The 56,897-nt window shown below is 62.7% G+C and carries 51 protein-coding genes, 1 tRNA gene and 1 other RNA gene (2 of these 53 cut by a window edge); 30 read left to right on the plus strand and 23 right to left on the minus strand.

Features of this window, described 5'->3' with window-relative positions; genetic code table 11:
• A protein-coding gene (locus tag O7A60_RS10270; RefSeq protein WP_337106150.1) for a hypothetical protein crosses the window boundary here: on the minus strand, nt 1–253 show its beginning. It extends 491 nt beyond the left edge of the window; only the first 253 of its 744 coding nucleotides appear in the window; the start codon lies at nt 251–253; its stop codon lies beyond the left edge, outside the window.
• 1,825 nt (nt 254–2,078) lie between these two features.
• Between O7A60_RS10270 and O7A60_RS10275 the strand changes: the two genes are divergently transcribed.
• On the plus strand, nt 2,079–2,420 hold the full coding sequence (locus O7A60_RS10275; RefSeq protein WP_337106151.1) for a helix-turn-helix domain-containing protein: 342 nt from the start codon (nt 2,079–2,081) through the stop codon (nt 2,418–2,420).
• Between the two features lie 59 nt (nt 2,421–2,479).
• On the opposite strand, the gene O7A60_RS10280 is transcribed toward O7A60_RS10275, so the two are convergent.
• From O7A60_RS10280 to O7A60_RS10295, 4 genes are all read right to left on the minus strand, one after another.
• Nucleotides 2,480–3,514 carry a site-specific integrase gene (locus O7A60_RS10280; protein ID WP_337106152.1) on the minus strand — a complete coding sequence of 345 codons (1,035 nt, stop codon included), beginning with the start codon at nt 3,512–3,514 and terminating at the stop codon, nt 2,480–2,482.
• Complete coding sequence (locus tag O7A60_RS10285) at nt 3,504–4,595, minus strand: hypothetical protein (RefSeq protein ID WP_337106153.1); 1,092 nt, start codon at nt 4,593–4,595, stop codon at nt 3,504–3,506. Before O7A60_RS10285 ends, O7A60_RS10280 begins: the two co-directional genes overlap by 11 nt.
• A 314-nt stretch (nt 4,596–4,909) precedes the next feature.
• Nucleotides 4,910–6,622 carry a site-specific integrase gene (locus O7A60_RS10290; protein WP_337106154.1) on the minus strand — a complete coding sequence of 571 codons (1,713 nt, stop codon included), beginning with the start codon at nt 6,620–6,622 and terminating at the stop codon, nt 4,910–4,912.
• A gap of 101 nt (nt 6,623–6,723) precedes the next feature.
• A tRNA-Thr gene (locus O7A60_RS10295) sits at nt 6,724–6,799 on the minus strand.
• Between the two features lie 288 nt (nt 6,800–7,087).
• Between O7A60_RS10295 and O7A60_RS10300 the strand changes: the two genes are divergently transcribed.
• Complete coding sequence (locus O7A60_RS10300) at nt 7,088–8,233, plus strand: hypothetical protein (RefSeq protein ID WP_337106155.1); 1,146 nt, start codon at nt 7,088–7,090, stop codon at nt 8,231–8,233.
• A gap of 28 nt (nt 8,234–8,261) precedes the next feature.
• Here the strand turns inward: O7A60_RS10300 and O7A60_RS10305 are convergent, their stop codons facing one another.
• Complete coding sequence (locus O7A60_RS10305) at nt 8,262–9,863, minus strand: cisplatin damage response ATP-dependent DNA ligase (RefSeq protein ID WP_337106156.1); 1,602 nt, start codon at nt 9,861–9,863, stop codon at nt 8,262–8,264.
• A 229-nt stretch (nt 9,864–10,092) separates the two neighbouring features.
• Nucleotides 10,093–11,103 (minus strand): ligase-associated DNA damage response exonuclease, encoded by a 1,011-nt coding sequence (locus O7A60_RS10310; protein ID WP_337106157.1) that lies wholly within the window; start codon nt 11,101–11,103, stop codon nt 10,093–10,095.
• A gap of 151 nt (nt 11,104–11,254) precedes the next feature.
• Between O7A60_RS10310 and O7A60_RS10315 the strand changes: the two genes are divergently transcribed.
• The 3 genes from O7A60_RS10315 (at nt 11,255) to O7A60_RS10325 (ending at nt 13,222) form a co-directional block, all read left to right on the plus strand.
• Nucleotides 11,255–12,172, plus strand: a complete 918-nt coding sequence (locus O7A60_RS10315; RefSeq protein WP_337106158.1) for a methyltransferase domain-containing protein — start codon at nt 11,255–11,257, stop codon at nt 12,170–12,172.
• 129 nt (nt 12,173–12,301) lie between these two features.
• Nucleotides 12,302–12,661: a hypothetical protein gene (locus tag O7A60_RS10320; RefSeq protein ID WP_337106159.1), complete on the plus strand. Its 360-nt coding sequence runs from the start codon at nt 12,302–12,304 to the stop codon at nt 12,659–12,661.
• A gap of 33 nt (nt 12,662–12,694) precedes the next feature.
• Nucleotides 12,695–13,222 (plus strand): P-loop NTPase family protein, encoded by a 528-nt coding sequence (locus O7A60_RS10325; protein ID WP_337106160.1) that lies wholly within the window; start codon nt 12,695–12,697, stop codon nt 13,220–13,222.
• A 13-nt stretch (nt 13,223–13,235) separates the two neighbouring features.
• Here the strand turns inward: O7A60_RS10325 and O7A60_RS10330 are convergent, their stop codons facing one another.
• The 7 genes from O7A60_RS10330 to O7A60_RS10360 all read right to left on the minus strand — a co-directional run bounded on the left by O7A60_RS10330 (nt 13,236) and on the right by O7A60_RS10360 (nt 22,711).
• Complete coding sequence (locus O7A60_RS10330) at nt 13,236–14,177, minus strand: 2-hydroxyacid dehydrogenase (RefSeq protein ID WP_027142084.1); 942 nt, start codon at nt 14,175–14,177, stop codon at nt 13,236–13,238.
• A 30-nt stretch (nt 14,178–14,207) separates the two neighbouring features.
• Nucleotides 14,208–15,839 (minus strand): ABC transporter ATP-binding protein, encoded by a 1,632-nt coding sequence (locus O7A60_RS10335; RefSeq protein WP_337106161.1) that lies wholly within the window; start codon nt 15,837–15,839, stop codon nt 14,208–14,210.
• Nucleotides 15,836–16,981, minus strand: a complete 1,146-nt coding sequence (locus O7A60_RS10340; protein WP_337106162.1) for an ABC transporter permease — start codon at nt 16,979–16,981, stop codon at nt 15,836–15,838. Before O7A60_RS10340 ends, O7A60_RS10335 begins: the two co-directional genes overlap by 4 nt.
• A complete protein-coding gene (locus O7A60_RS10345; protein ID WP_337106163.1) occupies nt 16,981–18,075 on the minus strand; it encodes a microcin C ABC transporter permease YejB in 1,095 nt (364 codons plus the stop codon). The genes O7A60_RS10340 and O7A60_RS10345 overlap by 1 nt, the downstream gene beginning before the upstream one ends.
• 30 nt (nt 18,076–18,105) lie before the next feature.
• A complete protein-coding gene (locus O7A60_RS10350; protein ID WP_337106164.1) occupies nt 18,106–19,974 on the minus strand; it encodes an extracellular solute-binding protein in 1,869 nt (622 codons plus the stop codon).
• A gap of 14 nt (nt 19,975–19,988) precedes the next feature.
• The gene (locus tag O7A60_RS10355) at nt 19,989–21,866 is read right to left on the minus strand and encodes an extracellular solute-binding protein (RefSeq protein ID WP_337106166.1); all 1,878 of its coding nucleotides are present in this window, start codon (nt 21,864–21,866) and stop codon (nt 19,989–19,991) included.
• A 164-nt stretch (nt 21,867–22,030) separates the two neighbouring features.
• The gene (locus tag O7A60_RS10360; RefSeq protein ID WP_337106167.1) at nt 22,031–22,711 is read right to left on the minus strand and encodes a c-type cytochrome; all 681 of its coding nucleotides are present in this window, start codon (nt 22,709–22,711) and stop codon (nt 22,031–22,033) included.
• Between the two features lie 192 nt (nt 22,712–22,903).
• Here O7A60_RS10360 and O7A60_RS10365 point away from each other — a divergent pair, with 192 nt between their 5' ends.
• Together O7A60_RS10365 and O7A60_RS10370 are read left to right on the plus strand one after the other, a co-directional pair.
• Complete coding sequence (locus tag O7A60_RS10365; protein ID WP_337106168.1) at nt 22,904–23,632, plus strand: 3-deoxy-manno-octulosonate cytidylyltransferase; 729 nt, start codon at nt 22,904–22,906, stop codon at nt 23,630–23,632.
• A gap of 9 nt (nt 23,633–23,641) precedes the next feature.
• Nucleotides 23,642–24,505, plus strand: coding sequence for a prephenate dehydratase (locus O7A60_RS10370; protein ID WP_337106169.1), 864 nt, complete (start codon nt 23,642–23,644; stop codon nt 24,503–24,505).
• Nucleotide 24,506: 1 nt separating this feature from the next.
• Here O7A60_RS10370 and O7A60_RS10375 read toward each other — a convergent pair whose 3' ends face one another.
• From O7A60_RS10375 to O7A60_RS10385, 3 genes are read right to left on the minus strand one after another with little or no spacing between them, the layout of a single operon-like run.
• Nucleotides 24,507–24,806: a Dabb family protein gene (locus O7A60_RS10375; RefSeq protein ID WP_027142075.1), complete on the minus strand. Its 300-nt coding sequence runs from the start codon at nt 24,804–24,806 to the stop codon at nt 24,507–24,509.
• Between the two features lie 27 nt (nt 24,807–24,833).
• A complete protein-coding gene (gene nudC / locus O7A60_RS10380) occupies nt 24,834–25,778 on the minus strand; it encodes an NAD(+) diphosphatase (RefSeq protein WP_337106170.1) in 945 nt (314 codons plus the stop codon).
• Between the two features lie 52 nt (nt 25,779–25,830).
• Nucleotides 25,831–26,250 (minus strand): HIT family protein, encoded by a 420-nt coding sequence (locus O7A60_RS10385; protein WP_027142073.1) that lies wholly within the window; start codon nt 26,248–26,250, stop codon nt 25,831–25,833.
• A 144-nt stretch (nt 26,251–26,394) separates the two neighbouring features.
• Here O7A60_RS10385 and ffs point away from each other — a divergent pair.
• The 12 genes from ffs to O7A60_RS10445 all read left to right on the plus strand — a co-directional run bounded on the left by ffs (nt 26,395) and on the right by O7A60_RS10445 (nt 38,153).
• An RNA gene (gene ffs / locus O7A60_RS10390) (signal recognition particle sRNA small type) lies at nt 26,395–26,491 on the plus strand.
• Between the two features lie 102 nt (nt 26,492–26,593).
• Nucleotides 26,594–28,423, plus strand: a complete 1,830-nt coding sequence (locus O7A60_RS10395; RefSeq protein WP_337106172.1) for a DNA polymerase III subunit gamma/tau — start codon at nt 26,594–26,596, stop codon at nt 28,421–28,423.
• Nucleotides 28,424–28,454: 31 nt separating this feature from the next.
• Entirely contained in the window at nt 28,455–28,778 is a 324-nt protein-coding gene (locus tag O7A60_RS10400) for a YbaB/EbfC family nucleoid-associated protein (RefSeq protein ID WP_337106174.1), read from the plus strand.
• 15 nt (nt 28,779–28,793) lie between these two features.
• Nucleotides 28,794–29,201 (plus strand): hypothetical protein, encoded by a 408-nt coding sequence (locus O7A60_RS10405; RefSeq protein ID WP_337106175.1) that lies wholly within the window; start codon nt 28,794–28,796, stop codon nt 29,199–29,201.
• 252 nt (nt 29,202–29,453) lie between these two features.
• On the plus strand, nt 29,454–30,458 hold the full coding sequence (locus tag O7A60_RS10410) for a cell wall hydrolase (RefSeq protein ID WP_337106176.1): 1,005 nt from the start codon (nt 29,454–29,456) through the stop codon (nt 30,456–30,458).
• Between the two features lie 77 nt (nt 30,459–30,535).
• Complete coding sequence (recR, locus tag O7A60_RS10415) at nt 30,536–31,141, plus strand: recombination mediator RecR (RefSeq protein ID WP_337106177.1); 606 nt, start codon at nt 30,536–30,538, stop codon at nt 31,139–31,141.
• A gap of 25 nt (nt 31,142–31,166) precedes the next feature.
• A complete protein-coding gene (locus tag O7A60_RS10420) occupies nt 31,167–32,450 on the plus strand; it encodes a lytic murein transglycosylase (RefSeq protein WP_337106178.1) in 1,284 nt (427 codons plus the stop codon).
• A 262-nt stretch (nt 32,451–32,712) separates the two neighbouring features.
• Entirely contained in the window at nt 32,713–34,356 is a 1,644-nt protein-coding gene (locus O7A60_RS10425) for an ABC transporter substrate-binding protein (protein ID WP_027142066.1), read from the plus strand.
• A gap of 18 nt (nt 34,357–34,374) precedes the next feature.
• On the plus strand, nt 34,375–35,436 hold the full coding sequence (locus O7A60_RS10430; RefSeq protein ID WP_027142065.1) for an ABC transporter permease: 1,062 nt from the start codon (nt 34,375–34,377) through the stop codon (nt 35,434–35,436).
• A gap of 190 nt (nt 35,437–35,626) precedes the next feature.
• Complete coding sequence (nikC, locus tag O7A60_RS10435; protein ID WP_337106180.1) at nt 35,627–36,553, plus strand: nickel transporter permease; 927 nt, start codon at nt 35,627–35,629, stop codon at nt 36,551–36,553.
• A complete protein-coding gene (locus O7A60_RS10440) occupies nt 36,550–37,395 on the plus strand; it encodes an ABC transporter ATP-binding protein (RefSeq protein ID WP_337106181.1) in 846 nt (281 codons plus the stop codon). The genes nikC and O7A60_RS10440 overlap by 4 nt, the downstream gene beginning before the upstream one ends.
• On the plus strand, nt 37,392–38,153 hold the full coding sequence (locus O7A60_RS10445) for an ABC transporter ATP-binding protein (protein ID WP_337106182.1): 762 nt from the start codon (nt 37,392–37,394) through the stop codon (nt 38,151–38,153). Before O7A60_RS10440 ends, O7A60_RS10445 begins: the two co-directional genes overlap by 4 nt.
• 34 nt (nt 38,154–38,187) lie before the next feature.
• Here O7A60_RS10445 and O7A60_RS10450 read toward each other — a convergent pair whose 3' ends face one another.
• Genes O7A60_RS10450 through O7A60_RS10460 form a run of 3 tightly spaced genes read right to left on the minus strand, consistent with a single transcriptional unit; the run spans nt 38,188 to nt 43,489 of the window.
• Nucleotides 38,188–41,289, minus strand: a complete 3,102-nt coding sequence (locus O7A60_RS10450) for an efflux RND transporter permease subunit (RefSeq protein WP_337106183.1) — start codon at nt 41,287–41,289, stop codon at nt 38,188–38,190.
• The gene (locus O7A60_RS10455; protein WP_337106184.1) at nt 41,286–42,356 is read right to left on the minus strand and encodes an efflux RND transporter periplasmic adaptor subunit; all 1,071 of its coding nucleotides are present in this window, start codon (nt 42,354–42,356) and stop codon (nt 41,286–41,288) included. The genes O7A60_RS10450 and O7A60_RS10455 overlap by 4 nt, the downstream gene beginning before the upstream one ends.
• Nucleotides 42,353–43,489, minus strand: coding sequence for an efflux RND transporter periplasmic adaptor subunit (locus O7A60_RS10460; RefSeq protein ID WP_337106185.1), 1,137 nt, complete (start codon nt 43,487–43,489; stop codon nt 42,353–42,355). Before O7A60_RS10460 ends, O7A60_RS10455 begins: the two co-directional genes overlap by 4 nt.
• 215 nt (nt 43,490–43,704) lie before the next feature.
• On the opposite strand from O7A60_RS10460, the gene O7A60_RS10465 reads away from it, so the two are divergent.
• Nucleotides 43,705–44,982, plus strand: a complete 1,278-nt coding sequence (locus O7A60_RS10465; RefSeq protein WP_127870729.1) for a 4-aminobutyrate--2-oxoglutarate transaminase — start codon at nt 43,705–43,707, stop codon at nt 44,980–44,982.
• Between the two features lie 23 nt (nt 44,983–45,005).
• On the opposite strand, the gene O7A60_RS10470 is transcribed toward O7A60_RS10465, so the two are convergent.
• From O7A60_RS10470 to O7A60_RS10480, 3 genes are all read right to left on the minus strand, one after another.
• The gene (locus O7A60_RS10470; protein WP_337106186.1) at nt 45,006–45,317 is read right to left on the minus strand and encodes a type II toxin-antitoxin system RelE/ParE family toxin; all 312 of its coding nucleotides are present in this window, start codon (nt 45,315–45,317) and stop codon (nt 45,006–45,008) included.
• Nucleotides 45,317–45,574 carry a type II toxin-antitoxin system ParD family antitoxin gene (locus tag O7A60_RS10475; protein ID WP_337106187.1) on the minus strand — a complete coding sequence of 86 codons (258 nt, stop codon included), beginning with the start codon at nt 45,572–45,574 and terminating at the stop codon, nt 45,317–45,319. The genes O7A60_RS10470 and O7A60_RS10475 overlap by 1 nt, the downstream gene beginning before the upstream one ends.
• An 82-nt stretch (nt 45,575–45,656) precedes the next feature.
• Nucleotides 45,657–46,910, minus strand: coding sequence for an NAD(P)/FAD-dependent oxidoreductase (locus O7A60_RS10480; protein ID WP_337106188.1), 1,254 nt, complete (start codon nt 46,908–46,910; stop codon nt 45,657–45,659).
• A gap of 430 nt (nt 46,911–47,340) precedes the next feature.
• Between O7A60_RS10480 and O7A60_RS10485 the strand changes: the two genes are divergently transcribed.
• From O7A60_RS10485 to miaB, 10 genes are all read left to right on the plus strand, one after another.
• Nucleotides 47,341–48,630, plus strand: a complete 1,290-nt coding sequence (locus O7A60_RS10485) for an imelysin family protein (RefSeq protein WP_337106189.1) — start codon at nt 47,341–47,343, stop codon at nt 48,628–48,630.
• Between the two features lie 53 nt (nt 48,631–48,683).
• Nucleotides 48,684–48,995, plus strand: coding sequence for a (2Fe-2S)-binding protein (locus O7A60_RS10490; RefSeq protein ID WP_337106190.1), 312 nt, complete (start codon nt 48,684–48,686; stop codon nt 48,993–48,995).
• Entirely contained in the window at nt 48,961–49,446 is a 486-nt protein-coding gene (gene bfr / locus O7A60_RS10495) for a bacterioferritin (protein ID WP_027142053.1), read from the plus strand. Before O7A60_RS10490 ends, bfr begins: the two co-directional genes overlap by 35 nt.
• A gap of 12 nt (nt 49,447–49,458) precedes the next feature.
• A complete protein-coding gene (locus O7A60_RS10500) occupies nt 49,459–51,060 on the plus strand; it encodes a di-heme oxidoreductase family protein (protein ID WP_337106192.1) in 1,602 nt (533 codons plus the stop codon).
• Complete coding sequence (locus O7A60_RS10505) at nt 51,060–52,139, plus strand: imelysin family protein (protein WP_337106193.1); 1,080 nt, start codon at nt 51,060–51,062, stop codon at nt 52,137–52,139. The genes O7A60_RS10500 and O7A60_RS10505 overlap by 1 nt, the downstream gene beginning before the upstream one ends.
• 2 nt (nt 52,140–52,141) lie before the next feature.
• On the plus strand, nt 52,142–53,248 hold the full coding sequence (locus tag O7A60_RS10510; RefSeq protein WP_337106194.1) for a DUF1513 domain-containing protein: 1,107 nt from the start codon (nt 52,142–52,144) through the stop codon (nt 53,246–53,248).
• A gap of 107 nt (nt 53,249–53,355) precedes the next feature.
• Nucleotides 53,356–54,033 carry a tRNA (adenosine(37)-N6)-threonylcarbamoyltransferase complex dimerization subunit type 1 TsaB gene (tsaB, locus tag O7A60_RS10515; RefSeq protein WP_337106195.1) on the plus strand — a complete coding sequence of 226 codons (678 nt, stop codon included), beginning with the start codon at nt 53,356–53,358 and terminating at the stop codon, nt 54,031–54,033.
• An 82-nt stretch (nt 54,034–54,115) separates the two neighbouring features.
• A complete protein-coding gene (rimI, locus tag O7A60_RS10520; RefSeq protein ID WP_027142048.1) occupies nt 54,116–54,610 on the plus strand; it encodes a ribosomal protein S18-alanine N-acetyltransferase in 495 nt (164 codons plus the stop codon).
• Between the two features lie 26 nt (nt 54,611–54,636).
• A complete protein-coding gene (gene olsA, locus O7A60_RS10525) occupies nt 54,637–55,437 on the plus strand; it encodes a lyso-ornithine lipid O-acyltransferase (protein WP_337106196.1) in 801 nt (266 codons plus the stop codon).
• A 74-nt stretch (nt 55,438–55,511) separates the two neighbouring features.
• A protein-coding gene (gene miaB / locus O7A60_RS10530; protein WP_337106197.1) for a tRNA (N6-isopentenyl adenosine(37)-C2)-methylthiotransferase MiaB crosses the window boundary here: on the plus strand, nt 55,512–56,897 show its 5' portion. The gene runs 24 nt beyond the window's last position; only the first 1,386 of its 1,410 coding nucleotides appear in the window; it begins with the start codon at nt 55,512–55,514; its stop codon lies off the right edge, out of view.

Raw genomic sequence — 56,897 nt, forward strand, 5'->3', positions numbered from 1 at the left:
TGAACGCTTTGATGACTTCCAGTGGCGCATTGCCATTTCTGAGCATGTACACGCGCTCACGCACTTTCGGTCGAGCTGGAGTGTCCACCTTTGCGACGAGGACAGCCGAGCCAGCCTTCACGTCGTCGAAATGAACCCCCTGTGGTTCGCCAAGCAGTTTCGCGAGCGCAGCCATGTACTCAGCGAGCCTCTCCATCGGGAGCGTCTCGGGCGTGTAGCTGTCAGCGATGCGGAACCTATAGTTGGTGCTCATGGCATGTCTCGACCGAAGCATACCTACCAGAAGACTGATTGACGAGAGCTTTCAGCGACGTGTTTCGGTAGAGCAGGCTCCGTTTCGTCGGGGTGATCTGGTCATCGTCGTGCAATCACTTGCACTGGATGCAGGCGTAAAAATGATGGCAGATAATTATCCAAGTTGAGGATGAACCGCCGACCATTGAATGAGGCGGCTTATTGCTTCGGCGCGCGTCCGACTGCAGCCTACTCCACGTGCACCATCACATCGTAGCCGAGAGACCGGAGCGCCTTGCTTATACGACCGTTGCGGGGTGGAAAGCGGTCTGGCATCGCCCATCCAACAATCTCAGCTATCGCGATGACGCCAAGAAGGGTCGTCAAACAGATCGACAGTTGGAGACTAAGTGCAGGTGAGTGCACCAGGTGCGAGACCCGTGATTTTGGGTCGCGATAAGTGAAGAGTAACGCGAGTGAGGATTGCCAAACACGGTGGCGGCCCGCAGCCAAGAAGCTGTCAGAGCGGGCGGGCTAGCGTTGGCAGAACCCCCCCAACAGCAGGCGGAAAGGAAGGGGGATTATGAGCGCATTCCGCCCTACGCATTAGCCATGATCGCGCGTTCGCGGCCCATATTGCTTTTCGAGCTTTGCTTGGGTGCGAGCCGCCGCCTCTTTGGCTCGGGCTTCGATAGCTGGATCAAAGGTTAGGGTTATTCGAAGCATTTCGAACCCACCAGCAATCACCCCCAACAAAATGAGGAACGGGCCTAAAGACATAAGTCCTATAGCCCAGAAAAGTACCTCCGGGGATTGGGCACCCTGCGCAAAAGACCGCAAGAGCGCACCTGCAAAAATCGCAACGTAACCGGCGACTGCGACTGGATGAGAAAACATCGACCCGTCCCTCCAAAATCAATGTCTGGTCAACTGGAAATTATCCCAGCCGGAGCAGTCTGGTCCTGCCGTTAGTTCGGGAGATGAAATGCCGCCGGGACCGACAAAACATTGTGCTTGGCCGTTGGCCACCACGGGAGGGCAGTTCACCTCGAAAAGTCCGCTGGTGGTGTTTCCTGCTGTTATAACCAAGCTGTGATACGTATACCTCGGGATCGGCGCGGCTGTTTTTATGACCGCGAGGGGGACGGAACATCCTTTTCTGGATATTGCCACCGAATAGCCCTCCAAGTTGAAGACGCGATGGTCTTCTGTTGGCGCTAAATTGACGTTCGAAGGTTGCGGAGAATTTGTTGTGCACGAGGCAGCAGACAGCATCAACGCCGAGAATTTGAGGGCTCTGTAAGTTCTGCTCCCGATTTCTTGTCGAAATGTGTGTCTGAACGCGCCTTGCGCGATCTTTCGAATTTGGCATACGCTCATGTTTAACCCCCTCCTTTTGAACGTCTTCTTCGAAGATTATCCGATTTCGTATTTCAGTTTTTGACCCATGTGGCAGCAGCGTAGCTGAAGTTTCCGGCTGCGGTCCCGTCGCCTGCATGCACCACAGGATTTCGATTTCTTGTCCGCCGCCGTGTTTCCGTAGAACCGCGAGCGCGCTCCCGGAGCGTTCCCGCTCGGTCTCCGTCGAGAGAAACCCGAAGTAGCACATTGAGGAAGTCTAGGCCGCGCTTGAGCTTCTCGTCGTCGATCTTCCTCCACGCCATATCAGAAATCGTGTTCTCCCCGACCCCGAGCCTGCTCAACGTGTCCCCCCTCACCCTCCGCCTCCTATGAGACGGCCCAGAGTAGGGATAGCCGCAGCAATCCGTACAATACTCAGAGTTTGCCCGCCATTCCGTATTTTTGTCGGTTTCATCGAAATTTGTCGAATTGCACTACGGGTCATGGACACGCGACACCGTCTAGGCATTCGCCTGAAGCACATCCGAAAGCAGCGGGGGTTCACGCAGGACCAGCTTGCCGGGCAGACGGGCAGGTCGGTGGATGCGATCTCCAATCTCGAACGAGGCAAGAGCCTTCCCAGTTTCGAGACTATCGAACGCCTGTCCCAGGCGCTCGGTGTCGAGTTGAAGACCTTGTTCGATTTCGAGGAGGAACGACAGTCGCCCCGACGCCTTGCATTGATAGAAAGGGTGCGAGCCATCGCCGGTGAACTGCCGACAGCAGACCTGCAACTCGCAGTCGATCAGTTGGAAGCACTGCAAAGACGCGGAAGGGTAAAGTAAGCGGCCTCGTAACCCACTATCGCCGAAGCATGCAGCGACGCGATGTGCTTCGTCCCTTATCACAGAACTGCCGCCGCCGCATTGTCGGTGAAGATGTCGCCGATCCTGACATAGCGGCTGAGCATAGCGTCGGAAGCGTGACCTGTTGTGCGGCGAATGGCGAGCGTGCTGACCCCGGCGATAACGGCGCTGGTTGCCAATCCTGATCGAAGACTGTGCCCGCTGAAGGGAGAGGGATCGAAGCCTGCTGCCTTAGCCCGTCCTTTCAAGATGATGCTTACAGCCTCGCCGGATAGGCGCTCATGGGCAATTTGGCCGTGCCGATCCACGGGCCGGAACATAGGCCCGCTCTCGATCCCGGCATGGTCGAGCCAACGGACCAGACTGCGAACCGGGCACCAGTGAGTTCTACCGAAGGGTATGCCGACCTTACGACCAGCGCCTGTCTGGTCGGTTTTGGAGCGGCGCAGGGTGACAACGATACCCTGCCGGACGCATTCGATGTCTTGGACGTCTAGGCCGACCAACTCCGACCGCCGGAACGCCCCGGCGAAGCCAAGCAATAACAGCGCCTTGTCGCGCAAGTCCTTTGATCGGTTGCCAATTCGCTCCAGAATTTGGAATAGGTCGTCCCGTAGCAGCGGCTTCGCCTCACGTTGGGCGGTTCCGACGGCGCGACGTATCCCGCGCAAAGTTGCCTTTACGATTTCGGTTTTGCAGGGGTCATCTGCACCAATTGCTCGATGCGCCTTCGAGATCGAAGCTAGGTAGCGTGCGAGGGTTGCCGGTCTGTGTGTTGACGCGCGAGAGGCCAGATATTCCGCGACCTGTTCAGGCGACGAGGGAATTGTCCCGCCGTTTACCTCGAATTGGGCTAGGTCCGCTCTGTAGGCGCGTTTTGCGTTCTCGGATAGGGAATTGGTGATGAAGTATTGAACGAGCGCTGGCGGGCTTGGGAGGCCATTTGGCGAAGGTAAGGAAGATCGGTCAGTGCAAGTGATTGCACTCGGCGTCACTTCGGAGCTTGTAGGATGCGCCTCGGTCTCGCCAACATCACCAGCAAGCGGCATCAGGAGCGGCGGATCATAGCACATGGGCCCGCTCCTCGTTCAGAAGCCCAATATCAGCACGCACGAGGTGGAGCAGTTCGACCGCCTCGACCGGTTCGAGGGCGGCGAACGAGTTCCAGTCCGCTTGTCGGCGGAGGCTAAGGCCATCTGGCCAGACGGCTCGATCTTTGACCAGGCCGCTTTCCGCCCGGAATAGCGCGTGTCCGAACACAGCGCCTCGGTCACGTTTGGCAACGTGGCTATCGAGCCAACGCGATGTGCCGCTATCTCGGGCAAGAAATCGGGCCATCGCAGTTCGACCTTGGCGCGTGAATTTGTCCAGCGCCCATGAGGGGACGCCAGCAATCGTCACCTCAGACGGAAACTCATCAGATCGCACAACGGTCTCTGACCTGTCAAACACCGACCAAAGCAATGGCAGGAACCCGCATATGGCCTCGCCAGTCTGCCGATGCGCTTCGCGGCAGATTTCCACCAGCGTTTGAGGAAAGCCCGCCTCACATAGGAAATCGAACACTGCCTGGGGACGCCGCCGTCTCGTCAGACGAATGTCCTCGGCCCATTCACCGCCCCCCATCGCATGTCGTACAGCAATGCCACGGCGTTCTATCGGATCGGGGCCTGCAATCACGTCCAATAGATCGTTCAGTGGCATGTCAGTGAGTTCGAGCCGATCCCCGTTCCAACTGGGGCAGTCGTTCGTGACAACGTATAGATCGTCAGTCGCTCGGCATTTCCGTGAAATCGTCAACCTCGACACGATAAAGCTAACCAGGCGTTCCATCCCATACAGGCGTGCAAGTCGCCTTCTTTGACCCGCCGCGACGATGGTCAGAAAAACTGCATCCAAGTCACCCAGGCCCACATCTTCCACCGCTATGACTGCTAAGCGCCGCCAGAGACGATCCGGTGCTTTCGACAACAGGGTTGCTGCGGCTCCCAAGGCGAAGTGTGTGCGACCACGACGAATGGCCTTCTGCAGCAAAGCAGCCGCCAACCATGGTGAGATGGTAGCCGGAATGGGTGCTAGGGCTTGCGGCTCGTGGTGCTGAAGCTGACGTTCGATATCCGACGCGATTGAGGCAATGATATCTGGACCGTTCACTTGATGCTCTCCTGTTCCGGGAGAGCCGGGTCATCCGCGCCCGCTACTAACTTTGACTGATTTGCGTGCAAGGGAAAGGTGTTTTAGATCATCCGAGCCTCGGGTTCTGAGCCCTGCGCAAAAGCGATGAAAATTAGGTAAAATCGGGAAAGCCCGGATTTGGCCTAAACTATCCGGGCTACACAGAAAACACCCGACCGGGGAGGTGAACTACCCGTAATCCAACCGTCGTTCCATTCGGGTGCTTGGAACGGGACTTTAGCGGTTGTGGATCAGAGATGGATCGACGGGACAATTGGTTGAAAGCGGCCCACTTAACTGAACCGGTAATTCAGTTCCAAACCCGGATAGCTGATCTTCTCCACGTAGGAGAACAGATAATCAGGGTCGCTCTTGTCGCCGTAATTGTCGCTGACCTTTGTTCCTTCGCTCCACCCGCCGAGCGCCGAAAGCACGTCTGAGGGTGCTTCAATTCTTCTCAGTGCATCACGGAAACTATGTCTCAAGCTATAGAGCGTTTGACCGGGTTTCCGCGAGATCGCCTGATCGAGGAAGCTCTCGCGGAACCGCCTGCACGGGTAGTCGGAATAATAGCCCCGTTTGCTCGGGCTCAAATCTGAAAACAGCAACGCGTCCTCCCCGTCTTTCATCCTCGACTTTACAAAGTCGAGAAAGCCCAAGGCGATCAACGTGGGGTGAATAGGAAAGCTCCGGCGGCTGTATATTGTCTTCACCACCTTTTTAACCGCAGTCCCCTCGTCATCGGCGGTGGGCAGAACGCTCGCATACCAAATCCCAGTGGAAGATTTCTTGATGTCGCCCACCACCATTTGACAGATTTCACCGGGGCGCATCCCGGTGAACGCCATGATCAATGGCAGCCAAAACCGCCACGCGCGGTCAGGCTTCGTATACCGTTTGGCCGCGCCTTCGCGCCAATGTCCGTAAAACCCGCACGTCAGCAGTTGCTTCACTTGCTCCACGGTAAAGGGAAGCCGCTTTTCAGCGGCACTACGCAGGTCCTGCTTCAGTGGCCTAAGACCCTCGGCGGGATTGTTCTGCACCAGCCATTTCGCCGTCGCCACCGACATGACGTTGCGAAAGCAAATTAGGTACTCGCCTTGGCTGGCTGCCGAGAGAAGCGGTGCACCGTCGTCCGTGCCTTTGGTGATGGCTTCTTGGAAGGACAGACCCGGATAGCGCTTTTCCCTGTGCGCCGGTAGCTTAGCCAAAATCCCTTGGAGCCTTTTTGCGACATCGTAGTTCACGGATCGAATAGGCGTGTCCTTGCCAACCACTTCCTCCAAAAAATCCAGGCGGGCTTCGACCTCGGCGATCCATTGCCGTCTACGCTTGTTAAGCGTCGCTCTCGTTCTCTCGTCCTCCAAATATGCCCTTGTGATCTCGCCAAACGTATCCTGCGGATCGGTCGAAGGAGTGGCCGATGCCGGAGCGCTGGGCTGTATGACCAAGTCGTCGCGAAAGAATGCGAGTTCCTTGCGGAGGAGCGATACAAGGCCGCGTCGGATAATCTCAGCGGCACCTACTTCGGTCAGCCCGTCGAATTGCTCGTCGCCGAAGACCCGTTCAAACGCCTGTTGAACCCAGCGATGTTGATCGGGATGGCCCGGGTCCGCCAAGGATTGCAACTGCATTTCCTTGTCGATCTTTATCTCCGACAACTGATCGGCTGTATCAGCAGGATCGTTGATGTAGCGACGTTCGAATTTGGCGAATTGGTCAGAGACGTATTGCACCACCCGGCGGTTCACTTCCTCATTCGAAAGCCGCGTAGCTGGTGCTTCGACAAGGCGTTCACCGGGCTTTTCAGAGGTCTCGATTTGCTCGAATTCAAAGTCAAACCGGACATTCAGCAGATTTCGCCGCTTTCTGGCCTCGGCCAGCGATTTGGTATCAAGCGACTGAACGAACATTTTCTTGCCATAGGTCGAGGCAAAACGCTCGGGCATGCGCCGACGGTAGTAATAGACCCCGTCTCGTGGCCAGAGATAACGATCATCAGACATTAACGGCATCTCGCACATGTAACACGTTTGTGTAACAGCAACGAGAGCTAAGCTATTGATTTCCCCGGCTTGTTTTGTGGGCCTTCAAGTTCGGGGGATTTTGGTGCCGCTTAGGTGACTCGAACACCTGACCCCATCATTACGAATGATGTGCTCTACCAACTGAGCTAAAGCGGCCCGGGAGGCCAAGGCCTCCAAGATGGGCTGGGTGATAGACTCAACCGGCCGCGAATTCAAGATGCGACTTGGCAAATCATGCAAGAGACCCGCCGCGATCGAAACCGGGGTTCTGGCGTCCCTGCATGCTGGAATCGCCGGCAGATTCCGATTTTGTTTGCCGGAACATCGCGGAGATGGACTTTGAACGGCCCGTCGAGGCAGAATGCGGCTGCCCGCCCGTTGATTGATTGGTCGCCTGCCGCTAACCATCATGAAAGCTTGTGGCAATTTGCAGAGGGACCTCGCTTGGACGCGATCGAAAAAGCGATCCGGAACGCCTTGGAAAAGGGCAACGCCGAGGACCGCGCGTTCCGCGAGAGGGTCTATCGTGCGGCCTTCGCCGCGCTCGACCGTGCGCTCCAGGCCAATCCCGGCGTGACCGTGGAAGTCGCCATCAAGCGCCGCAAGGCTATCCAGGCGAAAATCACCGAAATCGAATCCGAGTATCTGCCGGCGGTGCCAAGCGTTGCCCCGCAGATCGACGCGCCGGCGGGCGAGGCCGAGGGCGGCGCGGCGCCGGCGGTCGAGGCCGGCCCGAGGGCGCCATCGCCCGCCGTCGCCGTCGACGGCCCCGTACAGCCCGGATCCGACGCGCCGCGCTCGCGCGTGCTGCCGGTGGTTCCCGACATTATGCCGGACGCCAGTCTTCCCGGCGCGCCAGCCATCGACATGTCGGCTCCCGCCGCGCCGGGAGCCGCGACGGAAGTGGCGCCCGACCGCGATGAGCGGCGCATACGCGGCCGGCGCCTGCCGCTGACCGCCATTTTCTTCACGGTCACGCTGCTCGCGGCGATTGGTATCGGACTGTACTTCGCCATGCAGACCGGTGTGTTCAAAACGGCCGCGCAGCTCAATACCGCGCCGCCGGAAGCGCCGCCGACGGTCGAGGACGACGATTTCACTCCGGCTGACGGCGCCAATGCACCGGCAAAGCCCGGTGCCGCGGATCAGTCGCGCGATTGGATCAATGTGTTTTCGCCGACCGACCCGACCCATGTCGCCGCCCCGTCGGACGCCAAGGCCGAGGTGATGAAGGACGACAGCGGGCCGTTCCTGCGCATCCAGTCCGGCGCCTCCGGCTCGGCGATCGCCTTCGACGTCGGGCAGGGCGTGCTGGAAAAGCTCGCCGGCAAGCACGCCGTGTTCGACATCATCGCCCGCGCCGAGGACGGCAAGGACACGCAGATCTCCGTCGACTGCAATTTCGGCGAACTCGGCGACTGCGGCCGCAAGCGCTACGCGGTCGGCCAGCAGAAAAACGAATATCTGTTCGACGTGAAGTTCCCCGACAAGCATCCCGGCTCAGCCGGAACCATCGCCGTCAATTCCGATTTCGACAAACAGGGCAAGGCGGTCAACGTCTACGAGATCCGCGTCTCGATCGAACCCTGAACCGTTGCGACCGACATGTCGGCCGCTCCTAGCGGTCGAGCAGCGCCTGCAGGGTTTCTATGCGGTCGGCCTCGTTGGCCGGCTTGTCCCAGCGCAGCCGTGAAATCCTGGGGAAACGCATGGCCACACCCGATTTGTGCCGGGTCGAGCGGTTGAGCCCCTCGAAGGCGACTTCCAGCACCAGGCCATTGTTGCGGTCGGCGCGCACCGAGCGCACCGGCCCAAAGCGCTCGACCGTGTTGTCGCGGACATATTTGTCGATCTGCCTCAGTTCCTCGTCGGTGAAGCCGAAATAGGCCTTGCCGACCGGCACCAGTTCCTCCGCGCCCTCGGCTCCGGACCAGACGCCGAATGTATAGTCGGAATAGAAGCTCGAGCGCTTGCCGTGGCCGCGCTGGGCATACATCAGCACGGCGTCCACCGTGTGCGGATCGCGCTTCCATTTGAACCACGGACCCTTCGGCCGGCCCGCGACATAGGGCGAATCCCAGCGCTTCAGCATCACGCCTTCGATGATCGGATGCGGCGGCGCACGGCGCAGGTCCTCGAGCACCTGCCAGTCCGTGAACTCGACGAAGGGGGAGAGATCGAAGCGGCTTGGGTCGAGCGTCCCGATAAAGGCTTCGAGGCGGCCGCGCCGCTCGCGGAAGGACTGGCCGCGCATATCCTCCGCGCCGATCTGCAGCAGATCGTAACAGCGCATGAAGGCCGGATACTGCTGCTGCATCTTCGGCGTCACCGTCTTGCGGTTCAGCCGCTGCTGCAGGTCCGAGAAGGTTCCCGTCGCCTCTCGCGGATCGCCGACCAGCAACTCGCCATCGAGCGTCGCGGAAAAATGCATGGCGTCGGCGAGATCTGGAAAGGCGCCCGAGACATCGTCGCCGGTGCGCGAATAGAGCCTGCGGATGCCGCCTTCGGCCACCGCCTGGACGCGGATCCCGTCCCATTTCCACTCGGCCGCATAGTCCACCGGATCGAGCTTTTCGAGGTCGCCGTCACCGATCGGATTCGACAGCATGACCGGGCGGAACAGCGCCATCGCCGTGTTGCGCGGTTTCTCGGCCTTGCCTTCCAGCCAGGCGAACAGCGCCGTGTAGGGCGGCGACAGCCCATGCCAGAGCTCCTCGATCTCGGCGACGTCGACCTTGCCGAAATCGGCCAGCGCCTGTTTGGCCAGCCGCGCCGAGACACCGATGCGCAGGCCGCCGGTGACCAGCTTGATGATGGCAAAGCGTGCCGAGATGCCGGCGCTGTCGAGCAGCCCCGCCAGCACCTTCGGTCCGTCGGAGCGGCTTGCCGCCTGCAGCTTGGCCACCACCTCGCCAAGCGTCGGCTCGCGGTTCGCGATCCTGCCAGGCGTTTGCGGCCAGACCAGCGACACCGTCTCGGCGAGATCGCCGACATAGTCGTAGGAATAGCCGAACAGCACCGGGTCCATGCGTTCGATGACCAGCGTGCGCAGCATGGCCGGCTTGACCGCGGCAATCCTGAGATCGCCGGTGATGGCCGCCAGCGCCAGACCGCGATCGGGATCCTCGACGCTGCGGAAATAATCGGTCAAAAGCGTCAGCTTGCCGTTGCGCGACGGCGTCAGCACCAGGCGGTCGAGAAGTTCGGCGAAGCGGTTCATGGCGATGAAGACCGCACGAAGGGGAGAGGTCTGCGCGAGGCGCCCCCCTCTGTCCTGACGGACATCTCCCCCTCCAGAGGGGAGATCGGATGTCGCGTCTGCTTTCGCCAGCTTTCAACGTTGAAGAAACAGCGACGCCGCCAAAGCTGCCAATCTCCCCCCTCGAGGGGGAGATGTCCGGCAGGACAGAGGGGGGCGCCGTAGGGCGCGGCGTCGATGGATGTCATCCTCAATCGCCCTCGTCCTCATAGCCCACCAGATGCAGCGGCCGTGCGGCGATGCCTTCCAACTCGCACCAGCGCACCAGCGCTTCCTCGCGGCCGTGCGTGACCCAGATTTCCTCGGCGCCGGTCTCCTTGATGGTGATGATCAGTTCGTCCCAGTCGGCATGGTCCGAGATGATCAGCGGCAGCTCGACGCCGCCTTGCTTGGCGCGCTGGCGGATGCGCATCCAGCCCGACGCGAAGCACGAGATCGGATCGGGAAAGCGCCGCGCCCAGCGGTCGGCGAAGGCCGATGGCGGGCCGACCACGATGGCGCCGGCGAAATCCTGCTTGCCACCGCTCTCCACCGTCGCCGGCTCGAGTTCGCCGAGATCGATACCCTGGCTCTGATAGTATTCGCTGAGCCTGGCCAGCGCGCCATGGATGTAGAGCGGCTTGTCGTAACCGGCGTCGCGCAGCAGCCGCATCACCCGCTGCGCCTTGCCCAGCGCGTAGGCCCCGACCAGATGCGAACGCTCCGGGAATTGCGCCGCCGATTTCAAGAGGCGGGCGATCTCTTCCGTGTCGGGCGGATGGCGAAACACCGGCAGGCCAAAGGTTGCCTCGGTGATGAAGACGTCGCAGGCGATCGGCTCGAACGGCGCGCAGGTCGCGTCCTTCTGCCGCTTGTAGTCGCCGGAGGCGACGATGCGCCTGCCCTGGTACTCGACCGATATCTGCGCCGAACCCAACACATGGCCAGCCGGATGAAAGCTGACATCGACGCCGTCGATGGCAATCATCTCGCCGAACGCAGCTGCCTGCGTCGTCCCTGCAAAGTCCGCGCCATAGCGCAGCCCCATGATGTCGAGCGTCTGCTGCGTCGCAAGCACCGAGCCGTGGCCGGAACGCGCATGGTCGGAATGGCCGTGCGTGATCAGCGCCCGGTTCACCGGCCGCACCGGATCGATGAAGAAATCGCCCGGCGGGCAGTAGAGGCCTTCGGGCCGGGGATGAAGCAGGTCGCTGGCGCGCATGATGCCAAGATAGGATATAATTCCGCTGCGGGAAGCCTGTTGCCCGAGACTGCTGACTCCCGGGCAAAGCCTGCTCAATTCGGTTCAGCTTCGGCATGCTTTGCTCTACAGAGATGGGCGGCCGGCTAACCCTGCCGGCGGAACCATCATCATGAAACCGCTTCAGACCTCGTCGGGCGACCCGAACGCCGATCGCCGTGCAGATTATGCCGAAATGCTTTTTGCCTCCGGTGATCACACTGCCGCGGCCGAATTGCTGCTCGGCGCGCTGGAACTGGCGCCGCAATGGGCAATGGGCTGGTTTCGGCTCGGCGAGATGCGGGAGGCATCAGGCAGGCCCGACCTGGCGGCGCAGGCCTGGGCGACGTCGCTGAAACTCGATCCGGCCGATCGCCAGGGCGCGGCTCTCAAACTGCAGCTGATCGGCAAGGGTCCGGCCTCCATGGCGCCGCCCAGCGCCTTTGTCGAGACGCTGTTCGACCACTATGCCGAGACGTTCGAGGAAATGCTGGTCGGCAAGCTCGACTACAGGCTGCCCGAGGTGCTCGACGCCGCCATCCGCAAGGCAAGGCCGGGCCGCTTCCGCCTGGCGCTCGACCTGGGCTGTGGCACCGGACTGATGGGCGAGAGGCTGAGGCCGATCGTCGACCGGCTGGAGGGCGTCGATATTTCGGCAAGGATGCTGAGGAAAGCGCAGGCAAAAAATATCTATGACGCGCTGACAAAAGCGGATTTGCAGGACTTTTCCTATTCGGGCGACAAGGCCGATCTGGTGACGTCGGCCGACGTGCTGATCTACATCGGCGGGCTCGAAGGTTTTGTGGGAACGGTCGCCGGCCTGCTCGCCGAGGGCGGCCTGTTCGCCTTTGCCGTCGAGAGCCTGGCGGATGGCGGCGACTTGGCACTGCAGCCGTCGCGGCGCTACGCCCATTCGGAGGGCTATGTCAGACGGACCGTCGAGACCAACGGCCTCTCGATCGTGGCGTTGGAGCCAACAAGCATCCGCCAGGATCGCCGCGAGCCCGTCAAAGGCCTGGCCGTCGTGGCACGGAAGGCGCACGCGGCTTGAAGTCCGAGGATACTCACGGCGGCGATTCCGACACTGCTTTGTACCGCTGCGAAAAAAGTCCGATTTGCGTGCGCGATTGATATTTGCGATCTGGTCGCATCAGGGCGGGATATCAGGAGGAGCACTTCGATGCGCTGGAACGTGATGATCTTGGCGTCTTGCCTGGCAACCGCCGGCTGCGTCGGCAATTCCGCGTCCGAGCGGCAGGATGCCAACATCGAATCCTCGCTGCAATATGACAGCGTGCCATGCGATCAGTTGCTGGCGCAGCGCAACGGATTGGCGCAGCAATATAATCTCCCGACGACCGCCAAGCCGACCTTCTCCAATCCCGCCATGGGATTCGGCCCGTTCACGCCCGACATGCGCTCCAAGGCCCAGCGCGACAGCGACAAGGCGTCAGGCGAAATCGATGCCATGAACCGGTCCATCGGCCGCCGCGACTGCGGCAAGCCGGACAAGCAGAAGAAGTTCGCTCTACCCGGCTGATGACCAATCGTCCATCTTGCTAGGATCCATCCGGTGAACCTCTCGGACCTCGGCGACCGCATCTGTATTTTGGGGCCGTCCAACAGCGGCAAGTCGACGCTTGCCGACGCGATCGCGCGCAAGCGCGGCCTGACGCTTATCCATCTCGATCTGCTCTTTCATCTGCCCAACACGGATTGGGAGCAGCGTCCGAGGGACGAGTTCATTGCCTTGCATGACGCCGCGATCGCCGGTGAGCGGTGGGTGATGGACGGAAACTACTCGGTCTGCATGCCGCAACGCTTCCAGCGCGCGACGGGATTGATCCTGCTGGACATCTCCACCTCGGCAAGTCTGCTGCGTTATTTCCGGCGAACCCTGTTCGAGAGGGAGAGGCGCGGTGGCTTGGAAGGCGGGCGCGACAGCATCAAATGGGACATGATCCACCACATCGCCGTGGCCACGCCGAAAAACCGGCAGAGATACAGGGCGATGTTGGAGCAGATCGACCTGCAGAAGCTGCAGCTGTCTTCGGTTCGGGCGATCAAGAAATGTTTTCAGGACTGGGACTTGGCCAGGTGACGACGATGTCTGGTTAATATCCCGCCTTGCGGTCCACCAGATTGTCGAGCTTCTCGCCGCGCTCGAAAGCGTCCATCTGGCGCAGCATGATCGGCGCCAGGTGCACGGGATCGGAGGTCGCCGCGGCATGCGGCGTCACGAACACTTTCGGATGGCGCCACAGCGGACTGGTCTTCGGCAGCGGTTCGACCTCGAACACGTCGAGGCTCGCTTCCTTCAGCGTGCCGTCGTCCAATGCCCGCACGATGTCGGCGTCCTTCTGCAGACGCCCACGCCCGGCGTTGATCAGCACCGAGCCGCCAAGCCCGTTGCGCTTGCGCAACTCCTTCAGCACGCCGTAATTGATGATGCCTTGCGTATCCGGGGTCAACGGCAGAAGCACCACCAGAATGTCGGTGGCATTGAGGAACGGGATCAGGCCTGCTTCGCCGGAATAGGTCGCCACCCCGTTCATCGGCCGGTCGGTGCGCGACCAGCCATTGACCGCGAAGCCGAGCGAGAGAAGTACCGAGGCCGCGGCCCGGCCGAGACTGCCGAGACCCATGATGCCGACGGAAATGTCGCCGGCCGGCCTCTGTTGCGGTTCGTGCCAGATCTTCTTTAGCTGCTGCGACCTGTAGAGCAGGCCCTGCCGATGATGGTCGAGCACCCGCCAGACGACGTACTCGGTCATGTACTGCGTGAGGTTGTCGGCGACGACCTTGACGATCGGCACGTCGGGCAGGCCGGGATCGGCGAAGATATGATCGACGCCGGCGCCGATAGAGAAGATGGCGCGCAGATTGGGCAGCGACGACATCAGGTTGGGCTTGTGCTTCCAGACCACCGCATAGGTGATCGAGGGATCTTTGGCGCCGTCCGGCTCCAGCACCACCTCGCGCTCCGCCGACAACAGGTCGCGCCAGCGCTGCGGATGAAAGCCGGTGACGGCAAGCAGGATGCGGCCTTTTTCCATCGCGGTTCGTTCAGTCCTTCCTTATGCGGATCACTCGCTGACCACGCCTGTCGGCGCCGTCTCGATCTTGAAGGCGGCCGAGATCAGCGCCCGAGTATAGTCGGTTTGCGGATTTCCAAAAATCTGTTCGGAAGGGCCGGCTTCGACGATCTGGCCGTTGCGCATGACGATGACGTCATTGGCCAGCGCCCGGATGACCTTGAGGTCATGGCTGATGAAGAGATAGGCGAGGTCGTGCTTGGCCTGCAAATTGCGCAGGAGATCGACGACCTGCGCCTGCACGCTCATGTCGAGCGCCGATGTCGGCTCGTCCAGCATGACGAAGCGCGGGTTGAGCACCATGGCGCGCGCGATGGCGACACGCTGGCGCTGGCCACCGGAAAATTCGTGCGGATAGCGGTTTCGGGTCGCCGGGTCGAGGCCGACTTCCTTCAGCACGGCGGCCACCTTGTCATCGCGCTCGTCGGGCGACAGCTTCGGCTCGTGGATCTTCAGGCCTTCCTCGATGATCTCGGCGATCGACATGCGCGGGCTGAGCGAACCGAACGGGTCCTGGAAGACAATCTGCAGTTCGCGCCTGAGCGGCCGCATGGCGTTGAAGGTGAGCTGGTTGATGTCGCGGCCGTTGAACTTGATGGTTCCGGTCGACGAGATCATGCGCGCCAGCGCCAGGCCGAGCGTGGTCTTGCCGGAACCGGATTCTCCGACCACGCCCAGCGTCTGGCCGGCGCGCACCGTGACGTCGATGCCGTCGACCGCCTTCACATGATCGACAGTGCGCCGGAAGAAGCCCTGCTTGATCGGAAACCAGACCTTGATGTCCTTGCCGGTCATGACAGGCTTGGCTTCGGCATTGGCGGCTGGTGGCTTGCCTTTCGGCTCGGCGGCGAGAAGATGACGCGTATATGGGTGCTGCGGGCTGGCGAAGATGTCCTTGGTCGGTCCGGTCTCGACGATCTTGCCCTTGGTCATCACGCAGACCCGATCGGCGATCTTGCGCACGATGCCGAGGTCATGAGTGATGAACAGCATCGACATGCCCTTGCGGCTTTTGAGGCCCGCGAGCAGTTCGAGGATCTGTGCCTGCACAGTGACGTCGAGCGCCGTCGTCGGCTCGTCGGCGATCAACAGTTCCGGCTCGTTGGCGAGCGCCATGGCGATCATGACGCGTTGGCGCTGGCCGCCCGAAAGCTGGTGCGGATAGGCATCGAGCCGTTTTTCCGGATCGCGGATGCCGACCTCTTTCAGCAGGGCCAGCGTGCGCGCCTTGGCCGGACGGTCGCTCATGCCTTGATGCAGCTTCAGGATCTCGACGATCTGGTGCTCGATCGTGTGCAACGGATTGAGCGAGGTCATCGGCTCCTGGAAGATCATGGTGATCTTGTTGCCGCGCACCTGCCGCAATTGCTTCTCGCTCATGGCCAGCAGGTCGGCGCCCTGGAACAGGATCTTGCCCGATGGGTGGCTGGCGCTGGGGTAGGGCAGCAGCTTCAGCGCCGACAGCGCCGAGACCGATTTGCCGGAGCCGGATTCGCCGACAAGCGCCACCGTCTCGCCCCTGGCGATGTCGAACGAGATACGGTCGACGGCGACAGACTGGCCGCCGTCCTGGCTGAAGGCGACGCTGAGGTCCTGGACGCTGAGCAAGGGGGCTTCGCTCATTTGAACGTCTTGCGCGGATCGAAGGCGTCGCGCGTCGCCTCGCCGACAAAGACCAGCAGCGACAGCATCAGCGAGATGACGACGAAGCCGGATATGCCGAGCCAAGGCGCGTTGAGGTTGCGCTGTGCCTGCTTGAGCAGTTCGCCGAGCGAGGCGGAGCCGGGCGGCAGGCCGAAGCCGAGATAGTCGAGCGAGGTCAGCGTCGAGATCGATCCGCTCAGCAAAAAGGGCAGGAAGGTCAATGTCGCCACCATCGCGTTGGGCAACAGGTGCCGGAACATGATGGTGCGGTTGCGCACGCCGAGCGCGCGCGCCGCGTTGACATATTCGAAGTTGCGGGCGCGCAGGAACTCGGCTCGCACCACGCCTACCAGCGCCACCCAGGAGAACAGCAGCATCAGGCCAAGCAGGATGAAGAAGCCCGGCGGCAGGATGGCGGCGACGATGAGCAGCAGATAAAGCACGGGAATGGCCGACCAGATCTCGATGAAGCGCTGGAACAGCAGATCGGTCCAGCCGCCGAAATAGCCCTGCAACGCACCGGCGCCAACGCCGATCAGCGCCGAGCCCGCGGTCAGGATCAGGCCGAACAGCACCGAAATGCGGAAACCGTAGATGACGCGCGCCAGCACGTCGCGCGCCTGGTCGTCGGTGCCGAACCAGTTCCAGTTACCGACATTGCAGGCCGGGTCATCGGCTCCTTGTGGATATTGGTTGCAGCGCGTCTTGGCGTCATATTCCCACGACGGCTTGGCGGGTGCCGCTTCGGGAATGGCGTTGTTGACGGTCTGGTAGGAATAGCGGATCGGCGGCCAGATCATCCAGCCATGGGCATTGATCTCGTCCTGGATCACCGGGTCGCGATAGTCAGTGACGGCATAGAAGCCGCCGAATTTTTCCTCGGGGTAAGCGACCATCACCGGGAAAAGGATTTCGCCCTTGTAGGAAGCGATGATCGGCTTGTCGTTGGCGATGAATTCGGCAAACAGCGACAGCACGAACAGAACGAGGAAAATCCACAGCGACCAGTAGCCGCGCCGGTTGGCCTTGAAATTCTGCAGGCGACGCTTGTTGAGCGGCGACAGGAACGGGCGTGGGAGCCGCTCCGGCAAGACACCGGCGGTAACGTTGGCCTCCGACATCAGACGTCTCTCCGCTCGAAATCGATCCGCGGATCGACCCAGGTGTACATCAGGTCGGACAGGAGCCCGACGAACAGGCCAAGCAGCGAGAAAATATAAAGATTGGCGAACACCACGGGATAGTCGCGCTCGACCACCGAACGGAAGCCGAGCAGGCCGAGCCCGTCGAGGGAAAAGATGTTCTCGATCAGCAGCGAGCCGGTGAAGAAGGCCGAGATGAAGGCACCCGGGAAGCCGGCGATGACGATCAGCATGGCGTTGCGGAAGACGTGCCCGTAAAGCACCTGCCGTTCCGACAGGCCCTTGGCGCGCGCCGTCACCACATACTGCTTGCGGATTTCCTCCAGGAAAGAGTTCTTGGTCAAAAGCGTCGTCGTGGCGAAGGCCGACAGCACCAGCGCCGTCAGCGGCAAGGTCATGTGCCAAAAATAATCGGCAATCTTGGCCGGCCAGGACAACTGGTCCCAATTGTCGGAAACGATGCCGCGCAACGGGAACCAGTCCCAGAACGAGCCGCCGGCAAACAGCACCATCAAAAGGATGCCGAACAGGAAGCCCGGAATGGCATAGCCGACAATTACGACGCCGCTGGTCCAGACGTCGAAGGGACTGCCGTCCTTCACAGCCTTGCGAATGCCGAGCGGGATCGAGATCAGATAGGACAATAACGTGATCCAGAGTCCGATCGAAATCGACACAGGCATCTTCTCAAGGATCAGGTCGAGCACGGAAATATCGCGGAAATAGCTGTTGCCGAAATCGAACCTGGCGTAATTCCACAGCATCATGCCGAAGCGTTCGAGCGGCGGCTTGTCGAAGCCGAACTGCTTCTCCAGCTTCTTGATGAATTCTGGGTCGAGACCCTGGGCACCGCGATATTTCGAACCGACATCGCCGGCGGCATCGAAATTGGAGCCGCCCGCGTCGCCGCCACCGCCGCCGAGGCGGTCGCTGCCGCCCTGGTTGGTCAGCTTGGCGATGACCTGCTCGACCGGGCCGCCAGGCGCGAACTGGATGACGGCGAAGGATATCGCCATGATGCCGAACAGGGTCGGGATCATCAAAAGGATACGGCGCAGTATATAGGCGCCCATCAGGCCTCGCGTCCTGCTCGTGCGAACATCTCAGCCTTTGCCAATTTTTGCCGCCTTGCCCTTATCGAACCACCACAGCGTCTCGACCGGAAAGCCGAAATCGGGCTTTTGCTCGACAAAGCCGAACATATCCCAATAGGCGACGCGGTGATTCGCCAGGAACCAACTAGGAATCCAATCGCATCGCGCGCGCAAGACCCGGTCGAGCGCACGCATGGCCACGGTCAGGTTTTCACGGTCCTTTGCCGCGCCCACTGCGTTGATCAGCGCGTCGACCGCGGGATCGGAAATACCCGGCAAGTTACGGGAACCGGAGACGCCGGCGGTGCTCGAATGGAAGAAGACTTCGAGATCATCGCGAGTTGGCGTCGCGCTGAACGAAAAAGCAGCAGACAAGAGGTCGAAGTCGAAACTCGCCTGTCTCGCCTGGTATTGCGCCGAATCGACCAGCCGGATCGTGGCGTCGATGCCAATCGCCTTCATATTGGCGACCCAGGGCGAATAGACCTGAACGAAGGTATCGTCGTCGACCATGAACTCGGCCGAAAGCCTGCCGCCCTTGTCATTGACAACGAAGTCACCCGATCGTTTCCAGCCGGCCGCGGACAGAAGCTTTGCCGCTTGGCCAAGCAGCTTGCGGTCACGGCCGGAGCCGTCGGATGCGGGCTGGGTCACTGCCTTGCCGAAGACCTCTGCCGGGAGCTGGCCTCGCAGCGGCTCCAACAAAGCGAGTTCCTGCGGCGAGGGCAGCCCTTCGGCGCGAAAATCCGATTTCTCGAAGCAGGATTGCGAGCGCTCGTAGGAGCCGTAGAAGAAGTTGCGGCGAGTCCATTCGAAGTCGAAGCACAGCGCAATCGCCTGCCTCACCCTGGAATCACGAAATTGCTCGCGCCGCTGGTTGACGGCCGTGGCCTGCATTGACGGCCGCTTCTCGGCCGGGAATTCGTGCTTGATCACCTTGCCGGCGGCCAAGGCCGGAAAGTCATAGCCGGTGGCCCAAACGCGTGACACGAATTCCTCGCGATACGTGATCTCACCCTTCTTGAAGGCTTCGAATCCGGCGTTGCGGTTCTGGTAGAACTCGATGCGGATACGGTCGAAATTGTTCTGGCCGCGATTGACCGCAAGGTCGCGGCCCCAATAGTCCGCCACCCGGTCGTATTCGATCCACGTCCCGGCCGAAAGGCGCCCCACCTTATAGGCACCTGAGCCGAGCGGCGCGTTCAATTGCGAGGAATCGAATGGATTTGCCGTGTAGAAGGCTTTGGACAGGATCGGGAATTCCACCACGTTGAGCACGGTGCGGGCGGATTGCTTGCCGGAAAAAGTAAGCCGCAGCGTGCGGTCATCGACGGCAACGGCATCGACCATATGCGTCAGCGACAGCGATAGGTCGGGATGGCCCTTCTCCTTGTAGAGCTTGAAGGTGAAGGCTGCGTCCTGCGCCGTCAGCGGCGTGCCGTCATGGAAACGCACCTCGGGCCGAAGGGAGAAGGTGAAGCCATTGCGGTCGTCGGAGAGCGTCACGCCATCCGCGATCTGGCCATAGACCGCGTCGGGTTCGTCGAGAGCCCGCACCATCAGCGCGTCGAAACACATCTCCATGCGCGGCGGCGCGTCGCCCTTGTTGGCGAAGGAGTTCAGCGTGTTGAAGGTCTGGGTATCCTGATTGTAGCCCCAATTCGGCGGCGAGAAATTGAAGATGCCGCCAACAGGCGCGTCGACATTGACATAGTCGAAATGCGGGAAATCAGGCTTGTATTTGAGATCGCCGAAGGCGGACAGACCGTGCAGCTTGGTCCCGGTCGCAATATTTGCGAAGGCTTTGCCCGGGATCAATGCGGCGGCAGCGGCGGCGCCGCCCAAAGCCAGGAAATCGCGGCGGGGCAGGGCCGTCATCGATTGCCGCCCCATCAATTGCCGCCCTTGTATTTGGCCGCCAGCGCTTTTTCCTTGTCAAGATCGACCCACCAGGAATCGATATCGGCGCCCACATAGGCAGGCTGCTTGTCGGGGAACTTGAACTTGTTCCAATAGGCCAGCCAGACCGCGGAACGGTAATATTGCGGCACCACATAGAAGTTCCACAGCAGGACGCGGTCGAGTGCGTGTGTGGCGGCGACGAGATCATCGCGATCGGTGGCGAAGATGATGCGATCGACCAGCGCGTCGACGATTGGATCCTTGATGCCCATCAGGTTGCGCGAACCAGGCGCATCGGCCGCCTTTGAACTCCAGAAATCGCGCTGCTCGTTGCCGGGCGAATCCGACTGGCCGAACAGACCCGTCACGACATCGAAATCAAAGTTGTTGACGCGGTTGATGTACTGCGTCTGGTCGATGATGCGCAGAGTGGCGTCGACGCCGATCTTGCGCAGATTGGCTATATAGGGGCTGGCGATCACCTGGTCTGTGTCATTCCAGCCGAGGATCTCGAACTTGAACGGTGCGCCTGTCTTAGCGTTGACCATCTTGCCGCCCTTGATGACCCATCCGGCCTTGGCGAAGAGATCGACGGCCTGCTTCAGGTACTTTCGCTCCGCTTGCGGAGAGTCGTAGACAGGCAGCTTGAATTCCTGGGTGAAGAGTTCCGGCGGCAGCTTGTCGCGGTATTTTTCCAGGATTTCCAGTTCCTTGCCCTGCGGCAATCCGCTGGATGCGAGTTCGGTACCCTGGAAATAGCTTGATGTTCGGGTATTGAAACCGAAGAACAGCGTACGATTCATGCTTTCGAAATCGAACGGTATGGTCAGTGCTTCGCGGACCAGCCGGTCTTGGAACAGCGGCCGCCTCTGGTTGAGAGCAAAGCCCTGCATCGGCTGTGGCGAGTGGGCCTGGAAATCCTTCTTGATGACGTCGCCGGCCTGGATGGCCGGGAAATTATAGGCCGTCGCCCATTTGCGGGAACTGTATTCACGGTTGATGTCTTCCAGCCCGCCCTTGGTGAAGGCAAGCCAGGCGGCATTGTCGTCGAGGATGTAGGTGTATCGGCGCGTGTCGAAATTCTCGCGGCCCACCTTCACCGGCAGCTTGGCCGCCCAATAGTCCGGCACGCGCTGCCAGACGATTTCCGAACCCGGCTTGAAGCTGGCGATCTTGTAGGCGGCTGAGCCGAGCGGGATTTCCAATGTCGGCCTGGTGACGTCGCGCTTCTTGCCGCCGGCGTCCGTGCCTTCCCACCAGTGTTTCGGCAGCACGGCAAGGTCGCCCATGATCTTGGGCAGTTCGCGGTTGCCCTTCTGGTTGAAATGGAATTCGACCTCGCGGTCGGAGATTGCCACCGCATCGGTGACGTTCTCGAAGTAGCGGCTGTATTGCGGGCTGTTCGCCTTTAGCACCTTGAACGACCAGATCACGTCGTCGACGGTGATCGGCTGGCCGTCATGCCATTTGGCGCGCGGATCGAGCCGGTACGTCGCCGAGGAATAGTCAGCCGGGTATTTGTAGGCGTCGGCGATCAGGGGATGGCTGACGCTGCCCTCATCGGTCGCCTGCTCCATCAGCGTGTCGTAGAGCAGGCCGCCGCCGAATCCGGCGAGACCTGCCGCCGGCGATCCCTGGACGATATAGGGATTGAAGCTGTCATAGGTGCCAAGCAGCACCGAATTCAGCGTGCCGCCCTTGGGCGCGTTCGGATTGACGTAGTCATAGTGCTGGAAATTGTCGCCGTATTTGGATTCGCCGATCAGCGACGAGGTGGTCCGCCACTCATCGGCCCGGGTTGCCTGCAATCCCGCCGCCAGCAAGGCCGCCGCCAACAACGACTTGAGAAGCGTTCGGCCAACCGTCATGCACTATCCTCTTCGTCATGCCTGCGGATCATCCAGACGCAATCTAGATGATTTGACGCTCGTGAAAACCGCCATGCGCGGCTTTGTCGCCGCACCGTGCGTGTTCCCTAACGAAAAAAGCCGGGCAGAACCCGGCTTTTTCAAGATGATCACGGCATTTCCGGTTATTTTGCCGGTGCGGCCGGCGCAGGTGCGGCAGGAGCCGCGGGTTTGGCTGGTGCGGCGCCGTCAGCCGGTTTCGCCGGAGCGGCCCCATCGGCGGGCTTGGCCGGCGCGCTGGCGTCCGCGGCGGCGCCGGGTGCTGGCAGCGGCTTGGGGTTGTCCGACAGCGTGCGCAGATAGGCGATGACGTTGGCGCGGTCTTCTTCCTTCGGCAGGCCGGCAAAGCCCATCGCCGTGCCCTTCACGAATTTCTTCGGCGAAGTGATGAAGTGGTTAATGTTGTCGTAGGTCCACTTCTCGGAGCCGCCCTTGGAGAATTCCTTCATGCCGGCCGAATAGGCGAAGCCTTCATGCTCGGCGACCGGCCGGTCGACGAGATCCCACAGATCCGGGCCGACCTTGTTGGGGCCGCCCTTTTCGCCGGAATGGCAGGCCTGGCATTTCTTGAAGACGGCGGCACCCGCCTCGACATTGGCGGTCGCCAGCAGGTCGGCGATCGGCTTGGCTTCGGCGGCCGGCGCGGCGGCGCCGCCTTCCGCCGGCTCGGCGGCCTCGACGGCGAAGCCGGGCTTTTCCGGCGCGGGCGAGGCAAACAGCGCGTCCGACACGATGCCGACTGAGAAGACCACGAAAACGGTCCCGAGCAATCCGGCGAGCAGCTTGTTGACTTCGGTGGAATCCATGCGCCCCTTGCTCCCTTTTCCGGCGGACCGAACCGTCCACTCCGTCCGTCGGTATCGAGACCTGCCCTCCAGAGCCGGTCAAATCGGGCGGAAACTAGGTCTTTTGCTCGGGCGTTGCAACACCTATAAGGGCGCTGCCAGTGAGACCTTTTGCCACTTTTCCCCTCCTCGTTTCGGACGCCTGCCAGACCGATGTCCACCTTGATCCTGATACCGGCCCGCATGGCCTCGACCCGCCTGCCGGGCAAGCCGCTGGCCGATATATCAGGCGTGCCGATGATCGTGCATGTCGCCCGCCGCGCGGCCGAAGCCGGCCTTGGCCGGGTGGTGGTGGCGACCGACACGCAGAGCGTGGCCGAGGCGGTGCGCGCGCATGGTTTCGAGGCGGTGATGACGCGCATGGATCATGAGTCCGGCTCGGATCGCATCCACGAGGCGTTGGTTGCTCTTGATCCCCTGGGCAAGGTCGAAACGATCGTCAATGTGCAGGGCGACCTGCCGACCATCGATCCCGCCATCATCGCCGCCTCGCTCAGGCCGTTCGAGGACACCACGGTCGATATCGCCACGCTTGGTGTCGAGATCGTCCGCGAGGAGGAGAAGACCAATTCCAACGTCGTCAAGATCGTCGGCTCGCCGCTCTCCGGCACGCGGTTGCGGGCGCTCTATTTCACCCGGGCCACGGCACCGTGGGGCGAGGGGCCGCTTTATCACCATATCGGTCTCTACGCCTATCGCCGCGCCGCGCTCGAGCGTTTCGTCGCGCTGAAGCCGTCGCCGCTGGAGCGCCGCGAGCGGCTGGAGCAGCTGCGGGCACTGGAGGCCGGCATGCGCATCGACGCCGAGATCGTGCAGTCGCTGCCGCTTGGCGTCGACACGCCGCATGACCTGGAACGCGCCAGGGAAATTCTTTCAAACTGAGATATCCGCATGCCTGAAAAGACCAACAGAATATCCTTCCAGGGCGAGCCGGGCGCCAATTCCGACACCGCCTGCCGCAACGTCTATCCCTCGATGGAGCCGTTGCCTTGCCCGACCTTCGAGGACGCGTTCAATGCCGTCGAGACCGGCAAGGCCGATCTCGCCATGATCCCGATCGAGAACACCATCGCCGGACGCGTTGCCGACATCCACCATCTTCTGCCGGAATCGAGGATGCACATTGTCGGCGAATATTTCCTGCCGATCCATTTCCAGCTGATGGTGCTGCCCGGCGTCAGGCGCGACGAGATCAAGACCGTGCACACCCACATCCACGCCCTCGGCCAGTGCCGCAAGTACATTCGCAAGAACGGCTGGAAGGGAGTAGTCGCGGGGGACACGGCGGGCGCCGCCAAGATGGTCTCCGAGGTCAAGGACCGCACCATGGCCGCGCTGGCCCCGGCGCTGGCCGCGACGCTCTACGGGCTCGATATCATCGAGGAGAACGTCGAGGACACCGACAGCAACGTCACCCGCTTCGTGGTCCTGACCAAGAACAAGCAATGGGCCGAGCGCCCGGCAGCCGACGTCAAGATGATGACGACCTTCATCTTCCGCGTCCGCAACGTGCCGGCCGCGCTCTACAAGGCCATGGGCGGCTTCGCCACCAACGGCATCAACATGACCAAGCTGGAGAGCTATCAGCTCGGCGCCTTCACGGCGACGCTGTTCTACGCCGACATCGAGGGCCACCCAGACGATCCGCTGGTCAAGCTGGCGCTGGACGAGCTTCGCTTCTTCTCGCGGGAAGTGCGGATCCTCGGCGTCTATCCGGCCAGCCAGTCGCGCGAGCAGTGGAAGGTGGCGGATTGAGCTACCAGCCCAGCGGCACGTAGTCGATCTCCATGAAGGTCTCGACCTCCGGCACCCAGCGGTCGCGCACGAAGGCGACATGGTCGGGATGGTCGTTGTACCTGGTGTAGGCGGCCTGGTCGGCGAACTCCATCGAGAAGCCGAACCGATAATCGTTCTTGGGGCTGACCTGCCGCAATTGCTCGAAATGCGTGACGCCCCGGATCGCCGAGAGGATTTTCCTGGCGTCGACGAGAAATCGCTTTTCCTCCAGCGAATGCGGCGGGTGCTTCAGCGTGAAGACGACGGTGTGACGGATCATTTGTCTCTCCTGCAATGACTTCGATATTCACAATTCGCTGTCGACCCAGGCACGGATGAGGTGATGCGCGATGGCGCCTTTCGGCGGCGTGACCAGGGCGTGGGGGTGCGCACGGTCCAGCATCAGGCGCACCTCGTCGCGCAAAAACCAGCGGCAGTCCTCCAACTCGTCGAGATCGGCCTGGATGTCGTCGTTGAGCGGCTCGCCGAAGCAGCCGATCATCAGCGAATAGGGAAACGGCCAGGGTTGGCTGGCGTGGTAGACGACGCGGCCGAGCCGTATTCCGGCTTCCTCCAGCGTTTCGCGGCGCACCGCCGCCTCGATCGTCTCGCCCGGCTCGATGAAGCCGGCAAGCGCCGAATACATGCCCGGCCCGAAATGCCGGCCGCGCCCGAGCAGGCATTTCTCCCGCGTCGCCGTCAGCATGATCGCCACCGGGTCGGTGCGCGGAAAATGCTCGGTGCCGCAATTGGGGCAATGGCGTTTGTAGCCACCCGCCCGCATCTGCGATTCGGTGCCGCATTTGCTGCAGAAGCGGTGGCTGGCGTGCCAGGCCAGCAGGGCCGCCCCTTGCGCCATCGCGCCGGCGGCGGCCTCGTCGATCAGTCCTTGCATATAGACCGAGCGGTAATCGATCGCCTTGACGGTTTCAGGCAACTGTTCGGCATCGATGCCGGCCAGGACCGCCAGCACCGGCCCCTGTTCGGAAAACCCGAGCAGGACACTTTGATCGAAGGAAGGGTTGAAAGCCTCGCTCTCGGCGATGCGGTACCAAGGGTCGAAACGGCCATCCGTCAGTTTCAGGTGGAGCCGGCCGCCATTCATCAAAAGCAGCCGTGTCGTCGGATCGGCCAGCGCTTTGTCGACCGAATCGTCTGCGCGGTTCTCGGATTGCCGGTCGATCGTGTTGCCGGCAAAGCCGACGAACTGGCTCGGCTCGCGCAGGGGCGCGTCAAACAGGCGGAAGCTCATAGGGACTCTGGTGCTTTGGGATGGACATGCTTGGGATGGACACGGGGAAGGCTTATAGCGCCGCCCTTATCGTTTCGGCAAACCGGCGCAGGTCGGAAGGCTCATAGGGCTCGCGCAGGCCATGTCCCCACACCGGGCCGGGCCAGCCGGGGTCGCCCTCGGATCGTGCGATGATGTGGACATGCAGTTGGCGCACGATGTTGCCGAGCGCGCCGGTGTTGATCTTGGTGCAGCCGCTCACCTTCTTCAGCGCCTGCGCCACCATGTTGGTCTCGAAGGTCAGCATCGCCTGGTCGAGCGGCGTCATGTCGTGGATTTCCTCCGCGCCCGGGCGCTGCGGCACGAGGAGCAGCCATGGCCAGCGGCGGTCGTTCATCACCCGCAATTCGCACAGCCCAAGCCACATCAACTGCTCGCTGTCAGCCTCCAGCCGGGCATCCAGCGTGAATCCGGCCTTCAGGCCCGGCAGCATCGGCGTTTCCCTTGCTTTTCTTGGCTTCCTCAAACCCTGAACGCTAAAGCGGCTGCACCGGGGCTGCAAGCGAATCTCGTGGTTCGCGGTGCCGATTTGCCTGCGCACTTGCATTTCGTCGCGCAATTGCCGATATGGACAGCGGGAGGTTGGTGGTGGACGATCCACTCGCCAACCGGGTCAGGTCCGGAAGGAAGCAGCCCTAACGAGCCCGGAACGGGTCATTGTTCCAGCCTCCCACCTCATCGGCCCTCCCCGCGACATTGACGACGCATTGCAGCGCGGGCGAGACTATGCGCAGGAATCGGCGCCTTTGGGCGGCCTTTTGGAGCTTAACGGGCGAATGAGCGAAGCCGGAAATTCGGGGTCCGACAGTCTGGCGACAAGCAAGGCCGCTGCCTATCGCGTGCTGGCGCGCAAATACCGCCCGTCGAATTTCTCCGAGCTCGTGGGCCAGGAGCCGATGGTGCGCACCCTCACCAACGCCTTTGCCACTGGCCGCATTGCCCAGGCCTGGATGCTGACCGGCGTGCGCGGCGTCGGCAAGACCACGACGGCGCGCATACTGGCGCGAGCCCTGAATTATAAAACCGCCACCGTTGACCAGCCCTCGGTCGACCTCGCCGTGCTTGGCGAGCATTGCCAGGCGATCATGGAAGGCCGCCATGTCGACGTCATCGAGATGGACGCCGCCTCGCACACCGGTATCGACGACATCAGGGACATCATCGAGCGCGTGCGCTATGCGCCCGTCTCGGCCCGCTACAAGGTCTACATCATCGATGAAGTGCACATGCTGTCCACGCAGGCCTTCAACGGCCTGCTGAAGACGCTGGAAGAACCGCCGCCGCACGTCAAGTTCATCTTCGCCACCACCGAGATCCGCAAGGTTCCGATCACCGTCCTGTCGCGCTGCCAGCGTTTCGACCTGCGGCGCATCGACGCCGGCGCGCTGGTCGCGCATCTCTCCTCGATCGCCGGCAAGGAAGGCATTTCAGTCGACGATGACGCGCTGGCCATGATCGCGCGCGCTGCGGAAGGTTCCGCACGCGATTCGCTCTCCATTCTCGACCAGGCGATCGCCCATGGCGCCGGCTCCGTCAGCGCCGAGGCCGTGCGCGCCATGCTGGGGCTCGCCGACCGCGCCCGCATCGTCGATCTGTTCGAATATGTGATGAAGGGCGATGTGGCGGCGGCACTCGGAGAATTCCGCGCGCAATACGACACCGGCGCCGATCCGGCCGCCGTGCTCATCGATCTGGCCGAGTTCAACCACCTCGTCACCCGTTTGCGCTTCGTGCCGACCGCCATGGACGATGCCTCGCTGTCGCAGGACGAGCGTCAGCGCGGCGCCGATTTCGCCAGGGCGCTTTCGGTCCGCGTGCTGTCGCGGACCTGGCAGATGCTGCTCAAGGGCATTCCCGAGGTGCAGTCCTCCAACCGGCCGGTCAGTGCCGCCGAAATGGTGTTGATCCGGCTGGCGCACGCCGCCGACCTGCCGACATTGGACGAGGCGCTGAGATCGCTGGAGAGCGGTGCTTCGACGACTGGCGCCGCGCCGCGCCCGAACGGCGCGCCCGTGAACCCCGGCAATGGCGGTGCAGGCGGCAATGGCGCCAGCGCCGTGGCGCAGGCGCGCATGCCTGGCGGGTCGGGCGGCGCGCAGACCATGCGGCTGGTCGAGGCCACGCCCGCTCCGGCCGCCTTCGTAGCGCCCCCGCAACCTGCGCCGGAGACGCAAGCTGTACCGCTGAAATCGCTGGCCGACATCGTTGCCCTCGCCGACGCGCAGCGCGACATCGCCTTCAAGGTGCTGGTCAAGCGCTGCATCCGTCTGATGCACATCGAACCCGGCCGCATCGACGTCAGCCTGACCGATGACGCGCCCAAGATGCTGCTCAACGAGCTGACGACGAAACTGCGCGCCTGGACCGGCCGCAGCTGGCTGGTGTCGCTGTCGAAGGAAGACGGCGGCCAGACGTTGGCCGAAATGGAATCGACGAAGCGTGAAAACGCCTTCCTCGACGCCAGGAACGACCCGACCGTGGCCGCCATCCTGGCCCGCTTTCCCGGCGCCAAGATCATCGATGTGCGAATTCCCGATACGCCGGACGCCGACGCGACCGACGCTGAAATGCCGGTCGAGCCGCCGGCCGATGACGACGAACCCTGATATCCAGCACTAATCCGCAAAGGATCGGACCATGAAAGATCTTCTCAGCCTGATGGGCAAGGCGAAGGAAATGCAGGCCAAGTTCCAGGCCATGCAGGATGAGATCGCCACGGTCGAAGCCGTCGGCCAGGCCGGCGGCGGCCTGGTCAGCATCACGTTGAGCGGAAAGTTCGACATCAAGTCGCTGAAGATCGACCCGTCTTTGTTTAGGGAAGACGAGGTCGAAATCCTCGAGGATTTGATTCTTGCCGCGCACAATGACGCCAAGGCCAAGGTCGAGCAGATCATGCAGGAAAAGACCAAGGCGTTGACCGCCGGCCTGCCCATCCCGCCGGGAATGAAACTGCCCTTCTAGGCGTTCGGTGCGCCCATGATCGGCGAGCCGTCAGAAAGACTGATCGAGCAGCGTATCCGCAACAGGATCTACGAGATTCTGGAAATCCTCGCCGATTGCGATGCGGGTGTCGATCTCGTCGGCATCAAGGGCTACTTCAATCTCTTCGAGGATTTCGTGCACCGCCCGTCGATCGAGGCCGGCACGTCGGCGCTTTCGAAGGATGAACGCGCCGTCGTGCTGGAAATCGCCGAGTTCCTGGAGGCGGCCTCCGAAACAAATCCTGATTTCACCAAGGCCGAGTTCATCGACAGCGACTGGCCGGGCAAGATCGCGCCGGCGGCCAGGGAGGCGCGGGCGCTGTTTCTCAGGCGGGGCCTGTTTTCAGAGACGGTCGAAGAGGTCGAACCCGGTCGGCCGGCAGCAATCGGCGCCGGGCGATAGGCTATTCTGGGAAGCCGTGGCGCGCTCTTCCCGGCAAAAGCGCATGGCGTTTACCCCAGCGGAATTGCGGCAAAATGAAGAAAAGGCGGTCATCGTCCGTGTGAAACGACGGCCCGATCCATCTGGAAAGCCTCGATTTGTGTCAATTCGGCAACAGTCCGCCGTTAATAACGTTTTGGCCATCATTTTGCCCGAAAGTGTCTCATTCTTGCCGCAGCCTGGGGGCGGGCATTGAAGTGAGAGGGTTACCTGTTGATAGCCACGCGATGGAAGACGCCGCTGTTGCTCGGCGTCGTCACGTCTCCCCTTTTCTTGGCCGCTTGCAGCCAGACCACCTCGCACGGCATGTCGGTCGCCAGCCTGACCGACGCCATCACGCCGAGCTTCCTGAGTTCGCGCGCCTACAGTCACACGCCCAAGGACAGGGAATGCCTGGAACGGGCGATGTTCTTCGAATCCAACCGGTCGAGCCGCGATGGCATGATCGCCGTCGGCACGGTGGTGATGAACCGGCTGCGCTCGGGCAATCATGGCAGCACCATCTGCCAGGTGGTGGGCGAGCCCGGGCAGTTCGCGCCGGGCGTCATGACCAGGGCGATGAATTCACGTGCAATGCCCGATGTCGAGGAGGCCGCCGACGCCGTGCTCAAGGGCGAGCGCAAGGCCAAGCTCAAGAACACGATGTATTTCCACACCGCCGGCCTGCGCTTCCCCTACAAGAACATGCACTACACCATGGTTGCCGGCGGCAATGCCTTCTACGAAAAGCGCGGCCGCAGCTGGCAGCCGCTGCCGGATGAGCCGATGGTCGCGTCGGCCGAGTCGCCAGCCGCGTTGCCGGGAGTACCCGCGACGCGTGTCGCGTCCGTCGAGATGGTGCGCCCGGCCAAGGCGACCGCCCGCACTGCTCCGGCAGAACAGGTCTACATGACCGCAGCGGCGGAACCGGCCAAGCCGGCGCCCGCCCGCACTGCCCCCGCGCAGCAGACCTATCTGACCGCATCCGCGGCGCCGTCGGCAAAGTCCGCGCGAGTCCAGGCGAAGCCGATCGAAATTGCGATGCAGGAGCCGATGGAAGAGCCTGATGCCGCACGTTTTGGCGGAACCTTGAACAGCGGAACCTCGAACAAAAGGGTCATCTCCTCGGTCCAGGACGCTCCGCAGGAAGCATCGATGGGATTTCAGTCGACGCCTGAGAACACCGACGCCATAGGCGCGATGATCGTCAGCCAGGGTCGCCCGCTCGAAACCAACTGATTCTCGCATGGCAGCATGGCGGACCGTGCGTCGACAGGGATGTTTCAAACCGCTCTGAAAAATCCTAGATCAGTGCGATGTCCAAGCGAATCGCAGGTCCCGAGATCGAACGCCTGATCCAGCTTCTGGCCAAGGTGCCGGGGCTTGGCCCCCGTTCGGCCAGGCGCGCGGCGCTGCACCTGATCAAGAAGAAGGAACAATTGCTGTCGCCGCTCGCCGCCGCCATGGGCGAGGCCGCCGACAAGGTGCGCATCTGCTCGACCTGCGGCAATATCGACACCTCGGACCCCTGCATGATCTGCACGGACACACGCCGCGATGTCGCCACCCTGATCGTCGTCGAGGACGTCTCGGATCTCTGGGCGCTGGAGCGGGCGGCGGCGATGAATGTGCGCTACCATGTGCTCGGCGGCACGCTGTCGCCGCTCGACGGCATCGGCCCCGATCAGCTCAACATCCGGTCGCTGGTCGACCGCATAGCCGGCGGCGAGGTCAAGGAGGTCATCCTCGCCGTCAACGCGACGGTCGAGGGCCAGACCACCGCGCACTATCTCACCGATCAGCTCTCCGGCTTCGAGGTCAAGATAACGCGTCTGGCGCACGGCGTGCCGGTCGGCGGTGAACTCGACTATCTCGACGAAGGTACTCTGGCCGCCGCGCTGCGCTCGCGAACGGCGTTTTGACCAGATCCGCGGAGAGATGCACACGATGACCGTCACGCATCTTTCGAGGCAGGTGGTGCACGCCCCCCAACCTCTCAGGTTGGCTTTGCTTTCCTTTCTGGCCGCACTCCTCGCCGTCTTCCTCACCATCCCCGCATCCGCCGCCAAGATCGACGACCAGTTCCGCGCATGGCTCCAATCCGACCTCTGGCCCGACGCCAAGGCGAAAGGCATTTCCAAAAGCATGTTCGACGCCGCGTTCACCGGCATCAAGCCCAATCTCGATCTTCCCGACCTTGTCTTGCCAGGCGAGAAGCCGAAGACGCCGCAAAAACAGCACCAGGCCGAGTTCGGTTCGCCCGGCGCCTATTTTGCCGAGAAGACGGTTCGTGCGGTGACATCGGGTGGACGCACCCGCGAAGCCGCCAATGCCCGCACGCTTACCGCGATCGAAAAGCGTTACGGCGTGCCGGGTGAAATCCTTCTGGCGATCTGGGGCCGCGAGACCGGATTCGGCGCGGCGAAGATGCCCTACGACGCCTTCGAGGTGCTGGGCACCAAGGCGTTCATGTCGACGAAAAAGGATTTCTTCCGCACCGAGCTGCTGGCGGCGCTGGAAATCGTCGAACGCGGGCTGGCCCCGGTCGGCGCGATGAAATCGTCCTGGGCCGGCGCGCTCGGCCAGCCGCAATTCATGCCGACCTCTTTCCTGAAACATGCTGTGGATTTCGACGGCGACGGCCGCGTCGACATCTGGAATTCGACGCCTGACGTGCTGGCCTCGATCGCAAATTACCTTGTCCATTATGGCTGGGTGAGGGGACGCGGTTGGGGTTTCGAGGTGACCGTTCCCGAGAGCGTCTCCTGTTCGCTGGAAGGCCCGGACCAGGGCAAAAGGATTTCGCAATGGGCCGCCATGGGCATCAAGCGCGTGGGCGGCAAAGCGTTCCCGGCGAGCGAGCTGAAGACGGAAGGTTTCCTGCTGATGCCGGCCGGCCGCAGCGGCCCGGCCTTCATCGCCACCCCCAATTTCTATGTGCTGAAGGAATACAACACCAGCGACCTCTATGCGCTGTTCATCGGCCACGGCGCCGACCGCATTGCCCATGGCGATCAGAATTTTTCCGGTAGCTGGGGTCCGGTCGGCGATCTCCACCGCTCCGATATCGCCGCCTTGCAGCGGACCCTTAAAGCCAAGGGCTATGATGTTGGCAGCGCCGACGGCCTGCCTGGCTTCAAGACCCGCCGCTCGATCGGCAGATGGCAGGAAAAGAATGGTCAGGCGGCCACCTGTTTTCCTGATGCCGGTCTCGTCGCCGCGCTGAAATAGCTTCGAAATTTTAGCAGATTTTTCACGATCCGCGGCGTCATTTGGCCGGCGCATGCGTCGACACGCCGCCGTGCATTCTGCTCCATTGAGGCTGTCTCGCAAATCCTCGTTGCCGGGCCGGGTGTCGCCGGATAAGGTATTGACCAACTGGACAAAAACCACGACGTTGGTGGCTCAGAGGCTCTCGTCGAGCCTTGAAAGAACACCGCAACCCTGAGCCGGGAACTCAGGTCAACAAACAACAAAACAGGGAACAATCACCATGATGATGGAAAAGCTTGCTCTACGATCCCGCACCTTGCTTGCGGGCGCCGCGGTGTCGGCGCTGCTTCTGGCCGGCGCGCCGGCTGGCGCGGTCACGCCCGCCGACACGCTAGTCGAAGGTTTTGCCATCGACGACATCATCTCGATGGATCCGGGCGAGGCGTTCGAGCTGTCGACCGCCGAAGTCACCGGCAACACCTATGACCTTCTTGTCCGCCTCGACCTCAGCGACACCTCCAAGGTCAAGCCCGATCTCGCCGAAAGCTGGACCGTCTCCGACGATGGCCTGACCTATACGTTCAAGCTCAAGCCGGGCCTGAAATTCGCTTCCGGCAACCCGATCACCGCCGCCGACGTCGCCTGGTCTTTCGAGCGTGCCGTCAAGCTGGACAAAAGCCCGGCCTTCATCATCGATCAGTTCGGCATCAGCGGCGACAACGTCACCGAAAAGGCCAAGGCGGTCGACGACACGACCTTCCAGTTCACCGTCGACAAGGCATACGCGCCAAGTTTCGTCCTGAACTGCCTGTCGGCCACCGTCGCCTCCGTTGTCGACGCTAAGCTGGTCAAGGAACATGTCGCGGCGGTGACGCCGAGCGCCGACTACAAATGGGATAATGACTTCGGCAATGCCTGGCTGAAGACAGGCTATGCCGGCTCGGGCGCCTACAAGCTGCGTGAATGGCGTGCCAACGAGGCGGTCGTCATGGAGCGCAACGACAATTATTACGGCGAAAAGGCCAAGCTCGCCCGGGTCATCTACCGCAACATGAAGGAAAGCTCGGCCCAGCGCCTGGCGCTTGAAGCCGGCGACATCGACGTTGCCCGCAACCTCGAGCCGAACGACCTCGACGCCATCGCCAAGAACGCCGACCTCACCACCACCAGCGCGCCGAAAGGCACCGTCTACTACATCAGCCTCAACCAGAAGAACCCGAACCTCGCCAAACCCGAGGTCCGTCAGGCCTTCAAATACCTTGTCGACTATGATGCCTTGAGCTCGACCATCCTCAAGGGCATCGGCGAAATCCACCAGACCTTCCTGCCCAAGGGCGTGCTCGGCGAACTGGACGAAAACCCGTTCAAGCTCGACGTCGCCAAGGCCAAGGAACTGCTGGCCAAGGCAGGCCTGCCCGACGGCTTCAGCGTCACGATGGATGTACGCACCGGCCAGCCGACCACCGGCATGGCGGAATCGATCCAGCAGACGCTCGGCCAGGCTGGCATCAAGCTGGAGATCATTCCGGGTGACGGCAAGCAGACGCTGACCAAATACCGCGCCCGCAACCACGACATTTATATCGGCAATTGGGGCCAGGACTATTTCGATCCGAACTCCAACGCGCAGACCTTTGCCTCGAACCCGGACAATTCGGATGCAGGCAAGTCCCACACGCTCGCCTGGCGCAACAGCTGGGACATTCCGGATCTGACCAAGGAAACGGAAGCGGCACTCCTGGAGAAGGATTCGGGCAAGCGCGCCGATATGTACAAGGATCTTGAGAAAAAGATTCTCGACACCAGCCCCTTCGTCATCATCCACCAGCAGCTGGAAGTCGCGGGTCTGCGCAAGAACCTCAAGGGCTTCGCGCTCGGTCCGAGCTTCGACACCAACTTCGTCGGGCCGGTTTCCAAGGAATAGTGTTCGCGGACACGCCGCATGAGCGCGATTGAAAACGAGGGCGGGCGCGGCAGCGCCCGCGCCGTCGCCCTTGCATCATCGCTCGGCCGTTTCCTGGTCATTGCGGTGACGACCTATCTTGGTCTTCTCGCGGTCACCTTCTTCATTGGCCGCGTCATCCCGATCGACCCGGTGCTCGCCGTTCTGGGCGACCGGGCACCCGCCAATGTCGTGGAGCGCACGCGCCGCGAGATGGGCCTCGACCTGCCGTTGATCGAGCAGTTCTATATCTATGTGAAACACGCGCTGAGCGGCGATTTCGGTATCTCGGTGCTGACCACAAACCCCGTCATGACCGACATCCGCCGCGCTCTTCCCGCTACGACGGAACTTGCGACATTGGGGACACTGATCGGCGCGCTGTTCGGTGTGCCGCTCGGGGTGCTGGCCGCGGTCAAACGCGGCAGTCTCATCGATCAGATCGTGCGCATCATCGGCCTGATCGGCTATTCCGTACCCATCTTCTGGCTGGGTCTGCTGGGTTTGGTGCTGTTCTACGCCAAGCTGCAGTGGGTGGCCTTCCCTGCACGGCTCGACATCGTCTACGAATACACTTTCACGCCGATCACCGGTTTCTACCTGCTCGACTCCGCGATGCAGGGACAGTGGGACGTCTTTTACGACGCCTTCCGTCACATCATCCTGCCGGCCTCGCTTCTCGGCTATTTCTCGCTCGCCTATATCAGCCGCATGACGCGCTCGTTCATGCTCAATGAGCTCGCCCAGGAATATGTCGTCGCGGCGCGCGCCAAGGGCCTGTCGGAAACGCGCATCATCTGGGGCCACGCGTTGCGCAATGCCGCCGTGCCGATGGTGACCGTGATCGCGCTGTCCTATGCCGGGCTGCTCGAGGGCTCGGTACTCACCGAGACCGTCTTCTCCTGGCCGGGCATCGGCCTCTACATCACCAACTCGCTGCAGAACGCCGACATGAACGCGGTGCTCGGCGGTACCATCGTCATCGGCTCGGTGTTCATCGGCATCAACCTTCTGTCCGACCTGCTCTACCGTGTACTCGACCCGAGGACCAAGACAGGATGAGTAGAGGTATTTCGGGCTTGGCCGCGGCCAGTCACCCCCACTCCGGCCCTTCGGGCCACCTCTCCCCCTGCCCGGGGGAGAGGAAAAGGCGGTCGCATGCTTGGCGCCTTTCCTTTCCCCCGTCGAACCGGGGAGAGGTGGTCTGCGAAGCAGACCGGAGTAGGGGTCTACAGCTTCAATGGGCATCGTCATGACCGTCTCCGACGCCCGCCCCTTCTCCCGTCGCGAATGGTTGCTGTCGGAGCGGCCGGCATCGCGCATGCAGGCAAGGCTCGGCCGCGCCTATGTCGCGTGGCGGCGCTTTTCCGCCAATCGTCTGGCCTTTGTCGGTCTGCTGATCATCATCGCCCTGCTGCTCGTCGCCGCCCTTGCCGGTGTGCTGGCGCCGTATTCGCCGACCTTCGGTGACTTGAAGAACGCGCGGCTGCTGGCACCGAGTGCGCAACACTGGTTCGGCACCGACGACCTCGGCCGCGACATCCTTTCGCGCATTCTCTACGGTTCGCGTTGGACCCTCTATGTGGTCATTCTGGTCGCCATCATCGCGGCTCCCATCGGTCTTCTGGTCGGCACCGTCGCCGGCTATGCCGGCGGCTGGACCGATGCCATCCTGATGCGCATCACCGACATCTTCCTCGCTTTCCCCAAGCTGATCCTGGCGCTGGCCTTTGTCGCCGCCCTCGGTCCCGGCATCGAGAACGCGGTGCTCGCCATCGCCATCACCTCCTGGCCGCCCTATGCCCGAATTGCCCGCGCGGAAACGCTGACCGTGCGCAATTCGGATTACATCAAGGCGGTGCAACTGATGGGCGCCTCGCCCTTCCGCATCGTGCTGCGCCACATCATGCCGCTCTGCATCTCCTCGCTGATCATCCGCGTCACGCTCGACATGGCCGGCATCATCCTGACCGCCGCCGGCCTCGGCTTCCTCGGCCTTGGCGCGCAGCCGCCGCTGCCCGAATGGGGCACCATGATCGCGTCGGGGCGCCGCTTCGTGCTCGACCAATGGTGGGTGGCCGGTGCGCCGGGCTTCGCCATCCTCATCGTCAGCCTCGGCTTCAACCTGCTTGGCGACGGCCTGCGCGACGCACTCGATCCCCGGAGCGGTGACCAATGAGCGGCCAGACGGGGACACTGCTTCAGGTAGATGATCTGCGGGTCACCTTTCCGACCCGTACCGGCATGATCGAGGCGGTGCGCGGCGTCTCCTTTTCGCTCGGCCGCGAACGGCTCGGCATTGTCGGGGAGTCCGGCTCGGGCAAGTCGCAGACGGGCCGCGCCATCATGGGCCTGACACCGCCGCAAGCCCGGATATCGGCCAGCAAATTGACCTTCGACGGCATCGACCTGCTCGGCGTCTCGGCACGCCAACGCCGGGCGCTGCGCGGCAACCGCATCGCCATGATCCTGCAGGATCCGAAATATTCCCTCGACCCGGTAATGAGCATCGGACGCCAGATCGTCGAGACTTTGCGCACCCATGAAAGGGTCGGCAAGGCCGAGGCGCGCGAGCGCGCGCTGGCCATGCTGGAGGCGGTGCAGATCCGCGATCCCAAACGTGTCTTCGACCTGCATCCGCACGAAGTGTCCGGCGGCATGGGCCAGCGCGCCATGATCGCCATGATGCTGATCGCCGGGCCGGAAATGATGATCGCCGACGAGCCGACCTCGGCGCTTGATGTCACGGTGCAGCTCGACGTGCTCGGCATTCTCGACAGGCTGGTCGCAGAGCGCGGCATGGGGCTGATCTTCATCTCGCACGACCTGCGCCTGGTCTCGTCCTTCTGCGACCGCGTCATCGTCATGTATGCCGGCAAGGTGGTCGAGCAGCTCAAGGCTTCGGAACTCAGCCAGGCGCAGCATCCCTACACGCGCGGCCTGCTCAACTGCATGCCCAAGATCGGCGCCGACCGTCACCCGCTGCCGGTGCTCGACCGCAAGCCGGAGTGGGCGGCATGACTTCCGCGATTGCCGTCGACAGGCTGGAGGTGATCTTCGACCGCTTCCGCGCGTTGAAGGGCGTCAGCCTCGATGTGCAGCCGGGTGAATCCTTCGGCCTGGTCGGTGAATCCGGCTCAGGCAAATCGACATTGCTGCGAGCCATAGCCGGCCTTGCGCCGGTCGCATCGGGCAGCATCACCGTCAACGGCAAGACGCTCGGCACGCGCCGCGACAAGGCTTTTTACCGCGAAGTGCAGATGGTTTTTCAGGATCCGTATGGCTCGCTGCATCCGCGCCAGACCGTCGACCGCCTGCTCCAGGAGCCGCTTGCCATCCACGGCTTTGCCGATGGCGAAAGACGGATCGAACGCGCTCTCGACGAGGTCGGCCTCGGCAACGGTTTTCGCTTCCGTTACGCGCACCAATTGTCGGGTGGCCAGCGCCAGCGCGTGGCGATCGCGCGCGCGCTCATCCTCGAGCCCTCGATCCTGCTGCTCGACGAGCCGACCTCGGCGCTCGACGCCTCGGTGCAGGCCGAAGTGCTCAACCTGCTGGAGGAAGTCCGTCGGCGGCGCAAGCTGACCTTCCTGATGGTCAGCCACGACCTCGCCATCATCACCCACATGTGCGAGCGGCTGATGGTGATGCAGGGCGGCGAGGCGGTGGAGAATCTGGTGGCGAACGACCTCGTCGAGCGCCGCGTGACGAAGGATTATACGCGCAACCTGCTCAGGGCGAGCGACGGGTTTGTGAGAACCGCCTCCGAGCAAGTTTGACGATAATCGTCCGACGCAAGGTGTATTTCCCGCCTTAGGCCGCTCCGCTTTCCGGCAGGACCTCACCCTGTTGCGCTTCGCCTGCCGCCGCGTCTTTCGGCTCCTTGATCCTGAACCACGTCACATAAAGCGCCGGCAGGAACAGCAGCGTGATTGCGGTACCCGCAATGATGCCGCCCATCATCGCGTAGGCCATCGGCCCCCAGAACACTTCGCGAGCGATCGGGATCAGGGCCAGGCCGGCCGCGGCGGCGGTCAGCGCGATCGGCCGCATGCGGTGCTCTGTCGCTTCGATGACCGCGGCCCAGCGATCCCTGCCCTCGGCGACAAGATCCTCGATCTGCACGATCAGGATGACCGAGTTGCGGATCAGGATGCCGATCAGCGCCAGCACGCCGAGGATGGCGACGAAGCCGAGCGGCGCGCCGCTTGGCACCAGGGCCGCCACAACGCCGATCAGGCCCAGCGGCGCCACCGCCACCACCAGGAACAAGCGCTGGAAACTCTGCAACTGCACCATCAGGATGGTCGCCATGACGAACAGCATCAGCGGCACCACGGCCGCGATTGGTCCCCGGCTCTTGGCGCTTTCCTCGACCGAGCCGGCGGTCTCGACCGAATAGCCAGGCGGCAGCTTGGCGATGAAGGCGTCGACCGACGGCTTCAACTCGTTGACGACGGTCGCCGGCAGCACGTCGCCAACCAAGCCGGCGCGCACCGTGATAGTCGGGATGCGGTCGCGCCGCCAGACGGTGGGTTGCTCCAGATCGTAGCGAAAATTGGCGACCGCGGCGAGGGGGATCGCCTCGCCATTGCCGGTCGGCAGCTGGATGTTCTGCAGCGTCTCGATCGAGCCGCGCTCGGCTTCGCGCGAACGTGCCACGACGTTGATGAGGTATGTCGCGTCACGCACCTGCGTGATCGTCGCACCGCCCACCGTGCTGTTCAGCGTGCTGGCAATGTCGGACGAGGTGATGCCGAGCTGGCGCGCCTTGTCCTGCAGTACGTCGACCCTCAGCACACGCTGCGGTTCGTTCCAGTCGAAGGTCGGTGCTGCGAGCTTCGGATTGGCTGAAATCACGCCGGCGAATTGCTGCGCCAGTTCTCGAACCGTCTGGATGTCAGGGCCGCCGACGCGGTACTGTACAGGCCGTCCAACCGGTGGTCCGAGCTCAAGCGGCTTGACGAAGGCGTCGGTGCCGACAAACTCCGCGCGCAGCAGCTTCTCCAGCGCCGGCTTCACCCGGTTGCGCGCCTCAATGCTCTTGGTGACAATCACCGTCTGGCCGAAATAGGGATTGGCCGGCTGCACGTCATAGGCCAGCACGAAGCGCACCGCGCCCTGACCGATATAGGAGGAAAAGTGGTCGATGTCGGGATTGCCGACCAGCGCCCGCTGTTCGAAGCGCTCCATCTGGTCGCGTGTTTCGGCAATCGAGGAGTTCTGTGGCAGGTTCCAGTCGACGATCAACTCCGGCCGGTCGGAAGGCGGGAAGAACTGTTGCTGGACGAACCCGAAGCCGGCGATCGAGGCAGCGAATAGAAGCATGGTCACGATGATCGTCAACCAATGCCGGCGCACCGAGCCGACAAGCACGCGCCGGAACAGCGACGTAAAGCGGCCCGGCTGGTCGTGATGCTTGGTCTTCATTGTCGCCGGCAGGATGGTGACGCCGAGCAGCGGCGCGAACAGCACCGCCACGATCCATGACACCAGCAGCGATACGGCGATGACGACGAACAGCGTGAAGGTGTATTCGCCGGCAGCACTCGAGTTGAGCCCGATCGGGATGAAGCCTGCGACCGTCACCAGCGTGCCGGTCAGCATCGGGAAGGCGGTCGAGGTGTAGACATAGGTCGCCGCCTTGCGCAGATTGTCACCAACCTCCAGCCGCGCCACCATCATTTCGACCGCGATCATCGCATCGTCGACCAGCAGTCCGAGCGCGATGATCAGCGCACCCAGTGAAATGCGCTGCAGCGATATTCCCAGGTATTCCATGACCGTGAAGGTGATGGCCAGCACAAGCGGGATCGACAGCGCCACGACGAAGCCGGCGCGCATGCCGAGGCTGATGAACGACACCGCGAGCACAATGGCCACCGCCTCGAACAGCGCACGCGTGAAACCCGAGACCGCCTCCTCGACGATGACAGGCTGGTCGGCGACCAGATGCACGCCGACGCCGACCGGCAAGTCGGCCAGCACCTTGTTCATCTCCTCGTGCAGTGCCTCGCCGAATTTGAGCAGATTGGCATTGGGCTTCATGCCGATGGCAAGCCCGATCGCGTTTTGGCCGTTGAAGCGGAACAAGGCCGTCGGCGGGTCGACGTAACCGCGCGTGATCGTCGCCACGTCGCTCAGCCGGAAGAACCGATCGTTGACGCGCAGATTGATGGCGCGCAGGCTCTCCTCGGAAGTGAATTGGCCGCCGACGCGCACGCTGATGCGCTCCGGCCCGGACTGGATCACGCCGGACGGCGTGATCGCATTCTGCGCCTGCAGGCTGGCGACGATTTGCTGCTGGTTGAGGCCAAGCGCCGCTATCTGGCGCGTCGAGAATTCGAGATAGATGGCCTCGTCCTGCGCGCCGACCAGATCGACCTTGCCGGCATTGGGCACGGTCAGGATTTTTGTCCTGATATCCTCCACATAGTCGCGCAATTGACGTTGTGTCAGCCCGTCTGCGGTGAAGGCATAGATGTTGCCGTAGACATCGCCGAAGCGGTCGTTGAAGAACGGGTCCTGCACGCCTTGCGGAAATTGCGCCTTGATGTCGTTGACCATATTGCGCACCTGAAGCCAGTTCGGCACGACGTCGCGCGCCTTGGTGGTGTCCTTCAGGTTGACGAAGATGACAGTCTGGCCGGCTGTGGTGACTGATTTGGTGTAGTCGAGGCTGTCGAGTTCCTCGAGCTTCTTCTCGATGCGGTCGGTCACCTGCCGCACCGTTTCATTGACCGATGCGCCCGGCCAGTTGGCCTGGATGATCATGGTCTTGATGGTGAAGGCCGGATCTTCCTCGCAGCCGAGATTGAGATAGGAAAACACGCCAGCCACCACGAAGACCAGCATGAAATACCATACCAGCGAGCGGTGGTTGAGCGCCCAGTCGGAGAGGTTGAAGCCTTTCATGAGGCCCCTCCCTCGGGCACTTTGACCTTCTGGCCCTCGCTCAGGTTGTGGACGCCCGCCGTGACGACGCGCATCCCGGCCTCGAGCCCTTCGGCCACCGTGAAGGTGCCGCCGGCCTTCGACGCGACCTTGATATCGCGCATGCTCACGCTCGAGGTCTGTGGGTCGACGATCCACACTTTTTCGGAACCATTCTTGTCGAGCAAAGCCGAGATGGGCAGCTCGATCGTTGGTACGACCTTGGTCATGCGGGTCGCCGTTACCGTCGAGCCGAGCCTGAAGGCCTGCGGCGGATCGGTCAGCGTCAGCTTGACGCGGCGCGTTCGGGTCGAGCCCTCGGCCTGGGGCGCGATCTCGCGCAGCTTGGCCTCGGTCTGGACTGTCGGCAGCGACTGCAGGATGACCTGGAATGGCGTGCCGGCCGTTAGGTCGCCGGTCAACTGGTCGGGAATGTCGACGACTGCCTCGCGCGGGTCCGAGCGCGCCACGGTGACGACCGTCTGCCCGGGTGAGACCGTCTGGCCGACCTCGGCACCGACGGCGGTGACGACGCCATCGAAATCCGAGAACAGCCTGGCATAGCCGAGTTGCTCCTGGGATTTGGCCAGCGAAGCCTTGGCCCGCTCGACACTGGCTTCCGCGGCTTTGCGTGCCTGCTGCGCGGCCTCGAAGACCGATTGCGACGTATTGGCGGACGTGAGCAACTGGCGCTGGCGCTCCTCGCTGGCGGCGGCATTGGCGAATTGCGCCTCGGCATTGGAGAGTTCGGCCTTGGCCGCCTGGACGGCCAACTCCAGCGCGGTTGGGTCGAGTGCCGCGATCGTCGTGCCCTTGCTGACGATGTCGCCGACCTTGACGTCGCGCGAGACGACGCGACCGAGCAGGCGGAAGGCAAGATCGGCGCTGACCTGCGGTTCGACCGAGCCGGCGAAACCGAAGGTTTGCGTGGTGCGCGGCTCGACCACCACCGACAGCACCGGCCGGACGATCTCCGGCGGCTTCTCGTCCGATTTCGAACAGGCGGCAAGCGCGGCAAGGCCAAGCAGGACGGGTAGCAGCCGCTTCATTGCGCCGCTCCCGATATCTCGACCGTCTGGCCGGGGCTGAGCAATTGCCCGCCTGATGTAACGACGCTCTGGCCTTCGTTCAGTCCCTTGGTAATGACGACGGTACCCGAATCGAACGCCAGTACCTCCACCGGCGTCGTCGCGACTGCCTTGGACGCGGGATCGACGATCCAGACCGCCGGCTTGCCGGCGCTGGATGTCAGGGCCTGCCAAGGCAACAGGATCGCCTTCGCCGGCCTGGCGCCGACCGAGCCGATCACGGCTGCCCCGAGCGGCATGCCGGCGGGCGTTTCGGGAATGGCGACCTTGACCCTTATCGAGCCTGAAGCCGGGTCGACCGCCGGCGAGATTTCGCGCACCTTGCCAGTTGCCCTGACCTGCGGGTCGGACAACAGCGTGATCGTCACCGCCGGAGAGGCCGGCGTCCTGGCGACCAGCGTCTTCTGCACATTGAACACCGCGTCGCGGTCGCCATCCTCGGCGACGGTGAAGACGGTCTGCGCCGCCTGCACCACCTGGCCGGTTTCGACCTGCCGGGCGGTGATCACGCCGGCCGCACCGGCCTTGAGTTCGGTGAAGGACAGGTTCTGCTGGGCATTGGTGAGCGCGCTCCGCGCGGCATCGACGCTGCCTTGCGCCACCTTCAGCGTCTGGTCGGCCACGTCATAGTCGCGCCTGGTGGTGAAGCCCTGGGCAAGCAGCGTCTTTTGCCGCTCGAAAGTGGCCGCGGCCTGTGTCAATTGCGCCTGCGCGGCATCGAGATCGGCCTGCGCCGAACGCAGATCGGATTCCTGCTCCTGCGGATCGATGCGGGCAAGCACTGTCCCCTGATCGACATGCTGGCCGACATCGACAAGCCGCTCCGCGACGCGTCCGCCAACCCGGAACGAAAGATTGTTCAACGTACGCGCCGCGATCACCCCGGTCAGCGAGGTTCTCGGCGCATAATCGGCCATCGCCACCGTCTCGGTGCGCACCATGACCGGCAGCTTTTTTTCCGCCGCCTCCTGCTTCTGGCAACCGGCGAGCAGCACCAGGGCCGTGCAGGCGAGAATCGAAGCGGCTGGACAAGACAAAGGGCTGGGAGTTTTGGCGGATCGCGGCGAGATGGACGATGTCGCGTTCCTGCTCATGGCTCCCTCGGTAGTGCGCCGGTGATCGCGATCCCCTCCCGGATATCAGGAGGATAATTGATCCCGAAGAAAAGGAAACCGGTGTATCGCCGGACTGGTTAAGTCAGGCCCAATCGACCCGGTGACGGTGCCGACTTGAGGAAAATCTGAAATAAGGCCAGAAGGGGAATTCAACGACATCAAACAGAACGGGCGCCGGCCCGGTGAGGGATATCATGAAGAATTCCGCCATTTCCGAACGCAAGAACCAGTCGATCTCGCGCGGCGTCGGCATGACCACGCAGATCTACGCCGATCGGGCTGAAAATTCGGAAATCTGGGATGTCGAGGGCCGCCGCTATATCGACTTCTCCTCGGGCATCGCCGTCGTCAATACCGGCCACCGCCATCCCAGGGTGATCGAGGCGGTCAAGGCGCAACTCGACCGCTTCACCCACACCTGCCACCAGGTCGTGCCTTATGAAAGCTATGTGCGGCTGGCCGAACGGCTGAACGCCATGCTGCCCGGCAAGTTCGAGAAGAAGACCATCTTCGTCACCACCGGCGCCGAGGCGGTGGAGAATGCCATCAAGATCGCTCGCAATGCCACCGGCCGCCAGGCCGTCATCGCCTTCGGCGGCGGCTTTCACGGCCGCACCTTCATGGGCATGGCGCTGACCGGCAAGGTCGTGCCCTACAAGGTCGGCTTCGGAGCCATGCCGGGAGACGTCTACCACGTGCCGTTCCCGGTGCAACTGCATGGTGTCTCGGTCGCCGATTCGCTGGCCGCGCTCGACAAGCTGTTCAAGGCGGATGTCGATCCGGCCCGCGTCGCCGCGATCATCATCGAGCCGGTTCAGGGCGAGGGCGGCTTCTACGACGCGCCGCGTGAACTCCTGACGGCGCTGCGCAAGCTCTGCGACCAGCACGGCATGCTGCTCATCGCCGACGAGGTTCAGACGGGCTTTGCCCGCACCGGCAAGATGTTCGCCATGGACCACCACGAGGTGGCGGCCGACATCACCACCATGGCCAAGAGCCTCGCCGGTGGCTTCCCGCTGTCGGCGGTAACCGGCCGCGCCGAGATCATGGATGCGCCCAGCCCCGGCGGCCTCGGCGGCACCTATGGCGGCAGCCCGATCGGCGTCGCCGCGGCACATGCCGTGCTTGACGTCATCGAGGACGAAAAGCTCTGCGATCGCGCCAACACGCTGGGTGCGAGGCTGAAGCAGCGTCTGCAGTCGATCCGTGACGACGTGCCCGAGATCGTCGACATCAGGGGTTTGGGCTTCATGAACGCGGTGGAGTTCAACGACGTCAAGAAAGGCCTGCCGTCGGCCGAGATCGCCAACGCGATCCGCCTGAAGGCGCTCGACAAGGGCCTGATCCTCTTGACCTGCGGCGTCTACGGCAACGTCATCCGCTTCCTGGCGCCGATCACCATCCAGGACGAGGTCATGAACGAAGCGCTCGACATTCTGGAAAGCTCGATCCGCGAAGTCTGCGCCGCCTGATCGGCAAGGACGAGCGTTCCGACTCACATGCCCCTGGGCATCTTCTCTTCGTCGAAAATGCCCTCAATGTCGCGCGCGCCGTGCAAAATACGCTCGACGCGCACGTCGTTTTCCTGGGCGATGTAGAAGATCACGTATTTTTGAAACGCGACGGAGCGCAGACCAGGCCAAAGCTCGGAACGAGGTGCGCCGCCTCGTGGCGCATCCGCTATGCGGCCACATCGTCCCCGAAGCGCTGTTATAAAACGGTGAGCGGCGGCCGGATTTTCAGCATGGATGTAATCGCCGATCTCCTCGATGTCCTGCACTGCTGCAGGCGCAAAACTGAGCGTCATTATTTGCGACTTCCACCGCCGTATTTTTTCTCCAGCCGGTCAAAAACGCTGTCGGTCGGAATGCCTGGTCCGCTTTCTACACCCTTACGGATGTCCTCACGCAGTGCGGCGAGTTTCGCCTGTCGCTGTTCTTCGCGTTCCTCCAACAGGCGCAGGCTATCACGCACCACTTCGCTGGCGCTGGCATAGCGGCCGCTTTCAACCAATTCGCGCACGAGTGTTTCGTAGCGAGGTCCGATGCTGTAGCTCGCGGGCATTGGAAAACGCCTCCCATTTTATCCGATATTATCAATATATAATAAGTCCATCGAGCCTTTTTGCCAAGGTCCCGGGGGCTCTTCAGCCCGCAACTCGGGCAGGTTCGTCCTGCTGGAATGCGGCCAACGCCGCCTTCAGCCCGTCCGGGCCTGCGGCCACCATTTGCGGTGTCGGCGAAAAACCGGCGCCGAGCATCTTGCGGCCAAGCATGTGGTCGCCGGGGCGGTTGACGGATTCGATGCCGAGCAGCCGGTCGCCGGCATAGTGGTAGATCGAGAATTTGTTGTCGGGCAGGTCGCCCAGCACGACATGGCTGTCTCCGCCGGCGGTCAGGCCGACCATCTGCAATTTCATGTCGCCAATGTCGGACCAGAACCATGGCACCGCCGAGTAGGCGTCGGTGTGACCGGTAATTGTCCGGGCGGCAAGCCGCGCCTGGTCGGTGGCGTTCTGCACCGATTCCAGCCGCACGTCGCCGCCGGTGAACCAGTGCCGGGAGGAGGCGGCGTCGCCGATGGCCAGAATCTCCGGCACCGAGCTGCGCATCTGGTGATCGACGCGGATGCCGTTGGCGACATGAAGGCCCGCGGCTTGCGCCAGTTCGACATTCGGCACGGCGCCGATACCGACCACGACCATGCGCGCCGGCAGCCTTTCACCTGACGAGGTGATCGCGGCCGTGATATGGCCGTTTTCGCCTTCGAGCGTTGAAATCGAGGTTCCGGTGAGGATGCGCACGCCTGTCGCTTCCAGCCTTTGCCGGACATGGCTCGCCACCACCGGCGCCACGGCGCGGCCGAGCAGCCGGTCGACGGATTCGACGACCGTCACGGTGCGGCCGGCCGCCCGCAGCGTCGCGGCGATCTCCAGCCCGATGAAGCCGCCGCCGAGGATAACGACGTCTTCGCTCCGCGCGCTCAGCTCCCGGATCAGCCGCGCATCGGCCAGCGAGCGCAGCGACACCACACCGGACAGATCCGCGCCGGGCAGCGGCAGGGCACGCGGGCGCGATCCGGTCGCAAGGATCAGATGGTCGAAGGCAAGTGCGCCGCCGCCGGCAATGTCGAGACTATGGCGGCCGGCATCGATGCGCTCGATCCGCATCCCCGGCCGGTAGTCAATGGCGCTGCCGGTGTAGAACGTCTCGCCCCGAAGCGGTTGAGGCTTGGCTCCGGCATCCTTGATGAAGGTCTTCGACAGCGGCGGCTTGTGGTAGGGCAGTTCGTTCTCGTCGCCGACCAGGATCACCGGCCCGTCATAGCCATCCTCGCGCAGACTGGCGGCCGCCTGCACGCCCGCGTGACCCGCACCGACAATGACCACGCCGTTTTTCATCGCATTCCGATCCCGCTCGATCCTAGGACGTCTCGCCAAGTGGCAATTGTCTGGCGCCGCCGCAAGAGAGGGTTTGCGGGTCGCACCCGGGACGGCGACTGTCAATCGTACAGTTCGGTGCAATGCCGGCGCAACAGGCGCATAAAGTTGACTGTTGCAGTTTAGAATAATTCTAAACTATTGTTTCGATTGGGTTTTCCAGCAATTCCCCATTGACTTTCATCGGACTCGAAGCTTAAGGAAGCTCGCGCATTGGCGCATCCCTTTGATGTCTGGGCCTTGAACCCGTTCGATTGGAGGCATTTTGGTGTCTTTCTTCCCTGAGCCGCGTGATCACGCGGCATGTCTTGCGCCCAATGGCATGAATGTGGCCTGGCGTGGGTTGGCGTGCGCGCCGCTTAGAAAATTTCCGAGGAACTGGAGAGCGATAATGACAGCACGATATGGCGGCAGGCTGGCGGCGATCGGCGCCACGGCGCTGCTGACGGCAGCGGTATTCGTGCTGCCTGCCAGGGCGGAAACCGACGCGAAGGCGGTCATCAAGACTTACGCGGATATCGGGCTTGCCAAATATGAGGATTCGCTGACCACGGCGCAGGCGCTCGACAAGGCGGTTGACGCACTGCTTGCCAACCCGTCGGCGGAAACGCTCCATGCTGCCCGCGACGCCTGGAAGGCGGCGCGCGTGCCCTACCAGCAGACCGAGGTCTACCGCTTCGGCAACAAGATTGTCGATGACTGGGAAGGTGAGGTGAATTCCTGGCCGCTGGACGAAGGCCTGATCGACTATGTCGCCAAGAGCTACGGCACCGAGTCCGATGCGAATTCTCTCTATACCGCCAATGTGATCGCCAACAAGGAGATCGAGATCAACGGCAAGAAGGTCGATGCGTCGAAGCTTTCGCCGGAATTCCTCTCCGGCACGCTGCAACAGGCCGGCGGCGTCGAAGCCAATGTCGCCACCGGCTATCACGCGATCGAATTCCTGCTCTGGGGCCAGGACCTGCACGGCACCGGCCCGGGCGCCGGCGAGCGCCCCTACACCGACTACGATCTCAAGAACTGCACCGGCGGCAATTGCGACCGCCGCGCAGAGTACCTGAAGTCGGCGACTGGCCTGCTGGTCTCCGACCTGCAGAAGATGGTCGACGACTGGAAGGAAGACGGCGCCGCGCGCAAGAACCTGCTCGATGGCGAGCCGAACACCGCCATTTCGGTCATCTTCACGGGCATGGGCTCGCTCTCCTACGGCGAACTGGCGGGTGAACGCATGAAGCTCGGCCTGCTGCTGCATGACCCGGAAGAGGAGCATGACTGCTTCTCCGACAACACCTACAATTCGCATCTCTATGATGCCGTCGGCATCCGCGCCGCTTACCATGCCAGCTATACAAGGCTTGATGGCACCGTCGTTTCAGGTCCCTCGGTGTCCGATATGGTCAAGGTCGCCGATCCGGCGATCGACAAGGAATTGACTGATAAACTCGATGTCACCGTCGCCAGGATGGAGGCGATCAAGGCGCGCGCCGAGGCCGGCGAGGCCTATGACCAGCAGATCGCCGAAGGCAATACGGCGGGCAATGCCACCGTTCAGGCGGCGATCGACACGTTGATCGACCAGACCAAGTCGATCGAGCGCGGGGTCGGTTCGTTGAAGTTGAACGCCATTGCCTTCGAAGGTTCCGACAGCCTCGACGCACCCGACAAGGTGTTCAAGTAGGCCTACCCCAAGCCAAACGGCGCCGCACCGGCGCCGTCAGCCAGAGCGACGAAATGCTGATCTGCCATTGCAACATCATCACTGAGAAGGAGATCGAGCAGACGATCATCGGCCTGCTGGATCAGGATCCCTGGCAACTTATCGTGCCGGCGAAAGTCTATCACGCCATGCACAAACGGGGTCGGTGTTGCGGCTGCTTCCCAAATGTGGTCGAAACGATCATTCGGGTCACCGAGGACTACCACGCCCGCTCGCAGGCGAGCGGCGTGGACATCGTTTCACATCTGGATCGCGTCAGAGGCCTGCGCATCCAATACGGGAGCAGAACCCATGAAAGGCGAACCACAGGTCATCGAGCGGCTTAACGAGGCTCTTTTTCTGGAACTCGGCGCCGTCAACCAATATTGGGTGCATTTCCGTCTGCTCGAGGATTGGGGATACGCCAAGCTGGCCAAGAAGGAGCGTGCGGAATCGATCGAGGAGATGCACCACGCCGACAAGCTCGTGGCCCGCATCATCTTCCTTGAAGGCCATCCCAACCTGCAGTCCGTGGCGCCGCTGCGCATCGGCCAGAACGTCAAGGAAGTGCTCGAATCCGATCTTGCCGGGGAATATGACGCGCGCACTGCCTACAAGCGCTCGCGCGAAATCTGCGATGAAGCGGGCGACTACGTATCGATGAAACTGTTCGAGGAACTGCTGACCGACGAGGAAGGCCACATCGACTTCCTCGAGACGCAGCTCGACCTCCTGGCCTCGATCGGCGAGGAGAAGTACGGCCAGCTCAACGCCGCATCGGCGGACGAGGCGGACTAAGGATATGCGGGAATGCGGCGCCTCTTAGACGTCCTGCGCCGCTTGCGGCGGGCCAAGGGTCCGCTGCGCCTTCGGAAAACGCCAGCCATACCGGCTGGTCGGCGTGGCCTTATTCTCGTGCTGGCGCTGACATCCTTCGCGATCGCCGGCGACCTTCAACCGGCCAGCCTCGCCACCACGCGCACCGATCTCAATGCCAAGGATCAGGCGCGCGTCACCGCCGTCAGCAGGCCGACCACGGATTTCTCCAAACCCGAGCCTTTCGAACTGATGCAAGGTGGCGCCGGCACCTCGCGGAAGGACGTCAGCCGTGATTCCTTCTCGCAATTCTCAGCCAACATCAGCTTCGAGGAAGAAGGCACCTTCAAGCTCGGCAACGCGCTTTTCCGCAAGAACTGGGTGTCGTCGCCATCCTCGACGCAGGCCTCGGATGGGCTTGGGCCCCTGTTCAACGAACGCGCCTGCCAGAACTGCCATCTGAAGGATGGCCGCGGCCGACCGCCGCAAGGCGATGCCGGCACCACCTCGATGTTCCTGCGGCTGGCGCGTGACGTAAGCAGCGCGGAAGAGAAGGCGGCGCTCGCCGACCACAGGCTGCTCAATCTCCCGGACCCGGTCTATGGCACGCAGTTGCAGGAACTGGCCGTGCCTGGCCTCAAGGGTGAAGGCAGGATGCGTGTCGATTATCAGGAACGTAAGGTGGAACTGACGGACAGCACCGTCATTTCCCTGCGCAAACCCACCTACGCGGTCGACGATCTTGCCTATGGGCCGCTCGATCCGCGCACCACGCTATCGCCGCGCCTGACGCCGCCGATGATCGGCCTTGGCCTGATCGAACAGATTGCGCCGGCCGACATTCTGGCCCATGCCGACCCGGACGACAGGGACGGCGATGGCATCTCCGGCAAGGCGAACATCGTTCGTGACGGCCCCAGCGGCGAGTTGACGCTTGGCCGTTTCGGCTGGAAGGCGCAGGCGGCGTCGATCCGCCAGCAGGCCGCGGATGCCTTTGCCGGCGATATCGGCATCTCGACGCCGGAAGAGCCGAAACACTGGGGTGATTGCACCGCCGCGCAGGAAAAATGCCTCGCAACGCCCAACGGCGTGCAGGCGCGCCTCGGCCCGGCCGAGGCGCCGGCGCCGGTAATGGATCTCGTCACCTTCTATTCACAGAACCTGGCTGTGCCGGCGCGGCGCGGCCTCGCTTCGCCTGATGTGCTCGCCGGCAAGAAGGTCTTTTACGAAATCGGCTGCGTTGCCTGTCACACGCCGAAATTCGTCACCCGTCGCGATGCGCCTGACAAGGCGCAGGCGTTCCAGTTGATCTGGCCTTATTCCGATTTCCTGCTGCACGACATGGGGCCGGATCTTGCCGATGGCCAGGCCGTGGGCGAGGCGACCGGCAATGAGTGGCGCACCCCGCCGCTATGGGGCATCGGCCTCACCGAAACGGTCAACGGCGATTCCTTCTATCTGCACGATGGCCGTGCGCGCTCTTTGGTCGAGGCTATCCTGTGGCATGGTGGCGAGGCGCAGAAGGCGCGCGACCGCTTTGCCGCCACCGGCGCCACCGAGCGCGATGCATTGGTCAAATTCCTGGAGTCACTTTGATGCCGAAGCGTTTCGCGCTGGTCCTCGTTCTCCCATTGGCCTTGCTGGGGGCCTTGCCCGCATCGGCCGCGGTGAAAGCCTCTGACGTCATCCAGCGTGCGATCGACGGCTTTATCCGACCGGCCTATGAGGACCTGCACCAGCATACGGAAGCCCTCGTGAAAGCGATGCACAAGCTCTGCGAGGCGCCGTCGCAAGGGGAGCTTGATGCGGCGCGGGCCGAATTTTCGGCCACCATCCATGCCTGGTCATCGGCCGAGATCATCGGTTTCGGGCCGATCAAGGAGAACAACAGGCTGGAGCGCATGCTGTTCTGGCCGGACCGCAAGAGCATCGGTCTGAAACAGGTTCAGGCGGCGTTGTCGGACGAGGATCCAGCCGCCACCGACCCTGTCCAGCTCGCCGGCAAGAGCGTTGCAATGCAGGGGCTCGGCGCGCTGGAATTCGTGCTTTACGGCGACGGCGCCGATGTCTTGACGGGCAAGGACGAACCCTATCGCTGCGCCTATGGTGCGGCCGTTGCCGGCAACATCGAAATCATCGCCGCCGACGTCAGCGCGGCCTGGAACAAACCGGACGGTTTCGCCGCGCTTTGGGCCAATCCGGGGCCGAAAAATGCGCTCTATCGTGATGGCAACGAGGCGGTCACCGAACTGGTCGGCGTCTTCATCAACGAGCTGGAAATGGTCCGCGATGTGCGCCTGAAGGGTTTTCTGGGCGCTAGACCCGATGCCGACAAGCCAAAACAGGCGATCTACTGGCGTTCGCAAAACACCGCCAATGCGCTGGCTGGAAATCTGGCCGGCGTCGATGCGCTGTTCCAGCTGTCGAAGCTTGGCGACGCGCTGCCGCCGGATGCGCATTGGATGGCGGAATCGATCCACATCCAACTGGTCAACGGCGTGGCGACCGCCAAGGCCGTCCAGGGCCCGATCGACAAGGCGCTCGCCGATCCGGCGCTGCGTGAAAAACTCGAGCATTTCGCCCTGATCACCTCCAGCCTGTCGACCTTGATCGGCACTAGGCTGACCGCCGAATTCGGCCTGACCGCCGGCTTCTCGTCGCTGGATGGGGACTGAGCATGAAGAGGTTGCTCATCGACCGCCGCGATTTTTTGAGGGCCGCCGGCATCGGCTTCGCCGCCGCCGTGACGCCCTCCGTCTGGGCAAATACGCTTGCTGCTGACGCGGTCTTCGCCACCGCCTTCGTCAAGCGCGACGGCAGTTTTGGCGCTGCCGTCCTGTCCGAGGCCGGCAAGCTTCTGCATGCGATCGACTTGCCCGATCGCGGCCATGACGTCACCTTCGATCCCATATCGAAGCGTTCGGTGGTCTTCGCCCGCCAGCCCGGCACCTTCGCCGTCGTTTTCGATCACACGGGGCGCGACACTCCGCAAACCATCGCCAGCATCACCGGCCGGCACTTCTTCGGTCACGGCGTGTTCTCGCCCGACGGCGCGTTGCTCTACGCCACCGAGAACGATTTCGACAACGCGGCCGGCGTGGTCGGCGTCTACGATGCGCGGGCGAAATTCAGTCGCATCGGCGAATTCCCGACCTACGGCATGGGTCCGCACGAACTTCTGCTGCTGGGCGACGGCAGGACGATCGCGGTCGCCAATGGCGGCATCGAGACCCATCCCGACTATGGCCGCGCCGAGCTTAACATTGCGACGATGAAACCCTCCTATGTCCTTGTCGACCGCGTCACCGGCGACCTGATCGAAAAGCATGAATTGCCGGCTGCATTGCACCAATTGTCGATCCGCCACATGGATACCGACCAGACCGGCGCCGTCTGGTTCGGTTGCCAGTACCGGGGCCCCGGCACCGATCGTCCGCTTCTGGTTGGACGGGCGGCGCGGGGCAAGGAGTTGCGGCTGCTCGACATGCCGCAGGACGTGCTGTCGGGTTTCCGCAACTATATCGGCTCGGTCGCCGCCAATCCTGTTGCCGGCACCGTCGCCGTCTCCTCGCCAGAAGGTAATTCGCTGGTCGTGATTGATGCGGGCAGCGGCCGGGTCGTCTCCTCCAGCGCGCTGGTCGAGGTCTGCGGCGTGGCGCCCGACCGGGCCGGCTTCATGGCCACCACGGGCGCCGGCGAGATCATCGAGGGCAATGGTGGCACGCGGTCGGAACCGGCCTATGTCTGGGACAACCACCTGCTGCGCATAGAGCAGGCGGCATAAGCTCTTCTGCCAGGCCAAACCGAAGCCGCTTAACAAATTGTGCACTATACCCTTGCGGTTGCGCGCTATGGCGGGCACAGGGAATTGTTTCTCGAACCGGTCGTTTCATGAAAGTTCTCGCCATCGACTGTGCCGCCAGCCTCTGCGCCGCCTGCGTCTACGACGCGGCGGTCGGGCGGGAGCTCGGCCGTTCGGTGCTCGATCTGGGCAAAGGTCATGCCGAGCACCTGATGGCCGTCATCGCCGAAGCGTTGAAGGCCGGTGCGACCGACTACGCCGGCCTTGGCGCCATTGCCGTTTCCGTTGGCCCCGGCTCCTTCACCGGCCTGCGCGTCGGTGTGTCGACCGCGCGCGGCCTGGCGCTGGCGCTCAAGGTGCCGGCAATCGGGGTGACGACCCTCGAGGCGCTGGCCGCCGAGGCGGCCAGCGCATTTCCAGGCCGTGCCGTGCTGGCGGCGCTCGATGCCGGACGCGAGGAAATCCATGCCGCATTCTATGATAAAATGTCAGTTTTGACTTACGGTCCGGCGGTGACCACGCTTGCGAACGCGGTAGCCATGGCGTCGGAGCATTCCGCGGTGCTCGCCGCTACGGCAGCGACGCTGATCGCTGAAGCGGCCGGCCGCACCTTCGACATCGGGCCTCGGACAGCAACCGCCGACATCCTCACCTACGCCCGGCTGGCTGCCGCAAAGGGACAGGGCGAAAGGCCGAAGCCGCTTTATCTGCGCGGTGCCGATGCCAAGCCACAGGCCGGATTTATACTTTCGAGGCAAAGACCATGATCCGGAAAAGTGGAAGCCGGTTTTCGCGGACAAACGGTCCCGTTTGTCCACAGATCATGGTCAGGCGAGAAAACGAGAATTGATGCGTATACCCTTTCTCCAATCGCGTCGCCGGGACTACGCGCTCGAGCCGCTCAGGGTCACCGACAGCCCCGCTGTCTCGGTGCTCCACCGCGAGGACTTTGTCCGCCCATGGACCGACGGTGAGTTCGCCGCCTTGCTCGAACAGGACACCGTCTTTGGCTATGCCGCGCGCGAAACCGGGCAGGGCGACAAGCCGCCTGTTGGCTTCGTCCTCGCCCGGCTGGCCGCGGGCGAGGGTGAAATCCTGACCGTCGCGGTGGCGCGATCGCATCGCCGCCAGGGCCTGGGCTGGCAGTTGATGGACGCGGTGCTGCGCGAACTGCATTCGCAACGTGCCGAAGCCCTGTTCCTCGAGGTCGATGAGACCAATGCCGCCGCGATCGCCCTCTATCGTCGGCTGGGTTTTCGGGAAGTCGGCAAGCGCCCGGATTACTACAAGTCGCCTGATCGCGGGCCGACCGGCGCGCTTGTCATGCGCCGCGATCTTCGCTAGCGAGGGATCGGGTAGGGCCAGGACATATGATCGGAAAAATCAGGATTTTCCTGGCGCTGGGCCTTGTCGTCGTCGGGTCGCTGGTTCTCGTGCCGCTGCAGATCCTGTCGATGAAGACGGGCTGGTGGCCGGAAGCCTTCGTCCTCAAGATCTGGCACCGGCTGATCATCCGGGCGCTCGGCATGCGCATTCATGTCAGGGGAACGCTGTCGGCCAAGCGGCCCTTGCTGGTGGCCTCCAATCACATTTCCTGGACCGACATCATGGTGCTGGGCTCTTTTGCCGATGTGAAGTTCATCGCCAGGGCCGACATGGAAGGCTGGCCGCTGATCGGCATGCTGTCGAAGCTGCAGCGCACCGTCTTCATCGAGCGCGAACGCAAGCGCTCCTCGGGCGACCAGGCCAGCGAGATCGCCAATCGCATGGCCAAGGGCGATGCCATGGTGCTGTTCGCGGAGGGGTCGACCGGTGACGGCAATGTCGTCCTGCCCTTCAAGAGCACGCTGTTCGGCGCCGCCTCGATGGCGATCTCGGAAGGTGCCGCGCAGGAAGTGTTCATCCAGCCCGTGGCGATCGCCTACACGCGGCTGCACGGCGTGCCGCTCGGCCGCCGCCACCGCCCGATCGCCGCCTGGATCGGCGACGAAGACCTGATGCCGCATCTCAAGGTGCTGATGGCCGAGGGCGCCCTCGACGTGGAGGTGCATTTTGGCGAACCGATCGCCTTTGCCAAGGGTTCCAACCGCAAGGAAACGGCCAAGCTGATGGAAGGCTGGGTGCGCGAGATGATGCAGGCGGCCCTCGCCGATCCGCTCCCGAGCCGTTAGCCGCCGGCATGCGCCAGCTGACGCATGCCAGAATCGTCTGTTTTTTGTCACGGAAAGGCGTTAGAAGCCGCCGGATGGACTTGAACACGACTGAAAGCGACGACATCGGCACCGTGGCCGGACAGCCGGCGGTGCGCACCACGGCAGCGAAGAAGGTCTTCATCAAGACCTATGGCTGCCAGATGAACGTCTATGATTCACAGCGCATGACCGATGCGCTGGTCGCCGACGGCTATACCGCGACCGATGCCATCGGCGAGGCCGATCTGGTGCTGCTCAACACCTGCCATATCAGGGAAAAAGCCGCCGAAAAGGTCTATTCGGAACTTGGCCGCATCCGTGACATGAAGGCCGAGCGCGCCAGCACCGGCCGCGAGATGCTGATCGGCGTCGCCGGCTGCGTGGCGCAGGCCGAGGGCGCCGAGATCATCCGCCGGTCGCCGGCCGTCGACCTAGTCATCGGGCCGCAGACCTATCACCGTCTGCCCGACGTGCTGGCGAGAGTGCGCGGCGGCGAGAAGATCGTCGAGACCGAATACGCCATCGAGGACAAATTCGAGCATCTGCCGCAGCCCAAGCGTGCCGAGGTGATCAAGCGCGGCGTCACCGCTTTCCTCACCGTCCAGGAAGGCTGCGACAAGTTCTGCACCTTCTGCGTCGTGCCCTATACGAGAGGCTCGGAAGTGTCGCGGCCGGTGGCGCAGATCGTCGCGGAGGCCGAGCGCCTGGCCGAGGCCGGTGTGCGTGAGGTGACGCTGCTCGGCCAGAACGTCAACGCCTGGCATGGCGAGGGCGAGAACGGTCAGGAATGGGGTCTCGGCCGCCTGCTGTTCCGGCTGGCCGAAATTCCCGGCCTGGCGCGGCTGCGCTATACCACCAGCCATCCGCGCGACATGGACGACGAATTGATCGCGGCGCACCGGGACCTGCCGTCGCTGATGCCCTATCTGCATCTGCCGGTGCAATCCGGCTCGGATCGCATTCTGAAGACGATGAACCGCAGGCATACGGCGAACGACTATCTGGCACTGCTCGACCGCATCCGTGCCGCGCGCCCCGATATCGCGCTGTCGGGCGACTTCATCGTCGGTTTCCCCGGCGAGACGGAAACCGATTTCGAGGCGACCATGGAACTGGTGCGCCAGGTGAACTACGCCTCGGCCTTCTCGTTCAAATATTCGCCGCGCCCCGGCACGCCGGGCGCCGACATGCCCGACCACGTGCCGGAAGCGGTCAAGGATGAGCGCCTGCAGCGCCTGCAGGCACTGCTGCTGAAACAACAGCAGGATTTCGGCTTGAGTTTGGTCGGCAGCACCATAGATACATTGATCGAGAAGCCCGGCCGCCAGGCCGGCCAGAAGGTTGGCCGCTCGCCTTGGCTGCAGCCGGTTATTGTTGATGAAATGGCCGGCGAAATCGGTGACATTATCAAGGTGCGAATCACGAAGACGGGCTACAAC

Origin of the sequence: Mesorhizobium salmacidum (SeqCode), assembly GCF_037179605.1 — a bacterium.
GTDB classification, from domain to species: Bacteria; Pseudomonadota; Alphaproteobacteria; order Rhizobiales; family Rhizobiaceae; genus Mesorhizobium; species Mesorhizobium salmacidum.

Bases quoted from the DNA above. Each gene is read 5' to 3' on its own strand.
- O7A60_RS10275 (WP_337106151.1), top strand. From the start codon at position 2,079: ATGGACACGCGACACCGTCTAGGCATTCGCCTGAAGCACATCCGAAAG.
- O7A60_RS10280 (WP_337106152.1), bottom strand. From the start codon at position 3,514: ATGTGCTATGATCCGCCGCTCCTGATGCCGCTTGCTGGTGATGTTGGC.
- O7A60_RS10290 (WP_337106154.1), bottom strand. From the start codon at position 6,622: ATGTCTGATGATCGTTATCTCTGGCCACGAGACGGGGTCTATTACTAC.
- O7A60_RS10305 (WP_337106156.1), bottom strand. From the start codon at position 9,863: ATGAACCGCTTCGCCGAACTTCTCGACCGCCTGGTGCTGACGCCGTCG.
- O7A60_RS10310 (WP_337106157.1), bottom strand. From the start codon at position 11,103: ATGCGCGCCAGCGACCTGCTTCATCCCCGGCCCGAAGGCCTCTACTGC.
- O7A60_RS10315 (WP_337106158.1), top strand. From the start codon at position 11,255: ATGAAACCGCTTCAGACCTCGTCGGGCGACCCGAACGCCGATCGCCGT.
- O7A60_RS10320 (WP_337106159.1), top strand. From the start codon at position 12,302: ATGCGCTGGAACGTGATGATCTTGGCGTCTTGCCTGGCAACCGCCGGC.
- O7A60_RS10330 (WP_027142084.1), bottom strand. From the start codon at position 14,177: ATGGAAAAAGGCCGCATCCTGCTTGCCGTCACCGGCTTTCATCCGCAG.
- O7A60_RS10335 (WP_337106161.1), bottom strand. From the start codon at position 15,839: ATGAGCGAAGCCCCCTTGCTCAGCGTCCAGGACCTCAGCGTCGCCTTC.
- O7A60_RS10340 (WP_337106162.1), bottom strand. From the start codon at position 16,981: ATGTCGGAGGCCAACGTTACCGCCGGTGTCTTGCCGGAGCGGCTCCCA.
- O7A60_RS10345 (WP_337106163.1), bottom strand. From the start codon at position 18,075: ATGGGCGCCTATATACTGCGCCGTATCCTTTTGATGATCCCGACCCTG.
- O7A60_RS10350 (WP_337106164.1), bottom strand. From the start codon at position 19,974: ATGACGGCCCTGCCCCGCCGCGATTTCCTGGCTTTGGGCGGCGCCGCC.
- O7A60_RS10355 (WP_337106166.1), bottom strand. From the start codon at position 21,866: ATGACGGTTGGCCGAACGCTTCTCAAGTCGTTGTTGGCGGCGGCCTTG.
- O7A60_RS10360 (WP_337106167.1), bottom strand. From the start codon at position 22,711: ATGGATTCCACCGAAGTCAACAAGCTGCTCGCCGGATTGCTCGGGACC.
- O7A60_RS10365 (WP_337106168.1), top strand. From the start codon at position 22,904: ATGTCCACCTTGATCCTGATACCGGCCCGCATGGCCTCGACCCGCCTG.
- O7A60_RS10370 (WP_337106169.1), top strand. From the start codon at position 23,642: ATGCCTGAAAAGACCAACAGAATATCCTTCCAGGGCGAGCCGGGCGCC.
- O7A60_RS10375 (WP_027142075.1), bottom strand. From the start codon at position 24,806: ATGATCCGTCACACCGTCGTCTTCACGCTGAAGCACCCGCCGCATTCG.
- nudC (WP_337106170.1), bottom strand. From the start codon at position 25,778: ATGAGCTTCCGCCTGTTTGACGCGCCCCTGCGCGAGCCGAGCCAGTTC.
- O7A60_RS10385 (WP_027142073.1), bottom strand. From the start codon at position 26,250: ATGCTGCCGGGCCTGAAGGCCGGATTCACGCTGGATGCCCGGCTGGAG.
- O7A60_RS10395 (WP_337106172.1), top strand. From the start codon at position 26,594: ATGAGCGAAGCCGGAAATTCGGGGTCCGACAGTCTGGCGACAAGCAAG.
- O7A60_RS10400 (WP_337106174.1), top strand. From the start codon at position 28,455: ATGAAAGATCTTCTCAGCCTGATGGGCAAGGCGAAGGAAATGCAGGCC.
- O7A60_RS10405 (WP_337106175.1), top strand. From the start codon at position 28,794: ATGATCGGCGAGCCGTCAGAAAGACTGATCGAGCAGCGTATCCGCAAC.
- recR (WP_337106177.1), top strand. From the start codon at position 30,536: ATGTCCAAGCGAATCGCAGGTCCCGAGATCGAACGCCTGATCCAGCTT.
- O7A60_RS10420 (WP_337106178.1), top strand. From the start codon at position 31,167: ATGACCGTCACGCATCTTTCGAGGCAGGTGGTGCACGCCCCCCAACCT.
- O7A60_RS10425 (WP_027142066.1), top strand. From the start codon at position 32,713: ATGATGATGGAAAAGCTTGCTCTACGATCCCGCACCTTGCTTGCGGGC.
- O7A60_RS10430 (WP_027142065.1), top strand. From the start codon at position 34,375: ATGAGCGCGATTGAAAACGAGGGCGGGCGCGGCAGCGCCCGCGCCGTC.
- nikC (WP_337106180.1), top strand. From the start codon at position 35,627: ATGACCGTCTCCGACGCCCGCCCCTTCTCCCGTCGCGAATGGTTGCTG.
- O7A60_RS10440 (WP_337106181.1), top strand. From the start codon at position 36,550: ATGAGCGGCCAGACGGGGACACTGCTTCAGGTAGATGATCTGCGGGTC.
- O7A60_RS10445 (WP_337106182.1), top strand. From the start codon at position 37,392: ATGACTTCCGCGATTGCCGTCGACAGGCTGGAGGTGATCTTCGACCGC.
- O7A60_RS10450 (WP_337106183.1), bottom strand. From the start codon at position 41,289: ATGAAAGGCTTCAACCTCTCCGACTGGGCGCTCAACCACCGCTCGCTG.
- O7A60_RS10455 (WP_337106184.1), bottom strand. From the start codon at position 42,356: ATGAAGCGGCTGCTACCCGTCCTGCTTGGCCTTGCCGCGCTTGCCGCC.
- O7A60_RS10460 (WP_337106185.1), bottom strand. From the start codon at position 43,489: ATGAGCAGGAACGCGACATCGTCCATCTCGCCGCGATCCGCCAAAACT.
- O7A60_RS10465 (WP_127870729.1), top strand. From the start codon at position 43,705: ATGAAGAATTCCGCCATTTCCGAACGCAAGAACCAGTCGATCTCGCGC.
- O7A60_RS10470 (WP_337106186.1), bottom strand. From the start codon at position 45,317: ATGACGCTCAGTTTTGCGCCTGCAGCAGTGCAGGACATCGAGGAGATC.
- O7A60_RS10475 (WP_337106187.1), bottom strand. From the start codon at position 45,574: ATGCCCGCGAGCTACAGCATCGGACCTCGCTACGAAACACTCGTGCGC.
- O7A60_RS10480 (WP_337106188.1), bottom strand. From the start codon at position 46,910: ATGAAAAACGGCGTGGTCATTGTCGGTGCGGGTCACGCGGGCGTGCAG.
- O7A60_RS10485 (WP_337106189.1), top strand. From the start codon at position 47,341: ATGACAGCACGATATGGCGGCAGGCTGGCGGCGATCGGCGCCACGGCG.
- O7A60_RS10490 (WP_337106190.1), top strand. From the start codon at position 48,684: ATGCTGATCTGCCATTGCAACATCATCACTGAGAAGGAGATCGAGCAG.
- bfr (WP_027142053.1), top strand. From the start codon at position 48,961: ATGAAAGGCGAACCACAGGTCATCGAGCGGCTTAACGAGGCTCTTTTT.
- O7A60_RS10500 (WP_337106192.1), top strand. From the start codon at position 49,459: ATGCGGCGCCTCTTAGACGTCCTGCGCCGCTTGCGGCGGGCCAAGGGT.
- O7A60_RS10505 (WP_337106193.1), top strand. From the start codon at position 51,060: ATGCCGAAGCGTTTCGCGCTGGTCCTCGTTCTCCCATTGGCCTTGCTG.
- O7A60_RS10510 (WP_337106194.1), top strand. From the start codon at position 52,142: ATGAAGAGGTTGCTCATCGACCGCCGCGATTTTTTGAGGGCCGCCGGC.
- tsaB (WP_337106195.1), top strand. From the start codon at position 53,356: ATGAAAGTTCTCGCCATCGACTGTGCCGCCAGCCTCTGCGCCGCCTGC.
- rimI (WP_027142048.1), top strand. From the start codon at position 54,116: ATGCGTATACCCTTTCTCCAATCGCGTCGCCGGGACTACGCGCTCGAG.
- olsA (WP_337106196.1), top strand. From the start codon at position 54,637: ATGATCGGAAAAATCAGGATTTTCCTGGCGCTGGGCCTTGTCGTCGTC.